Origin of the sequence: Buttiauxella massiliensis (assembly GCF_902500225.1) — a bacterium.
Classification (GTDB): Bacteria; Pseudomonadota; Gammaproteobacteria; order Enterobacterales; family Enterobacteriaceae; genus Buttiauxella; species Buttiauxella massiliensis.
Genome location: NZ_LR722652.1, coordinates 346,029 through 403,699 on the forward strand (window position 1 = coordinate 346,029; position 57,671 = coordinate 403,699).

Here is a 57,671-nt window from a genome sequence, read left to right on the forward strand (position 1 = left end):
CGGCGGCAAAGTCGAATGGCATGAAGGCCGCGACCTGTGGTGGAACGAACTGGTTGAGAAAGCCAGCGCGCACCACCAGCCGGTGGAAGTGAATGCTGAAGATCCGCTGTTTATCCTTTACACCTCCGGTTCAACCGGCAAACCAAAAGGCGTGCTGCACACCACCGGCGGTTACCTGGTTTATGCCGCAACCACCTTTAAATATGTCTTTGATTACCATCAGGGCGACGTTTACTGGTGTACCGCCGATGTGGGTTGGGTCACCGGCCACAGCTATCTGCTGTACGGCCCGCTGGCATGTGGTGCTATCACGCTGATGTTTGAAGGCGTACCAAACTGGCCAGCACCAAATCGCATGGCTCAGGTAGTTGATAAGCATAAAGTGAATATTCTCTACACCGCGCCAACCGCGATTCGGGCGCTGATGGCCGAAGGCGATAAGGCGATTGAAAACACCGACCGTTCGTCGCTGCGCATTTTGGGTTCTGTGGGCGAGCCTATCAACCCAGAAGCGTGGGAATGGTACTGGAAGAAAATCGGTAACGAGAAATGCCCGGTAGTTGATACCTGGTGGCAGACCGAAACCGGTGGCTTCATGATCACCCCACTGCCCGGTGCGACCGAGCTGAAAGCCGGTTCCGCCACACGCCCATTCTTTGGCGTTCAACCAGCCCTGGTGGATAACGAAGGTAACCCGCAACAAGGCGAAACCGAAGGCAACCTGGTGATCACCGATTCATGGCCAGGCCAAGCGCGTACGCTGTTTGGTGACCATGAGCGCTTCGAGCAAACCTATTTCTCGACCTTTAAAAATATGTACTTCAGCGGTGACGGCGCACGCCGCGACGAAGATGGTTACTACTGGATCACCGGACGTGTGGATGACGTGCTTAACGTGTCCGGGCACCGTCTGGGCACAGCAGAAATCGAGTCCGCGCTAGTGTCACATCCGAAAGTGGCCGAAGCGGCAGTCGTCGGTATTCCGCACAATATTAAAGGCCAGGCGATTTACGCATATGTGACGCTAAACCACGGCGTAGAGCCAACGCCTGAGCTGTATACCGAAGTGCGTAATTGGGTACGTAAAGAGATTGGCCCGCTTGCCACGCCGGATATTTTGCACTGGACAGATTCACTACCGAAAACCCGTTCCGGCAAAATTATGCGTCGCATTTTGCGCAAAATTGCCGCCGGCGATACCAGTAACTTTGGTGATACTTCAACGCTTGCCGATCCAGGCGTTGTTGAGAAGTTACTGGAAGAAAAACAATCAATTACCATGCCTTCGTAACATCTCTGCCCCTCTCCTTAAAGAGAGGGGAAAACACAATAAAAAAACCTCAACCTAACCCAAATTCCCAAAGGATTTTGTGTTGCAGGAAGGCGGCAAACGAGCAAATCCCCAGGAGCTTACACCAGTAAGTGACTGGGGTGCGCGAATGCAGCCAACACCCCTGCGGCGCAAAAGACGAAGGGAATTTCTCTGGAGAGATCTGTGATGAGTGATCAACTTTATCAACGGATAGAAGACAGTGCGCATTTCAGGGAGTTAGTCGCTAAACGGCAACGGTTTGCCACCATTTTGTCTCTTATCATGCTCGCAATTTACATCAGCTTTATCTTGCTGATTGCCTTTGCGCCTGGCTGGCTGGGCACACCTTTGCACGCAGGCACCACCGTCACGCGCGGCATTCCTATTGGGGTTGGGGTGATTCTGATTTCCTTCTTCCTGACAGGCGTTTATGTCTGGCGAGCAAACGGCGAATTTGACCGTCTGAATAACGCAGTGCTGCGCGAGGTGAAGGTATCATGAAACGTCTTCTCGGCCTTGCTGCCGCACCGCTGTTAAGCCTGCCAGCCTCTGCATTTGCCGCTGATGCCATTACGGGGGCTGTGCAACGCCAGCCGACTAACTGGCAGGCGATTATCATGTTCGTGATTTTTGTCGCCTTTACGCTGGGTATCACCTATTGGGCGTCAAAACGAACCCGCACGCGTAGCGATTACTACACCGCGGGCGGCAATATCACCGGCTTCCAGAATGGCCTGGCGATTGCGGGCGACTATATGTCCGCCGCGTCGTTCCTCGGTATTTCGGCGCTGGTGTTTACCTCCGGCTACGATGGCCTGATTTACTCACTGGGCTTTTTGGTCGGCTGGCCAATTATCCTGTTCCTGATTGCAGAACGCCTGAGAAACCTCGGCAAATATACCTTTGCTGATGTGGCTTCGTATCGCCTGAAACAAGGGCCAATCCGTATTCTGTCGGCCTGCGGTTCTCTGGTTGTGGTGGCGCTTTACCTGATTGCCCAGATGGTGGGCGCGGGCAAACTTATTCAGTTGCTGTTCGGCCTGAACTACCACGTTGCGGTGGTTCTGGTTGGCGTGTTGATGGTGATGTACGTATTGTTCGGCGGCATGCTGGCGACGACGTGGGTGCAAATCATCAAAGCCGTATTGTTGCTGTTTGGCGCAAGTTTCATGGCCTTTATGGTGATGAAACACGTCGGCTTTAGCTTTAACAACCTGTTCGCCGAAGCGATTGCAGTGCACCCGAAAGGTGTGGCCATTATGAGCCCAGGCGGGCTTGTGAAAGACCCGATATCGGCGCTGTCGCTGGGATTAGGCTTGATGTTTGGTACCGCAGGATTGCCACATATTTTAATGCGCTTCTTCACTGTGAGCGATGCCCGCGAAGCGCGTAAAAGCGTGCTGTACGCTACCGGCTTCATGGGTTATTTCTACATCCTGACCTTTATCATCGGCTTTGGCGCAATCATGTTGGTGGGTGCAAACCCAGCCTTTAAAGATGCTGCTGGCGCATTGATTGGCGGTAACAACATGGCAGCGGTTCACCTGGCTGATGCTGTGGGTGGAAGCTTGTTCTTAGGCTTTATCTCGGCAGTTGCCTTCGCCACCATTCTTGCGGTGGTTGCAGGTTTAACGCTTGCGGGTGCATCTGCGGTTTCGCACGACCTTTACGCCAACGTGTTCCGCAAAGGGGCATCTGAACGTGATGAGCTGAGAGTGTCGAAAATCACCGTTGTGATATTAGGCGTGGTGGCAATCGGGCTGGGGATTTTGTTCGAGAACCAAAACATCGCCTTCATGGTCGGGCTTGCGTTCTCCATTGCGGCGAGCTGTAACTTCCCAATTATTCTGCTCTCCATGTACTGGTCAAAACTGACCACGCGTGGCGCGATGATTGGCGGCTGGCTCGGCCTGCTGACCGCGGTGATCCTGATGGTTCTTGGCCCAACGGTTTGGGTGCAAGTTCTTGGGCACGCAACGGCTATCTTCCCGTATGAATACCCGGCGCTGTTCTCGATTCTGGTCGCGTTTGTGGGTATTTGGGTGTTCTCAGCCACTGATAACAGCCCGGAAGGCAATCTCGAACGTGAGAAATTCCGTGCTCAGTTCATCCGTTCCCAGACCGGGATTGGTATTGAACAAGGCCGTGCACACTAATTAGTTTCAACTCTCCCCGGCTCGTTCGAGTCGGGGATCACATTTTCACCCTTCTGGCATTTTATTCCCTCCCCAGAGCGCTACAGTAGCTCATAAATGAAACATTGTTTTATTTCATAACGGGTGAGGATGGAATGAAAAGATATGCATTAGTAGGAACGGGCGGACGCGCTGGTTTATATATCGAAGCCATCAGCGGTAAATGGAAAGAGAATTCGCAACTGGTGGCATTTTGCGACACCAACCAGACGCGCATGAATTACGCCAATAAGCTGTTGAGTAACTCAGGTGCAGCGCAGGTATCAACCTGGAAAGCGGCGGATTTCGAAACCATGATCCGCGAGACGCGCCCGGATATTATTATCGTCACCACTATGGACCGCACCCATGACGATTACATAGTGCGTGCACTGCATGCCGGTTGCGATGTGATTACCGAAAAACCGATGACGATTGATGAGCAACGCGCTTTGCGCATTCTCGATGCCATCGAAGAAACAGGCCGCCAGGTGCGCGTGGCATTTAATTATCGATACGCACCACATCACAGCAAAATCCGCGAATTGCTGATGGAAGAAACCATCGGTGAGGTGTTCTCAGTGCATTTCGAATGGCTGCTCAACACCGAACATGGCGCAGATTATTTCCGCCGCTGGCACCGCGAAAAACGCAACAGCGGCGGCCTGCTGGTGCATAAATCCACCCACCATTTTGACCTGATGAACTTCTGGCTGGGTAGTTATCCGGAACGGGTTTATGCGGAAGGCGGGCTGCGTTTTTATGGTAAAGAAAATGCAGAAAAACGAGGTATCTCGCAGTTTTATCCACGCACTCATGGCTACAGCGCCGCAAAAGATGACCCGTTTGCGCTGCATATGGAAGAAAATGCGCAGCTTAAAGAGTTGTATCTGGATGCGGAACACGAAGATAACTATTACCGCGACCAGAGTGTTTTCAGCGATGGTATCAACATCGAAGACACGTTATCCGTGCTGGTGAAGTATCAAAACCAGGTGCAGATGACCTATTCCCTTAACGCTTATTTGCCGTGGGAAGGGCTGAATGTAGTGTTCAACGGCAGCCGCGGGCGGCTTGAGATGAAACTGGTTGAAATGTCTTATGTGAATGCCGGTGGCGACCGTGAAAACGAAGGTAGCCTGGAAAGCTGCGATATCACCGTGTTCCCAATGTTTGCAGCACCTTATAAAGCCGACTTCAGTATTGGCGCGGGCGGCCACGGCGGTGGCGACAACGCGATGTTGGCCGATTTGTTTGGCGAGCCGAGTAACGACCCGTTAAAACGCGCCGCCGATCACCGCGCGGGGGCGATGTCGATTTTGACCGGTATTGCCGGGAATATTTCCATGCAGCAACAACGCCCGGTCAATTTTAAAGAGTTCGAGTTGGTTTCACGGCTGAAAAGTAAGTAAGCACTTACCGGGTGGTGAATCCCCCCGGTATTAAAACATCAACCAGCTTACCAACGGCGCGATTAACACCATCACTACGCCGGAGAACATCATCACTAAACTGGCGACCACACCTTCCTGCGGGCCAAGTTCATAGGAACGTGCGGTGCCAGCGCCGTGAGAAGCGGCACCAAAACCCGCGCCTTTTGCCATTCCTTCACGAATGGCGAGGCGCAAAAACAGCACGTCGCCCACTGCCATACCAAACACGCCAGTCACCACCACAAATAACGCTACCAACTCCGGCTGCCCGCCGAGTGGTTTGGCTGCGGCTAAGGCAAAGGGTGTGGTAATCGAACGGACCGCCAGGCTGCGTTGAATTTCATCGGGCAAAGTAAACAAACGCGCCAGCCAAACCGAACTGGTAACCGCAACCACTGTCGCCGTAATAACCCCCGCAGAAAGCGACATCCAGTGGCGTTTGATAACGTTAAGATTGTCATAAACCGGCACTGCAAAGGCGATAGTCGCCGGGCCAAGCAGCCACAATAACCAGTGCGCTTCGCCCATATAATTTTGATAGGAGATATGACCAAAAACTAACATCACCACCAGCAATACCGGCGTTAAAATCAACGGCATCAGAGGCAATTTTCGAAAGCGGCGATAGAGTTTTTTATTGGCAAAATAGAGCCCAAGGGTAATAACCAGGCACAAAAGACTCAGCTGAAAGTTACTCACCACGAGCCTGCCTGCGAGCCATTCGCGCCAGCTCATAACGGTACACTTTATCCACCACCAGGGCGGTGGTGCTCAGCACCAGCAAAGTACTTATGGCGATAACCAGGAAAATGCGCCAGCCATCCACCATCAGTAATTCGGCGTAGTTCACCACCGCAACCACGGCAGGCACAAAGAACAGCAGCATTTCTGCCAGCAACCAACGGGAACCGGCTCGCACCCATTTTAGCGGCACCACGCGGCAGACAATTAGCGCGAGTAAAAGCAGCATTCCGACCAGGTTTGCAGGCAGCGGTAAGTGCCACCAGTCAACCAATTGTTGGGCAAAAATAAATAGCCCTGCATATAGTGCAACTTGTACCGGCACCTGAATGCGGCGAAAAAGAACAGGCGTAAAACCACGTAACGCCAGGGCCATGAGAGTGGCACTCCAGTAAATGTGATGTGGAGATTATAGTTAGCCAACTTCATTGAAAAAAATGAATTAAAATCATCACAGGTATAGTCAACAGGAATAGTTATGGACATCAGGACGCTACGTTATTTTGTAGAAGTGGTTCGCCAGCAAAGTTTTACCCGTGCAGCCCAAAAGATGTTCGTCACCCAGCCGACCATAAGCAAGATGCTGCGTAACCTCGAAGATGAACTCGGCTGCACACTGCTAATTCGTGATGGCCGCAAACTATTACTGACTGATACCGGCGAAGTGGTTTATCAACGAGGATTAGCCATTTTGGCGGAATTTCACCAGTTGGAGGCCGAACTTGGTGATATTAACCATCTCAACAAAGGCGTGTTGCGCCTCGGTATTCCACCGATGGTCGGCACAATGATGGCAGGGCCAATTAGCCTGTATCGCCAGCGCTACCCAGGCGTTGAATTAAAAATTTCTGAATTTGGCGGTTTAACGGTGCAGCAGGCTGTTCTTAATGGCGAGCTTGATTTAGCCATGACCGCATTGCCTTTTGAAGATGAGCACCACACTTTCTGCTCGTTACCTTTGCTGCATAATCCGCTGTGTGTGCTGGTTCCGCGCTCCGGGCAGTGGACAACACGAGAAAGCATCGACCCCATAGAGCTTGCCGGCCATCCTCTGCTTATCTACAACGAAGATTTTGCGTTAAGCCGCCAGTTAATTCAGCTCTTCCAGGAACATGGGTTTACTCCGCGGATTGCGGTACGTAGTGGTCAGTGGGATTTTCTGGCCGCGATGGTGCAGGCCGGTGTAGGGATTGCGATTCTACCGGAGATTATTTGCCAAAAACTGGATAAAAACACGTTGATGTGGCTGCCGTTAAACAGCGATTTAACGTGGCAACTGGCGATGATTTGGCGCGATGGGGTTTATATTTCGCAAAGTGCGCAGGCATGGATTGCCTGCTGTAAGGAGTTTTGGCCGGTAAGTTCATAGCGCCCTCTCCCCAATCCTCTCCCCCAGCAGAGGGAGAGGAATTGTCGATTACTGCTGTTCGACCAACAACGCTTCCAGCAAATCCAAATCATGTAGCAGCTTCATCAACGTCTCGTTGCTGATTTTCTGCGTGGCACGTAAATGGTAAAGCTCAGCACGCTCGGAGCGTAGTGCGGCCAGGCGGAATCGGCGCTCAAGGTTCTCTTCAAGCTCACTACTTTCTACATCGTTACGCCCGTCAGCCCGGCGGCGTAAGTTCCCGATAACCCGCGAACTGACCTCTTTTAACAGCTGGTCATCGATGTTCTCATTGACGTCAGATTGCAGGCGCTCTTCCATTTTCTGAATGGCGACAATCGCCACTTCAGCCGTTGCCGCACGCGCGGTACGCTCTTCCTGCCGCGCCACTGATTTGTCAGGGACTTCCACATTACGCAATAAAATCGGCAGCATGATGACCCCGGTAAAGAGCGAGAACAGAATCACGCCGGTGGCAAGGAAGATAAGCTCATAACGCGCCGGGAAAGGCGTTCCATCACCTAACAGCAACGGAATGGACAACACACCGGCAAGGGTAATGGCCCCGCGCACGCCAGCAAACGATGCAATACACAGCTCGCGCATGGTGTAAGAGCCGAACTCCAGCGGGCGCTTTTTCATAAAGCGTAAACTGATGCGTTTCATCGCCCACAGCCATAAGAAACGCACGCCAATCAGGGCGAAATAGATAAGCCCGACGTCGACAAACAGCATCCATAATTCGACGTTCGGATCAGCGTTTGCCGCCGCAATCGACGTTTTCATGATGCTGGGTAATTGCAGGCCTAACAGCAAGAACACCATGCCGTTAAACACAAATTCGAGCATCGCCCAGACGCTGTTTGCACGCAGGCGCATTGCCAGTGGCGCGCTGCGTAATACGCCAGAACGGGTGATCGTCATACCCGCAGCAACGGCTGCAAGGATGCCGGACACGCCGATATGCTCGGCAATCAGGTAAGAAGCAAATGGCAACAGCAGAAGTAGCAGGATTTGCGTGGCGGGCTCGTCACCGCTCCAGCGGCTCATCAGACGCAGCGATTTGCCGTACAACCAGCTGACTGCAATTCCCGCCAACAGCCCGCCTATCGCCACTTTGAAGAACTCGAGCGTGGCGCCGCCGACGGTAAACACCATGGTGCCCACCGCCACTGCGACTGCCATTTTCAGCGATACCAGGCCAGAGGCGTCGTTCATCAACGCTTCGCCCTGCAAAATCCCCATGATTTTCTTTGGAATGCGCCCTTCTCCGACAATACCGGAAAGCGCCACGGCGTCGGTCGGCGAGAGGACTGCTGCCAGTGCAAAAGCCGGAAGCAGCGGAATGCCCGGCACGAGGAAGTAAATCAGGAAGCCAATGCCGACCACGGTGACCAGCACCAGAACCAGCGCAAGGCCGATGATTTCCCGCCCGTGGTTGAGAAATTCGTGCGTCGGCGTTTTCCAGCCATCAGCAAACAGCAGCGGCGGAATAAACAGTACCAGGAAGAGTTCCGGGTTGAAGTCGACATGCAAACCAAAGTGCGGCCAGGCGAGCACAGCGCCTATCGCGATTTGCATTAACGGAAGCGGGATCTGGAACGGCAGCATGCGTGTAGCCACCCCAGAAAGAGAAACCACAAGGGTCATGATGAGAATGGTAAAGAAGATTTCCATACTGTCCTTAGTCGAGGTGTTTTGTGAAACCCTTTTTGCAGGATGTTGTGTTACCCAATAGTAAAACAACTTTTTACCCCCGTCATACTTCAAGTTGCAGATGCGTTGACTGCATCCGCGCGCCCCAGTCACATAGTTATCTATGCTCCTGGGGACTTGCGGTCTTGTCGCCTTACCGCAACTCGAATTATTTAGGGGTTCACCGGAAGGAAACAGGAAAAGATTTGAGGTGTTCGGGAGGGATATTCTGAAAACTTTTTAATCAAAATAATTCAAGTTACAGGTAGGCGGCAAAGGAGCGAATCCCCAGGAGCTTACTAAAGTAAGTGACTGGGGTTCGCGAGTGCAGCCAACAACCCTGCAGCTTGAAGTATGACGAGTAAAATTAAATTGCCCAGCCGCCTGCGTAGAATGCGACCAATGCAATAGCAATCACGACTGTACCGATATTCAGCTTACGCCACTCACCAGAGACGATACGACCAATCACCAGAGTTGCGAAACCAATCATGATGCCGGTAACGATGTTACAGGTCAGCACGATAAATACCGCAGTAATCAAGCCCGCCATGGCATCAACGAAATCTTCAAAATCGATTTTGCCCACGTTGCTCAGCATCAGCAAACCGACATACATCAGCGCCGGAGCGGTTGCGTATGCTGGAACCAGATAAGAGAGCGGCGAGAGGAATAGAATCAGCAGGAACAGCACGCCAACGGTGATTGCCGTCAGGCCGGTTTTACCACCTGCAGCAGTACCTGCCGCAGATTCGATGTAAACCGCAGCAGGAGCCGCACCCACCAGGCCTGAGAAAACGGAGCTCAGGGAGTCGGTAGTCAGCGCTTTGCCGCCATCGATGATTTGACCGTCTTTATCCAGCAGATTTGCCTGACCCGCAACGGCGCGGATAGTGCCGGTTGCATCGAATACCGCAGTCATTACCAACGCCAGAACGCTTGGCAACACCACCGGGTTCAACGCGCCCATGATATCCAGGCTACCGATCAGCGAGTTGCCCGCTTCATCTTTCAGCGAAGGCATAGCGAAAATGCCAGAGAAATGAACGCTTGGGTCAAAAATCAGGCCGAAAACAGAAATACCGATGATGGTCAGCAGAATGCCGCCAGGGACTTTCAGTTTTTCCAGACCGATGATCACCGCAAGGCCAATCAGCGACATAATAACCGGGAAGCTGTCGAAATGACCGAGCGCAACTGGCAAGCCATCAAGTGGGTTTTTAATTACCAGGCCGACACCGTTTGCGGCAATCAGCAGCAGGAACAGGCCGATACCGATACCAGTACCATGCGCAACACCCATCGGTAAGTTACGCAAAATCCAGCTACGAATACCGGTTGCAGAGATGATGGTGAACAACACACCCATCAGGAACACGGCGCCTAAAGCAACCGGAACGCTGATGTGTTGGCCGAGCACCAGGCTGAATGCAGTAAACGCAGTCAGTGAAATGGCACAACCGATTGCCAGCGGCAGGTTCGCCCAAAGGCCCATGACAAGAGAGCCAACACCGGCTACCAGGCAAGTTGCCACAAAGACCGCCGCAGGCGGGAAACCTGCTTTACCGAGCATGCCCGGTACGACGATCACGGAGTACACCATCGCGAGGAAGGTGGTTAAACCCGCTACAACTTCCTGACGAACGGTGCTGCCACGTGCAGATATTTTGAACCAGGCGTCAATGCCGCTGGTTGCACGCGGAGAATGATTAGACATAGTGAAAAATCCCCTGAGATTTTTATGATTACGTTGGTATGCGTGGTGGACAATCCACTGCTAATTAAACGTTCATACTCTTCATTTTTCGGGTTACGGACTTTCCCGTTAACGCGAATAAGTTGAGTAGATCCCTATACTGCGTTTGTGACAAAAAAGGGGCGCCACAAAAAAAGCAAACGTTTAACTCCGCGCATACAAACTAGGCGTCAAAATTAAGGCAAACGATTATCCGGCCTTCTTACATGGATTTTCAACCGAACTTTGCCGCTTTTTGTCGAAAAAGGCATTAGCCGGTCAAAATATCGCCACCTCGTGCGCAAACGTTATCGTCGATGCGCAATTTAGCAACAATGATGCAAGATACGGGGAATGCATTTTCCTGGCTCATAGGATTTTTCGATACCTGCACTTAAGGTATTTCGAACGGGCCGCCCTGCTGAATGGCTCTCTGCCAGGCCGGACGGATTTGGATTTGGTTATACCAGTTTTGTAAATTCGGCAGATCGTTTATACCGCCGCGAGATAATAAAGCGATAACAGGGAAACTCATCTGAATATCTGCGGCACTTAGCGCTTGTCCGGCAAACCACGGCGTTTGTTGCAGGCAATCTTCGAGATAACGCGCATGCGTCAAAATCTGTTTATTGAGATACGCTTTTTGCACACCCTGCCCTAATAAATTTCCCACCGGACGCAGTAACCACGGCACCGGCGCTTTGCCCAGGCTGCCAAATACCAGCTTCATCATTAATAAAGGCATTAACGACCCTTCGGCGTAATGCAGCCAAAAGCGGTAACGGAGTTTGTCTTCGTTGGTAATCGGTTTGAGGCGGCTTTCGGCGTCATACGTTTCTTGCAGGTATTCAATGATCGCCCCCGACTCCGCGAGGATGTTGCCATTATCTTCCACCACCGGTGACTTACCTAATGGGTGCACGGCTTTTAACGACGCGGGTGCCAGCATGGTTGGTTCGCGCTCGTAGCGAACAATCTGGTACGGCACCTGTAGCTCTTCGAGCATCCATAAAATGCGCTGCGAGCGGGAGTTATTGAGATGATGGACGATAAGCATAAGGTAACCTTTTGTTTAGCAAGATGAGTTAACTATAGGTAAATGTGCAAAGAGTGAAGCATTAAAATCGTTCAAAAAACATTCAAAATCACCTTGAAACCTCGCTGAGCAGAACTACAATTAAGTTGTCAGTGCAATCCGGAACCTCCTGAGAATGTGTGATTGAGGGACGCTGATGTCGGGGGAAACCCTCCTTGCGAAAAGCGGGATAGATCGAAAGACAAAGACCGGGAATAAACTAAAGCGCCGAAGTTGGGCGCTTTAGTTTTGCCTGCTATTGAGGTTAATCATCTTCAAGCAAACGAGCACCCGTCCCCTCTTCACCGAGTTTATCGCCAGGGTTTCGCAGCGGGCAGTCAGCACCCGATAAACAACCACAGCCAATGCAGCCATCAAGTTCATCGCGCAGTGCAGTCAGCATATTGATGCGCCGGTCCAGTTCTTCGCGCCATTGCGACGACATCTTTTTCCAGTCGTTCTTATTAATTTTATGCCCGTCTGGCAGCACCCCAAACTCTTCACCGATGGTCGCTAACGGAATGCCGATTCGCTGGGCGATTTTAATAATGGCAACGTTTCGCAGCACATCACGCGTGTAACGACGCTGGTTTCCGCTGTTTCGTCTGCTTTTGATAAGCCCTTTGCTCTCGTAGAAGTGCAAAGCCGAAACGGCCACGCCGCTACGCTTCGCCACTTCGCCAGGACTGAGTAAGGGTTTAAAGCGCGGTAATTTCTTTTCCATAATGCTCTTTACCTCAAGTTAACTTGAGGAATTATACTCGCTGCCAACAAAACCGGCTAATCGTAATCAGGATGGCTTATGGCACACCAGGACATTATTCAAACTTTGACTGAATGGATTGACGATCACATTGATCAGCCGCTGAACATTGATGTTGTGGCAAAAAAATCAGGCTATTCAAAATGGTATCTTCAGCGAATGTTCCGTACCGTGAAGCGCCAGACGTTAGGTGAATACATTCGCCAGCGCCGTTTGTTGATGGCGGCCAGAGAGCTTCGAAATACCCAGCGCCCGATTTTTGATATTGCGATGGACTACGGTTATGTCTCCCAGCAGACATTTTCACGTGTTTTCCGTCGTGAGTTTGACCGTACACCAACCGATTATCGCCACCACGCCTGATATAGTTCGTGGAAGAGTTGTTGCCTGACAGCCCGATAAGATGGGTCAGAAAATGCGCCGCAGAACTGGCGATTAAAAGAACAAATGTGATATAGTTCACAAATCCTGTGAGACAGGATTCTTCTTACATTTTCTGTACCCACTCATTCTCCCTGACGGTCCCTGAGCTGTATTTGCAGCGCCTTGTGTCGCGCTAACCGTTGAGCGTAATGAGTTATGCTTAAGGAACAGTTTTCATGGCGGCAATTACCACCAGCGTTTTACTGATGCGCTGGCCTTTAGTCAGTGCGGTTTTGATGTTTTTAGCCAGCACGTTGAACATCCAGTTTCGCAAATCCGACTATACGTTTTTGGCAATCGTCAGCAGCTTGCTGGGAATCGCTTCTGCTTTGTGGTTTGCGACCGGTTTATTGGGTTTAAATCTGGCCGACTTCCCGGTGATTTGGGCATCCTTTAAAGACATCATGATTGAGATCTCAAGCCATGCACCGCCAGAATGGCCAATGGTGCTGACCTGATTGCCAGGATTAGAATTGATAACGGCCTCATTGCGAGGCCGTTTTTGTTTTACTGGCAAGCCGCTACACATTACGTCCCGGAATAAATGTCGAAACTAAAGTATTTCGAGGCGAGCTTTTTATACGTTCCATCCGCAATAATCTGGCTTATCGCTCCATTGAGCGCTTCACGTAGTTCGGTATCATCCTTTCGCAAACCAATTGCTGCACCGGCACCGAATAGTTCAGGGTCCTGCAACGCTCCGCCTATCATGGCAAAATCTTTACCCTGCGGTTTATTCAGGAAACTGTATTCCGCCATTACACCAGACAGCACAGCACCATCAATACGCCCGGATTCTAAATCCTGAACGACCAAATCAGCCCCCTGATAAGCAACGACATTTACGCCAGAATTACGCCAGTTTTTATTGGCATAGGCTTCCTGAGCAGATCCTTGCTCAACACCAATCGTTTTACCTTTTAACTGTTCAAGCTCAGGTTTGATGTTGGTATTTTTATGTGCGACCAGAAATACTGGGCCGTTATAAATTTTATCGGTAAAGGCGACCTGCTCTTTTCGTTTTTCCGTCATATACATCCCGGAAAGAATGGCATCAAACTTTCTGGCTTGCAGCGCAGGAATAATCGCATCGAAATTATTCTCTACCCAAACGCATTTCGCCTGGAGTTTTTCGCAAATAGCATTTCCTAAATCAATATCAAAGCCGACCACCTTGCCATTAGCGTCTTTTGATTCAAAAGGGGCAAATGTCGGGTCCACACCAAAACGGATTTCTTTAAAATTATTTGCTAATGCCGAAGTCGTCGCCAGCAGAGCAATTAATGGCAGTATATATTTTTTCATATTAGCTCCGGCAGTTAACGACAATAAGTTTGGACTAAGCGGGAAAAGAATGAGGCGCCGGTAGAAATAATGTCATCATTAAAGTCATACCCAGGGTTATGTACCATACAGCCACCCTTATCGCCCTTCTCTCCGTTCCCTAACAGGAAATAACTGCCCGGACGCTCTTGCAGCATAAAAGCAAAATCTTCGCTGCCGGTCGAAGGGAGAACCTTATCAAGCACCGCATCTTTACCAAAGAACTCAACGGCCAGCTCTCGGGCAAACGCCGTTTGCTCATCATCGTTAATTAGCACCGGATAGGAGTCGTAGACTTCCACTTCACAACTTGCGCCAAAGCTTTTAGCGGTAAAATCTGCTAACTCTTCAATTCGTTTAATCAGCAGATCGCGGATCTCCGGCTTCATCGCGCGCACGGTTAATTCCATCACCGCAGTGTCTGGAATAACGTTGGAAGCAATGCCCGACTGGAATGTTCCCACGGTAACAATCGCGGTTTCACCCGGCGTGACATTACGAGAAACTATGGTTTGCAGCGCGGTAATTAACGCAGCCCCAGTGACGATTGGGTCGACAGTACGATGTGGATAAGCGCCGTGACCGCCGTAACCTTTGATGGTAATTTTTACCGTATCCGCCGAGGCCATAAAATTGCCTGAATAGAACCCGAGTTTTCCTGTCGGCAAGCCAGGCATATTGTGGAGGGCAAAAACTCGGTCGCAGGGGAAGCGGTCGAATAGTCCGTCTTTAATCATTAAATCTGCACCGCCAATCGCTTCTTCGGCAGGCTGGAAAATGAGATGCACAGTGCCATTAAATTCGCAGGCATTTGAGGCAATATATTTCGCTGCAGATAATAAGATGGTGGTGTGGCCATCATGCCCGCAGGCATGCATTTTGCCAGGCACTGTACTGGCCCAGGGTAAATTGGTTTCTTCAAAAATAGGTAATGCATCCATATCAGCACGCAGGCCAATAGATTTATTCGAATCCCCTTTTTTCAAAGAACCCACAACACCAGTAGTGCCAATTCCTCGTGTGACTTTATATCCCCAGGATTCAAGTTGCTTTGCTACTAAATCACTGGTTTTAAACTCTTCCAGACTTAATTCTGGGTTTGCATGCAGATAATGACGTATTGCAATCATCTCATCTTCTGATGCTTTTATTTCTGGAATAACGAAATCCGTCATGCTGCGCTCCGGTGGAGTTATAAGTGTTTGTGTTTGCATAAACAACTTAGCTGGATAACGTTTTAATGCAAGCAGGAATACTTATGACGTGGAGTAATACATTCAGATTATTAATAACTCGCCAATGTCATTTTATTCACGTTAAAAACAAAAAACCCCGCAAGCGGGGTTTTTGTTAATTCTAAATGCCAGAACCATTATCAGAATGGAATATCGTCATCGAAATCCATTGGTGGTTCATTGTTAGATGGTGCCGGAGCGCTCTGCTGCGGGCGAGATTGTTGCGCGCCGCCGCTGAACTGGTTACCACCCTGCTGCGGTTGCTGAGGCTGACCCCAACCACCTTGCTGCTGGCCTGGAGCACCGCCGCCAGCAGGAGCACCACCCGCTGCACGTCCACCCAGCATTTGCATGGTGCCGCCAACGTTAACCACGATTTCGGTAGTGTACTTTTCAACACCAGCCTGGTCAGTCCATTTACGAGTTTGCAATGCACCTTCGATATAAACCTGGGAGCCTTTACGCAGGTATTCGCCTGCTACTTCTGCCAGTTTGCCAAACAGCACTACACGGTGCCATTCAGTTTTTTCTTTGGTTTCGCCGGTTTGCTTATCGCGCCAGGACTCTGACGTGGCCAGAGTAATGTTGGCAACTGCGCCACCATTTGGCATGTAGCGTACTTCCGGGTCTTGACCCAGATTCCCGACGAGAATCACCTTGTTTACGCCTCTGCTGGCCATGATCGTGTCTCCTGAAACGTTTAATAAGTAGTGTAAACCCTCGATTCTACCACGCCACCCCTAATCTTTATAGCTGCGGGATGCATTCCAGAATCTCGGTAGGATATACATTATTGCATTAAAGCACTGGATATCCATTCAGGTTTTATTGTGTCATAATTAGCCGTTTGTGATCGTCGGCGGCCTCCAGTGCGGCCTGGCAAAGAGCGTTTAAACCGGGAAAGGTGAATGGATAAGATCGAAGTTCGGGGCGCCCGCACCCACAATCTCAAAAATATTAACCTCGACATTCCACGCGACAAGCTGATTGTCGTGACTGGGCTTTCGGGTTCTGGCAAATCCTCACTGGCTTTCGACACCTTATACGCCGAGGGGCAACGTCGTTACGTTGAGTCCCTCTCCGCCTATGCGCGTCAGTTCCTGTCGTTGATGGAAAAGCCTGATGTCGACCACATTGAAGGCTTGTCGCCTGCGATTTCTATCGAGCAGAAATCTACCTCGCACAACCCGCGTTCAACCGTCGGCACTATCACTGAAATTCATGACTACCTGCGCCTGCTATATGCCCGCGTAGGTGAGCCGCGTTGCCCGGATCACAATGTTACTCTTGCGGCGCAAACCGTGAGTCAGATGGTCGATAACGTTTTAGCTCAGCCGGAAGGCAGGCGCCTGATGCTGCTTGCGCCAATCATTAAAGATAGAAAAGGCGAGCACAGCAAAACGCTGGAAAACCTGGCAAGCCAGGGTTATATCCGCGCAAGGATCGACGGCGAAGTATGCGATCTTTCCGACCCACCAAAACTTGAGCTGCAAAAGAAACACACCATCGAAGTGGTGGTTGACCGTTTTAAAGTCCGTGAGGATTTAGCACAACGTCTGGCCGAATCATTTGAGACAGCGCTGGATTTATCTGGCGGTTCTGCTGTTGTCGCCGATATGGACGACGAAAAAGCTGAAGAATTGCTGTTCTCGGCAAACTTTGCCTGCCCAATTTGTGGCTATAGCATGCGTGAGCTGGAACCTCGTCTGTTCTCGTTCAACAACCCGGCCGGTGCCTGCCCAACCTGTGACGGGCTTGGCGTGCAGCAATATTTCGACCCAGATCGTGTTGTGCAAAACGGTGAGCTTTCACTTGCTGGCGGCGCAATTCGTGGCTGGGATCGCCGTAACTTCTATTACTTCACGATGATGCGTTCGCTTGCGGAGCATTACAAATTCGATATCGAAACGCCGTGGAACGAACTGACAGCCAGCGTGAAAAGCGTGGTGCTTAACGGCTCCGGTAAAGAAAGCATTGAGTTCAAATATATAAATGACCGTGGCGACACCTCGGTGCGCCGCCATCCGTTCGAAGGCGTTCTGCATAATATGGAGCGTCGCTACAAAGAGACTGAATCTTCTGCGGTGCGTGAAGAACTGGCGAAATTTATCAGCAACCGTTCATGCGCAAGCTGTGAAGGTACACGCCTGCGTCGTGAAGCTCGCCATGTGTTTGTCGAAAACACGCCGCTGCCAACTATTTCAGACATGAGCATCGGCCATGCGATGGAATTCTTCCAGAACATGAAACTCAGCGGCCAGCGTGCGCAAATTGCTGAGAAAGTGCTGAAAGAGATTGGCGACCGCCTGAAATTCCTGGTGAACGTCGGTCTGAATTATCTGTCGCTATCACGTTCAGCTGAAACGCTGTCCGGTGGTGAAGCGCAACGTATTCGTCTGGCAAGCCAGATTGGTGCGGGTCTTGTCGGCGTGATGTATGTGCTCGATGAACCCTCTATCGGCCTGCACCAGCGTGATAACGAGCGCCTACTGGAAACTTTGATTCACCTGCGCGATCTCGGTAACACCGTGATTGTGGTTGAGCACGATGAAGATGCTATCCGCGCCGCAGACCATATTATCGATATCGGTCCTGGTGCTGGTGTGCATGGTGGCCAAGTGGTTGCTGAAGGCTCCATGCAGGACATCATGGATGTGCCTGAATCCCTGACCGGGCAGTTCCTTAGCGGGAAACGTGGAATTGTGGTGCCGAAAAACCGCGTGCCTGCCGATCCAGAGAAAGTACTTAAACTGGTTGGTGCGAAAGGCAACAACCTGAAAGATGTGACACTGACGCTGCCGGTAGGTTTGTTTACCTGTGTGACCGGGGTTTCCGGTTCAGGGAAATCGACGCTGATTAACGATACGCTTTTCCCTATTGCTCAAACCCAATTGAACGGTGCGACGCTTGCAGAACCTGCGCCTTATCGTGAAGTTCATGGTCTGGAGCATTTCGACAAAGTTATTGATATCGACCAAAGCCCAATTGGCCGTACGCCTCGTTCAAACCCTGCGACTTACACTGGCGTGTTTACGCCTGTGCGTGAGCTGTTTGCAGGTGTGCCTGAATCACGTGCACGAGGTTATACGCCGGGTCGTTTCAGCTTTAACGTGCGTGGTGGGCGTTGCGAAGCCTGTCAGGGCGATGGCGTGATCAAAGTCGAAATGCACTTCTTGCCGGACATTTACGTGCCGTGCGACCAGTGCAAAGGCAAACGCTATAACCGCGAAACGCTGGAAGTTAAGTACAAAGGCAAGAGCATCCACGAAGTGTTGGATATGACCATTGAAGATGCTCGTGAGTTCTTTGATGCCGTACCTGCGCTGGCGCGTAAGCTGCAAACGTTAATCGACGTGGGCCTGTCTTACATTCGCTTGGGGCAGTCAGCAACGACGTTGTCAGGTGGTGAAGCACAGCGCGTGAAACTTGCACGTGAGCTTTCTAAACGCGGTACCGGCCAAACGCTGTATATTCTTGATGAGCCAACCACTGGCCTGCACTTTGCAGATATTCAGCAGTTGCTGGAAGTTCTGCACCAGTTGCGCGACCAGGGCAACACCATTGTGGTTATCGAGCATAATCTGGACGTGATTAAAACCGCAGACTGGATTGTTGACCTTGGCCCAGAAGGCGGTAGCGGCGGCGGCGAAATTCTCGTTTCCGGTACACCAGAAACTGTCGCGCAGTGCGAAGCGTCACATACCGCTCGTTTCCTTAAACCTTTGCTAGACCCAAAATAATTCGAGTGGCATCGAGGCGGTAAGAGAACGCCACCAACATTGATGCAACTTGAAGTATGACGGGTATGAAGTAGTCAGTCAGAAAGCTGCTGCCTGGTTTGCTGAGGCAGCAGCGATAATGCCTGCTGATAAGAGGCATCAACCAGATAGTAAATCTGCGAATCCGGAAGCGATCCATCCAGATAAAGCGTGCTCCAGTGCGCTTTGTTCAAATGCGCGCTAGGATGCACATCACTATGTTGTTCACGTAACAAGTCGGCAAGTGCCGGGCTTGCCTTTAACGACACTGCCGGGCGTGCTTCCACGTCATGCACCATCGCATACATTACATCCGCCACTTTTATTTGTGTGGCCTTCCAGTCGCTATGAACCGTTTGTTCCGCTCCGGGTTTGTTCATGCAGTACTGCAATAGCTCCGAATTGGTCATTTTATTCCCCTTGAGAGACTCCCGTGAAAACGATGTGCTGGCCAGTTTAAGGCGCAGGCATCTCTAAGTGTGCGAGCAACTCGCCAAAAGGTAAAACTCAACGGGGAAATTTTGATGAAAAAAACGGCAGCTTGCTTTCGCATGCCACCGTTTTTTTGAACAGATAATTGATTAATATTCAGAGTTAACAATCACTTCTTCACCAAATGCCCCTGCTTTTGGCAATGGCTGATAGCTGGAGTTTGAAGCGCGTAGCAGGCGAATACCTCTCGCACCTACGTCCTGAGCTGCAGTGATATCCCCGTCTGAGTCACCGTAGAACACTTTGATTTTCTTATCTTTCAGCCATTGTGTCTTGGTGTTTTGGCCTGGCTGATCGCCCGCGAAAATAACCGGGTTAACGCTGGCTTGCGGGATCAGGAAATCATTTTGTAGCGTTTGGGTCACGGTTTCTGTTTTGGTCGGGCTGCGGCCAGTCACAAAGTAAATGCTGTCGCCGCGTTTCAGGTGCATGGCTATCAGGTTTTTCGCCACTTCTTTCGGCATGCTGAACTCATCCCAGCCGTTGTTCATTTTTTCCCAGAACTCAGGATTTTTCAGGTAATCCTGTTTGCCTGGAGAAAACTCTTTTTGCCCGCGATAGAAGCCAGGGCTTGAGAAAAGCACCGTGTCGTCAATATCAAAGCCCACCGCCATCGGCGCGCGGCCCAGCAGGCTGTTTTCGATTTGTGCGACAGAAACCCAGTGAATCGGAACTTGCTGCGCCAGTTGCGCGACGGTTACGCCAGGGTTGAGTGGTACGGGTGCAGATTCCTTAGCAACAACAGACTGGTTCAATCCCAATAACAAACAAACGGCACTTAATGCCATAGTTAGCTTACGCATCATTTTCCCTTTAATTATGATTAGTGAGGGTGATAAAGCAGAACAGATGGTCAAAAATCAATTCGACCATACCGATGCGAAAGCGCCAGAGGAAGGAATTTTTCAAGATTTATCATAGAAAAAGGCGATGATCACACATCGCCTTTTTAAGATAAAAAGTAAGTAAGTACTTACATTACAGCTGCAAAAGCCTGTGCCACACGCTGAACGTTATTGCTATTAAGTCCTGCGACACACATCCGCCCGCTGGCGATCAGATACACGCCAAACTCATCACGCAGACGGTCAACCTGTTCTGAGCTCAGACCGGTATAGCTGAACATGCCACGTTGTTGCAGCAGATAGTCAAAGTTACGCTCCGGCATTTCTGCTTTCAGCACAGAAACCAATGCCTGGCGCATATCAAGAATACGGCGACGCATGGTTTCAACTTCTGCCAGCCAGTTGGCTTTCAGCTGCTCGTCATTCAATACGGCCGATACCACTTGCGCACCAAAGTTTGGCGGGCTGGAGTAGTTACGGCGCACGGTCGCTTTCAGCTGTCCCAACACACGACTTGCGGCATCGGCATCTTCACAAACGACAGACAGGCCGCCCACGCGCTCGCCATACATAGAGAAAATCTTCGAGAATGAGTTACTGACCAACGCTGGCAGCCCGGCGCTGGCAATCGCGCGAATCGCATAAGCATCTTCTTCCATGCCCGCACCAAAGCCCTGGTAGGCAATATCAAGGAATGGAATCAGCTCGCGCGCCTTGAGAATTTCAACCACCACATCCCATTGCGCATCCGTCAGGTCAGAACCTGTCGGGTTATGACAGCACGGATGCAGCAACACAATACTTTGTGCAGGCAGCGTTTGCAGGGTTTCCAGCAATGCTTCGAAGCGCACGCCGTTGGTTTCGGTATCGAACCACGGGTAGGTATTCACTTCAAAACCCGCACCACCAAAGATAGCGACATGGTTTTCCCAGGTAGGATCGCTGACCCACACCTGCGAATTTGGGAAATAGGTTTTCAGGAAGTCTGCACCGACTTTTAACGCACCGGAGCCGCCCAGTGTTTGGATGGTCGCAATACGTCCTTCGAGCAGCGCCGGATGATTTGCGCCAAACAGCAGCGGAGCAATCGCGCTACGGTAGCTGTTCAGACCTTCCATCGGCAGGTAAATCGATGCGCCATGCGGCGTAGCATTCAGGCGTTCTTCAGCTTGAGCAACGGCCTGTAATTGCGGGATAACCCCATTTTCGTCGTAATAGAGACCAATGCTGAGGTTTACCTTGTCGCTACGCGGATCAACTTTGAAACGTTCCATAAGGGAAAGGATTGGGTCGCCAGCATAGGCGTCAACTTTTTGAAACACGGTGAGATTCTCCTGGTTTACAGTGTTGCGAACAACCAATGTAAACCGGAAGTTGGGGCGAGATCGAGGGGTTTGTGCTTAGAAACACCCCTCTCCCTGAGGGCGGTCTCTTATACACAACTCACTCAGGCAATCTTGTCAGGGTGAGATCTTTAAGCCTCGTTGATTTTCCGTTCACCCGTGCGTTCAGTTATCTCTTTCATTCCCGAAAACGGTGAACGTATCAAGGAGAGAACGCCCTCTCCTTGATAATCCTGGCGCCCGGTCATTAAATTGCCGCTGAGCGGTAAACCCCAGCTTATCCCCAACATCAGGGTCGTTCGCGACTCGCTCCCGGCGGATCGCTCTCTTTCGCTGCTCCCGGCAGCTCAACCCTGATTTATGGGGAACACTGGGGCAATTTATACCGGGTACAAGGTCAAAACCTGCTCGGTGCTGCCTTTGGGTTTTGACGTTGACCTTCGGTTCCGGCTTCAATCGCGCCGTTTTTCACCCTTCAGTCGGGGTCACGTGGCCGGGAGCCACGTGAGTGAGCGATCGTCGGGAACGAGTCGCGAACGACCGCGAATGTTGGGTGAAAAACGGTGTTTACCGCTTGCGGCGATTGATTTGCCGGGAGTCCGGGTTCTTAGGGTGGCGACGGTGGCCACCCTAAGTCGTTCACCGGTACAGTAGCTATATGAAACACGGAACATCGGGTGAACGGAACAGTCTCCCTACTTAAAAAGATGAGACTAAGAGACAGCCCCGAGGGTGAGGGGGAAGACAAGAAAATTAATCCAGATATTCCATCGCAACCCTTGAAGTCAGGCGCGTGATAAGTTCGTAAGCACTCACTTTTGTGATTTCAGCAATACGTTCAACCGGCAGGCTATCTCCCCACATCACCACGCTATCACCCACTTTATCTGCTGACTGCGGGCCAAGATCGACACAAATCATGTCCATCGCCACACGCCCGACAATTGGCACTTCACGGCCATTCACCAGCACAGGGGTGCCAGAAGGCGCTGCACGCGGGTAGCCATCACCATAACCAATAGCAACCACACCCAGACGAGTATCGCGCTCAGCAATCCATGTACCACCGTAACCGACCGCTTCACCCGCTTTGTGCGCACGCACCGCAATCAGGCTGGAAGTCAGTGACATCACTGGCTGACAACCAAAATCTGTGCCGCACGATTGTTGCTCCAACGGAGAAACACCGTACAAGATAATGCCTGGACGAACCCAATCCATATGCGAGTCTGGCCACAACAGGATGCCACCGGATGCGCCAATAGAACGCTCTCCAGGCTTGCCCGCGGTAAACGAATTGAAAATATCTAGCTGGCGCAGTGTGGCGTCAGATTCTGGTTCATCTGCACGGGCAAAATGGCTGACGATATTCACCGGCTGGCTGACGTTTTTACAGCGCGAAAGGCGCTGATAAAACGCCTCAGCTTCTTCAGGCAAGATGCCCAACCGATGCATGCCGGTATCCAGTTTCATCCACACGGTAATCGGATGGCTTAACTCAGCCTGTTCCAGTGCTTCAAGCTGTTCGATGCAGTGGATAGCAGTCTGGAAATTTTGCTCGGCAATGGTCGCAAGGTCGCTTGCATTAAAGAAGCCTTCCAGCAGCAGAATGGGCTGAGTGATGCCCCCGACACGTAAGCGAACACCTTCCTCAAGACGGGCCACGCCGAAGGCATCAGCATCGGTCAGTGTTTGGGCTGTCTCCAGCAGACCATGCCCATATGCGTTTGCCTTCACAACCGCCACCATACGGCTGGCTGGAGCCAGTTCGCGCAGGCGTTGCAGGTTGTGTCGCAGAGCGCGGCGGTTAATTTTTACGGTTGCCGCTTGCATGTTCGATCCTTGCGAAATTTTTGTATATGGAATTGGAATGCCCAAATCCTCTAAATCATTCGGGCTGCAAGAAGGCGGCAAACTCGTGAATCCCCATGAGCTTACACAAGTAAGCGATTGGGGTAAGCGAGTGCAGCCAACGCACTTGCAGCGTGAAGGATGACGAGGATTTAGTCTTCGTCGTATTGCGGGCCAGCGTAATTATCGAAACGTGAGAACTGCCCGTTAAACGTCAGGCGCACGGTGCCGATAGGGCCGTTACGCTGCTTACCGAGGATGATTTGCGCGATGCCTTTCTCGTCACTGTTGTCGTTATAAACTTCGTCACGATAGATAAACATAATCAAGTCGGCATCCTGCTCGATGGAACCTGATTCACGCAAGTCGGAGTTCACCGGGCGTTTATCTGCACGTTGTTCCAGGGAACGGTTCAGCTGCGAGAGCGCAACGACCGGGACTTGTAGCTCTTTTGCCAGCGCTTTTAGCGAGCGCGAAATCTCGGCGATTTCCAGGGTACGGTTGTCCGATAGTGACGGTACGCGCATCAATTGCAGGTAGTCGATCATAATCAGGCTCAGGCCGCCGTGTTCGCGGTAAATACGGCGAGCGCGCGAGCGCACTTCCGTTGGCGTCAGGCCGGATGAGTCATCAATGTACATGTTGCGTTTTTCAAGCAAGATGCCCATGGTGCTGGAAATTCGCGCCCAGTCTTCGTCATCAAGCTGGCCGGTACGGATTTTGGTCTGGTCGACGCGTGACAGCGACGCCAGCATACGCATCATGATCTGTTCGCCGGGCATCTCGAGGCTGAAAATGAGAACCGGTTTTTCCTGCAACATCGCGGCGTTTTCGCACAGGTTCATCGCAAAGGTGGTTTTACCCATCGACGGACGCGCCGCCACGATGATCAGATCCGATTTTTGCAGACCAGCCGTTTTCTTGTTCAAATCCTGATAGCCAGTATCCACACCCGTTACGCCATCGTGTGGCGTCTGGTAAAGCGTTTCGATACGCGAGACTGTCGCTTCAAGGATTTGGTCGATGCTTTTCGGGCCTTCGTCTTTATTCGCACGGCTCTCAGCAATCTGGAACACGCGTGACTCAGCCAGGTCGAGCAAATCTTCGCTGGTGCGCCCTTGTGGGTCGTAACCGGCATCGGCGATTTCATTCGCCACGGAAATCATTTCGCGGACAACGGCACGTTCGCGCACGATATCGGCGTAAGCGCTGATGTTCGCAGCACTTGGCGTGTTTTTTGATAATTCGGCCAGATAGGCGAAACCACCGACACTTTCCAGGTTGCCCTGAAGTTCCAGAGATTCAGAAAGCGTGATCAGGTCGATTGGTTTGCTCATTTCGAGCAAACGCTGCATTTCGGTGAAGATCATGCGGTGTGGACGGCTGAAAAAATCGTTAGCCACGACTCGCTCGGAAACGTTATCCCAGCGTTCGTTGTCCAGCATTAAACCGCCCAACACCGACTGCTCCGCTTCCAGAGAATGTGGCGGCATTTTCAGCCCTTCCATCTGACGATCGCGGGGTTCTTTCGGTTTGTTGAAGGGTTTATTTCCTGCCATAGTGAGGGAGTTACCAAAATCAGATAAGAGAGACGAGAGTTTACTCTATCTCCCTCCGAGGAAACAGAAGGAGTTCTCATGGCAACACGCATTGAATTTAGTCAGCACGGCGGACCAGAAGTCTTAAAAGTTGTTGAATTCACCCCAACCGCTCCCGCAGAAAACGAAGTCCAGGTTGAGAACAAAGCGATAGGTATCAACTACATTGATACCTACATTCGCAGTGGTTTATATCCGCCGCCGATGCTGCCTAGCGGGCTGGGTACAGAAGCTGCTGGCGTGGTGACTAAAGTTGGCAGTGCGGTAACACATATTAAAGTCGGCGACCGCGTGGTATATGCGCAGTCCGGGCTTGGCGCATACAGCAGCGTTCACAATGTGCCTGCCGATAAAGCCGCAAAACTACCTGACGCTATCTCTTTTGAGCAAGCTGCCGCGTCGTTCCTCAAAGGGCTGACGGTTTATTATCTGCTGCGTAAAACTTACGATATCAAAGCCAATGAAGTTTTCCTGTTCCATGCAGCAGCCGGCGGCGTTGGACTGATCGCCTGCCAGTGGGCCAAAGCGCTGGGTGCCAAATTAATTGGCACTGTCGGTTCTGCGCAAAAAGCAGAAAGCGCCAAAAAAGCCGGTGCCTGGCAAACCATTAACTATCGCGAAGAGAATCTTGTCGAACGCGTGAAAGAGATAACCGGCGGCAAGAAAGTGGCGGTGGTTTATGACTCGGTCGGGAAAGATACCTGGGAATCGTCGCTCGATTGCCTGCAACGGCAAGGTTTGATGGTGAGTTTTGGCAACTCTTCCGGCCCGGTGACGGGCGTGAATCTGGGGATCCTGAACCAGAAAGGCTCGCTGTATGTTACGCGTCCGTCACTAAATGGTTACGTCACCACCCGCGAAGAGCTGGAAGAAGCGTGCAACGAGCTGTTCTCGTTGATTGCCAGCGGCGTGATAAAAGTGGATGTGGCGGATAGCCAGAAGTTTGCCCTGAGCGATGCTGCACTGGCTCATGCAACACTTGAGAGCCGCAGCACGCAAGGTTCTAGTTTGCTGATTCCATAAAAGAATTTGGGCCTCCCGAGGGAAGCCCATTCTTTTTTTGTTCGCTCTGTATGTAGGGTACAGCGCGATGAATTCGTTTTTTTGCAACCCGGTAATAATGTCAGGTTTGGTAAATAATTGATATCCCACAGCCCGCGAACTTAGCCAGAAAGATGCGAGGTTGTGATCAACTCCGCAATACCTGAGCAATTCACACGGTTATTGCTGCTAAAATTTAGCGCTTATCCGCAACCAACGACAAAGCATGTTCCACAACGTCGATTCCTGCACCGGCTTTATGGGCATTTTCACTCAGATAACGACGCCACTGACGCGCACCCGGAATACCCTGGAAAAGTCCCAACATATGGCGAGTGACATGGCCTAAATAAGTGCCGTTTGCCAGTTCACGCTCAATGTACGGATACATGGCACGAACCGCTGCAACGGTGTCGATTTCCTGCGTATCAAGGCCAAAAATCTCCCGGTCAACTGCCGTCAGTAAACCTGGATTCTGGTAGGCTTCGCGCCCGACCATAACACCATCCATATGTTCCAGATGCGTTTTCGCCTCTTCCAGCGATTTGATACCGCCATTAATCGCCATCGTCAGATGCGGGAAATCACGCTTTAACTGATAAACACGCGGGTAATCCAGCGGCGGAATTTCACGGTTTTCCTTCGGGCTTAAACCAGAAAGCCAGGCTTTACGGGCGTGGATGATAAACATCTCGCATTCACCCTTCCCGGCTACCGTGCCAATAAAATCGCAGAGAAATTCGTAGCTATCCTGGTCGTCAATGCCGATACGCGTTTTGACGGTAACCGGAATAGAAACCACATCACGCATCGCTTTAATACAATCGGCAACGCGCTGCGCATCAGCCATAAGACACGCGCCGAACATACCGTTTTGCACGCGATCAGACGGGCAGCCTACGTTCAGGTTAATTTCATCGTAGCCGCGCTCTTGCGCCAGTTTCGCGCAAATAGCCAATGCAGCCGGATCGCTACCGCCTAATTGCAGCGCGATAGGATGCTCGTCTTCGCTGTACGCCAGATAGTCCCCTTTGCCATGAATAATTGCACCGGTTGTCACCATTTCGGTGTACAGCAGTGTCTGGCTAGATAACTGACGCAAGAAGTAACGGCAGTGGCGATCGGTCCAGTCGAGCATCGGCGCAATAGAGAAACGATGTGGCTGGAAAGGAGTCTGGTTGGTTTGTGAGGACATAGGCTGTGGGCGTTTACGGGCTACGGTTAAAAAAGGGTCGCTACTATAGCATAAAGCAGCGTCGGGACACCCGCTCGTCCCGACGGCTATTTTTATTAGAAGGTCACGCTAAGCTGCGCTCCGGCCCCCCATGTCTGGTCTTCGCCGTACAGCCCCATTAAATCAACATGAACACGATTAAATGGTGCAAAACCAACACCGCCGGTAAAGACGTTGCTGTCGTTTGATTTGACGTCAGCACGATAACCCGCACGCACGGCAAGCCATGGCAGCGGCGTAATTTCTGCACCGACGCCAACGTACTGCGAGTCTTCTTCGCTTTTGAAGCCTTTGGTTTCGGTGAGATCTCCATCGGCGCTAAGGGTGATGAGATCGTTATGCCAGGCCACACCAGCCGTCACCAATGGACGAATCTGGTACGTGTCTTTGTAGTTAGTTGTCTCACCGGTTCTGCCATTGGTGATCAGAATATCTTTGGTATCAATGTCACGCGAAATCAGGTTCTGACCGCTTAGACCAACCGTCCAGTTTTCGCCGAAATCGGCCGCCAGGCCAGCATCCACGTTGAAACCAGTGTCATCATTACGATAGCGACTGCTATTCCAGTCACTGCTGTCGTAGTTATAAATCGAGGTGGTGTAGTTATAGAGCCAGGTTTTTTGCAACTTCGGTGTGACGCCAAAAGAAACCGGCACTCCACCGAGATCAAACTCCTTCGCAAGCGCCACGCCATAGTCAGAGACAATAGCCGCACGGCCAGAAGCAGTAGAATTCAGATTGCTGGTGATAACATCGGAGCCATTAATAGCAGCATCTAACGCAACGCCCCCGGCCACTGCCCGAGAACCTGCGATGCTATTGAGGTAATCGATATCTTGCTGATCAATGGAAGAACTAACATGCGCGCGTGCATAGGCTTTTGCGACAAAAGCCACTGAAAGCACGTCGTTTGGAATACTGACTGCGATACTGGCACCCGCCTTCGCGTTTGCTGTTTTTCCTTTCAGATCATTTAGCTCACCAGCCAGATCCCCTGCAGCACCCTGAAACTGGCTGAGCGAACCATTTGGATTTAAAAGGATATCCTGCAGGGTGAGATCGTCGATAACGTTTTTGTATTGATCAACTTTATCGCTAATGTCATCAATCTGATCCTGCAGATTATCTTTATCCGTAATTTGTGCACTCACAGACGGCAGAATAACCGTCACTGTGTCGTCCTGCTTAGCCTTAGCCAGCAACGCGGGGTTCGTAAGCACCCCACTTCCGTAGCTCGCGGAAGCGACACCAGTACCACCCATTGCATCACTTCGTGCTTCAGACCATGTGCCCGCCGCATAAGCGTGATTTGCCATAAATAAAGATGCGGCGCTAAACGCCGCCAAAGTTTTCATTTTTTTCATTCACCACACGTCCGTCTGTTGATCAGATGTAATAACTGCCCCTGCCAGTTATGACTGAACAGAGGCGGACTATTGCTGTGAATAAAAGGCTGAAAAGTGGGCTGTTTCGCCCATCGGAATCCCGTTTCTATCCTTCAGGATTATGAGTTCAAAATTTCCATGCAAACTTATTTATAGTTTACCGTTCGGCTTTCGTGAAGGCTGACCGTCGTGCGGGCCGAAAAATTGCGGGGGATGATCAATCCAGCGATCCTGACGCTGTGCGGCATAGCCTGGGTTTAGCGGGTAATAAATTCGATTCTCAGCTTTGTTTGCTTCCCCCACAATCAGCAGCCGGACTTCATGCTCTGTGTTGTTGATAAAGGTATGGCAGATACCTGTTCCAGATGGGAAACCAACGCTATCTCCAGGTTCAAGTGGGTAAAGGTGCCCATTAATCCACACCTGTGGATGCCCTTCGAGAACATAAGCAAACTCTTCTTCGCTGCTTTCGGCATGAGGATAAGATGTGCGGCGACCTGGTAGCAGGCGCTCATGATGAATTCCCAGGCGATTAAGACCCAGTTTGCGGGCCAGTGGCGCGCCAATAGAAAACCGCTCTGCGCTGTCTGGATAAGTCGAATCATCGTCACCTTCTATTTCCTTCCAGTGGCGAATGCAATCAGGTTTATTCATAACAAACTCCGGGATAGTCATCTCAAAAGATTGTGGCTAAGCGCACCACTCGGCGTTTTTTGCGCGTTGTGATAAAGTGTAGGGCTAATCTACAGGGGAATACTGATGGACATCACGACTTCACAAAACGTGTTAGCGCAGGCTGAAAAACTATGCGAGCAGCGTAATGTGCGCCTGACACCACAACGTCTTGAAGTATTGCGTTTGCTGACTCAGCAAGCAGGCGCTATCAGTGCTTATGATTTGCTGGATTTACTGCGTGCCAGCGAACCGCAAGCTAAACCCCCGACAGTGTATCGTGCGCTCGATTTTCTGCTCGAACAAGGTTTTGTACACCGTGTAGAGTCAACTAACAGCTATGTGTTGTGCAATCTTATCGATCAGCCAACTCACTCATCTGCGATGTTTATTTGCGATAGATGTGGTGCGGTGAAGGAGCGTAGTGCGGAAGGTGTGGAAGATATCATGCACCAACTGGCGGCCCAGTTAGGGTTTGCTTTGCATCATAACGTTATTGAGGCGCATGGTTTATGCAGCGCATGTGCAGAAGTTGAAGCTTGTAGCCACCCGGATGCTTGCGGGCATGACCACTCTATTCAGAGTAAAAAGAAGTCACGTTAGATTGGTTGGATTTGAGTTGAATGGAACGGTACCTCCATGTACCTGGGCAGGGTAGCCTTGAGAATTAACACATCCGAGGGAAACTAATTACCAACGATATTTGTTGCGAGTTTCCCAATCAACGACTTCTTCCTCTGCCTTATCCTTTTGGTACCCATAACGCTCTTGAATCTTACCGACAAGCTGATCGCGTTTGCCTTCGATGACAGTCATATCATCGTCAGTCAGTTTGCCCCATTTCTCTTTTACTGTGCCTTTGAACTGTTTCCAGTTACCGCCGATTTCGTCTTTATTCATAATAGTATCCTCATCGTATCGGTTAAGAACTGCTAAATAATTACCAACGTCCACTGTGTTGCCGTTCGGCTAACACCCACTATCTGCTGGACGTGATAATAATTGTAGCCAAGGATATGGCAGTCAGAGGAAAACTAAGAATCTTTAACCGTACGGCTTAATTTTGTGCATTGTTAAACCAGCTATTTTGCTGCCAATGGCGACGCCAAATCCAACCCAAAGACAACCCACGTAACGCCAGAAAAACCGCAACCGATAGCCACAGGCCGTGGTTGCCTAAATACGGGACCGTGAAGAGCGTTAGCCCGAAACCAACAGCGGCAACCGCCATGCTATTACGCATCTCAGCTCCTCTTGTCGCGCCAATAAACATCCCATCCAGCAAGTAGCACCAGACACCGACTACGGGTAACACAATCTGCCAGTGGAGATAGCGATCGGCCTGTAGCTGTAATTGGGGAATGGACGTCAGAATAGAAACAATTTGCTCGCCAAATAGGGCATACACCACGGCAAACATGAGCGCGACTAAACCCGCCTGGCGACAAGCTGCCCCCCAAACCTCGAGCAATTGGCCGCGATTCTTTGCGCCATAAGCTTGCCCGGAATGGGCTTCAACGGCATAGGCAAAACCATCAAGCGCATAAGCCGTAAACGTCAGAAGCGTCATTAACACCGCGTTGACGGCAACAATTTCGCTACCCAGGCGCGCCCCAAAGATGGTCACTGATGCAAAGCACACTTGCAGTAATAACGAGCGCAACATGATGTCCCGATTGAGCGCCAGTAAGCGCCGAACATTGCCACGCCAGGACTGCTTAAGCATCTCAAAGCTGATACCACGCATGCCCATAACCTTCTTCACCATCAGTAATCCGATGAAGAATGTCGCGTATTCAGCAGTGACAGTCGCAAGTGCCGCCCCTTTAACATCAAGGTGCAATCCCATCACCAGCCACACATCCAGTACGATATTCAGAACATTGCCGACAACCAGCAAGATAACCGGAGCTCTGGCGTATTGAACCCCTAGCAGCCATCCCAGCAAAACCAGGTTGGCAAGCGAGGCTGGCGCACTCAGCCAGCGGATTTCAAGAAAGCGCTGCGCTTGTACGAGCACATCCTGATTGCCACCGACAATTTGTAAAGCGAGTGAAATGAGGGGATCGCGTAGTAAGACAATTGCCACCCCTGCCCCTAGTGCCAGCAATAATGGTTGCACCAGTGCACGAGCTAACGCTGAGGGATTATTGGCACCAAAAGCCTGAGCAGTTAAGCCTGTGGTACTCATTCGTAAAAACAGCAGCAACATAAACAGGAAGCTGGTTGCTGTAGCACCAATGGCAACACCGCCCAGATAAACAGGACTATCCAGATGACCAATAACAGCCGTATCGACAAGGCCAAGCAGCGGAACGGTAATGTTGGAGAAAATCATGGGTAAAGCGAGGCGCCAGAGCGCACGATCCGCTGTGGAGAATAATTGCATGACCTCTCCTGAAGGAGATCAAAGAGAATTAAGACAGTGATGCGCACTTTAAATGCGCATCACCTAAAGAGATTTTACAGCCAGTCGCCGTTGCGGATAACCCCTACAGCCAGCCCTTCAATAGAGAAGTTATGCTCGCGCAGGTCAACCACGATCGGTTCAAACTCACTGTTTTCTGGCAGCAGATGAACTGTATTGCCCTGTTGTTTTAAGCGCTTAACGGTAACTTCATCGTCGATACGCGCGACAACAACCTGGCCATTACGCACATCCTGGGTTTTATGAACCGCAAGCAGGTCGCCATCCATAATACCGATGTCTTTCATCGACATACCGCTGACGCGCAGCAAGAAGTCGGCATTTGGTTTGAACAGTGATGGGTCGACCTGGTAATGGCCTTCGATGTGTTGCTGTGCCAGGAGTGGCTCACCTGCAGCAACACGCCCAACCAGTGGAATACCGGTCACTTCTTCCACCAACAGGCGGATACCACGGGATGCGCCAGAAACAATTTCAAGCACACCTTTACGGGCAAGTGCTTTTAAATGCTCTTCAGCGGCGTTCGGAGAACGGAATCCTAGACGTTGAGCAATCTCGGCACGAGTCGGTGGCATGCCGGTCTGGCTGATATGATCCCTAATAAGATCAAACACCTCTTGCTGCCTGGTAGTTAACGCTTTCATTCCGCCCCCTGGGTGTTTATACAGTTATGCTGTGAGTATATACAGTCAAAGGTCAATTTGGAACCACAAATTAAGCAAAAAACCAGGCACTTAACTATTCTGGAAAGATCACCGCAAATGCGACCAAAGCAGCGTGACCCAGGTAATTACCGCGAGGATAATTGAAATTAATACAGCGGCCGAGCCCATATCTTTGGCACGCCCGGAAAGTTCGTGATAATCAGTGCCAACACGGTCGACAAGAGCCTCGATAGCGCTGTTGAGAATTTCCACAATCATGACCAACACGACTGAGCCGATAAGTAGAATGCGGGTAATGGGGTCGACATCTAACCAACATGCGATGGCAATGGCGATAACGGCAGAAACGCCTTCCTGGCGGAAAGCTGCTTCATTGATCCAGGCTGCTTTGAGCCCTTTCCATGAGTAGCCTGCGGCTTTGATGATACGGGTAAGTCCAGTGGTACTGCTCGCCATTTTAAGAAACCTTTTCAAATTATTTGCATCAATGCTTGTCAAAATTATAACGCCACAGAAATCTGGGTCAGATTCTGATATTCTTGCGGCGAATTTGCATCATTAACCTGAGGCTTTACATCGTTTATGTCAGGCTGGCCAAGAATCTACTACAAATTACTTAATTTACCATTAGGCGTTCTGGTAAAGAGCAAGTCCATTCCGGCAGATCCACAGGCCGAACTGGGCTTAGATCCCACACGCCCAATAATGTATGTTCTGCCTTATAACTCAAAGGCGGACTTATTAACCCTGCGCGCGCAATGCCTCGCGCACAACTTGCCCGACCCTCTCGAGCCGTTAGAGATCGACGGTGCGGTATTGCCGCGCTATGTCTTTATCCATGGTGGCCCGCGTGTGTTCACCTATTACACGCCAAAAGAAGAGTCGATCAAGCTGTTCCATGATTATCTCGACTTGCACCGCAGCAATCCAAATCTGGATGTGCAGATGGTGCCGGTATCGGTGATGTTTGGCCGCTCTCCGGGTCGCGAAAAAGGCGAAGTTAACCCGCCACTGAAGATGCTTAATGGCATTCAGAAATTCTTCGCGGTCTCGTGGCTTGGGCGCGACAGCTTTGTGCGGTTCTCTGCACCTGTTTCGCTGCGCCAGATGGCAACCGATCACGGTACAGATAAAAAAATCGCCCAAAAACTGGCTCGCGTGGCACGTATGCACTTTGCTCGCCAGCGCTTAGCGACTGTTGGCCCGCGTCTGCCGGTACGTCAGGATCTGTTTAACAAACTTCTGGCCTCAAAAGCTATTGCCCGTGCAGTAGAAGACGAAGCGCGCAGCAAGAAAATCTCCCATGAAAAAGCACAGCAAAATGCTGTTGCCTTGATGGAAGAGATTGCGGCGAACTTCTCTTATGAAGCCGTTCGTTTGACCGACCGCGTATTAGGTCTGACGTGGAACCGTTTGTACCAGGGCATTAACGTTCACAATGCTGAACGTGTGCGCCAGTTGGCTCACGACGGCCACGAGATTGTCTATGTGCCCTGCCACCGCAGCCACATGGACTACATGCTTCTGTCTTACGTGCTCTATCACCAGGGGCTGGTTCCTCCGCACATTGCAGCGGGTATCAACCTGAATTTCTGGCCAGCAGGCCCGATTTTCCGTCGCCTGGGCGCGTTCTTTATTCGCCGTACCTTTAAAGGCAGCAAACTGTACTCCACCGTGTTCCGTGAATATCTTGGCGAGCTGTTCAGCCGTGGCTATTCCGTTGAATACTTTGTGGAAGGTGGCCGTTCTCGTACCGGCCGTTTGCTAGACCCGAAAACCGGCACACTGTCGATGACCATTCAGGCCATGCTGCGTGGCGGTACTCGTCCAATTACATTAGTGCCGATTTACATTGGCTACGAGCATGTAATGGAAGTGGGGACTTACGCAAAAGAGCTGCGCGGTGCGACCAAAGAAAAAGAGAGCTTCATGCAGATGGTACGTGGGCTGAGCAAGCTGCGTAACCTCGGCCAGGGCTATGTTAACTTCGGCGAACCAATGCCATTGATGACATTCCTCAACCAGCGAGTGCCTGAGTGGCGTGATTCAATCGACCCGATTGAATCCATTCGCCCGGCATGGTTAACGCCAACGGTTAATGAAATTGCTGCCGAACTGATGGTGCGTATTAACAATGCAGGCGCGGCAAACGCCATGAACCTGTGTTGTACCGCGCTCCTGGCATCGCGCCAGCGTTCACTGACGCGCGAACAACTGACCGAACAGCTCAACTGTTACCTGAGCCTGTTGCGTAATGTGCCGTATTCACCGGACGCTACCGCACCAGACCAGCCAGCAGAAGCGCTTATCGAACACGCGTTGCAGATGAACAAGTTTGAAGTAGAGAAAGATACGATTGGTGACATCATCATTCTGCCGCGTGAGCAGGCAGTGCTGATGACTTACTACCGTAATAACATCCTGCATATGCTGGTGTTGCCTTCTCTGCTGGCTGCAATTATCACGCAGCATCGCCACATTTCCCGCAGCGAGCTTCTGCGTCAGGTTGAGCTGCTCTACCCAATGCTGAAGTCTGAGCTGTTCCTGCGTTGGGAAAAAGCGGATCTTGCCAGTGAAATGGATGCGCTGCTTAATGAACTGGTTCGTCAGGATCTGATTACCCTTACGGGTGAAGAAGTGGTGATTAACCCGGCACGCTCACGCACTATGCAGCTTCTGGCGGCAGGTGTTCGTGAAACGCTGCAACGTTACGCGATTACTTTCTGGCTGCTGAGTGCAAATCCATCGATTAACCGTGGGACGCTGGAGCGCGAAAGCCGCACCGTTGCCCAACGTTTGTCGGTGTTGCATGGCATTAATGCACCGGAGTTCTTCGATAAAGCTGTGTTCACCTCGCTGGTATTAACCTTGCGTGATGAAGGCTATATCAGCGACACCGGAGATGCAGAACCCACCGAAACGATGAAGGTCTACCAGATGCTGGCAGAGCTGATCATGCCGGATGTGCGTTTGACAATTGAAAGTGCGACGTCGCAGGCTGCGACTGAGTAAAAAATCTGGCGGATAAACGAAGTGTCATCCGCCATTTAGTTTCTTATACCCGAGCTACTTCGAGATGCAGGTAGGCGGCAATCGAACGAATCCCGATGAGCTTACTCAAGTAAGTGATTCGGGTGAATGAGAGCAGCCAACAACCCTGCAACTTGAAGGGCGATGGGTATAATTAGAAGTGTAGGTAACTCAACACCAACCCTATAAACAGTACCAGGCCAACATAGTTATTGTTCAGGAAAGCTTTAAAACACGCATCACGGTCACGATTCGCCGTCAGCCGTTGCTGATGGACAAAGAGCATCCCCGCCAGCGCAATAGACCAGTAGAACGCCCCACCTAATCCGTTTAACCAGCCAATCACCGCCAACAACACCATCACTGTAAACTGCAAAATACCGATAATCAGATTGTCATATCGGCCAAATAAGATGGCTGTGGATTTAATGCCGATTTTCAGATCGTCATCGCGGTCAACCATTGCGTACTGCGTGTCATAAGCCACAGCCCAGCAAATATTGGTCAAGAACATCAACCAACAACTTAGCGGCACGGATTCACTCACCGCAGCAAATGCCATAGGGATTGACCAGCCAAATGCGGCCCCTAGCACCACTTGCGGCAAATGAGTGTAGCGCTTCATAAACGGGTAAACCCAGGCAAGCGCCAACCCTGCTACCGACAGCAAGATTGTCATGGTGTTGAGCGTCAACACCAGTAAGAACGAGAGCAGCACCAGCACAACGAACAATATGCGCGCTTCTTTCTCACTTACAGCTCCGCTAGGCAATGGCCTGTGCGCCGTACGTTTCACGTGACCATCAAATTTACGGTCAGCGTAATCATTTACCACGCAACCCGCAGCGCGCATCATCCAGACTCCGGCTATAAACACGCATAAAATGGTTAGCGGAGGCACTCCTGGTGTCGCAAGCCACAGCGCCCAGAGGGTGGGCCATAACAACAAAAGTGAGCCAATTGGCTTATCAAGTCGCATCAGACGTTGATACGCCTGCCATTTACCCTGTTTCAGACTCCACTCCATTATTTTTCCTCTCGATACAACGGAGAAGCAGGAAGGAATAACTCGGTAAGCACCAGCGGCTTTCCAGCTAATCTCAGGCGGGAACGACGCCCCCACTGCTCCGAACTGCGGCCAATCTCAATAAAATCCCGTGTCAGGGAAGATGAACTAAACAGGTAGCGTCCAAGCGGCGTGGTTCCGAGCCTTTGTAAAGCAAGCTCTGGTCCTTCAAGGGTTGATTCAGGCACCACGGTACGCCCCAAAAGCCAGGGCTCATCGTCACCGCAAAGCACAACTTCACGCAACCAATAACGGCTGGACTCAGGCAACATATCAGCTTCAGGAAGAACGACATGCGATTCGAAAAAACCTTCACGCACAATGCGGGCAGTAACCCTGGAACAATACTGCTCAAAGCGTTTGGTCATTGAGTCTTCAAGCAACAGCCAGTCAAGGAGTGATGCACTCAACCCTTCTGGAATCGCAGCTTCAAAACGTAAGGCGCGCAGTGGCGAAAGCGCGTCAGACATGGGAATTTCTCCGAAACAAAACCGGCAGTCATTGTAACGCAGAATAGGTATATCGGGGCAGGGAAAAGCACAACAATGGTTTAACAACGCAGTGGGGAGCACCGAGGAGCTACAGTTCCTTCAAAATCATTCAAGTTGAATCAAGGCGGCAAACGAGGAGTCATTCTGAAGCGGGAGCAAAGTTGCCCTAAATAGTTCGAGTGGCATCAAGGCGGCAAATGAACGAATCCCTATGAGCTTACTTGAGTAAGTGATTAGGGTGAGTGAATGCAGCCAACGCCGAGGCCGCTTGAAATATGACGGGCAAAAAAAGGTGCGCATAAGTATGCGCACCAAACTTCAAACATCAGCACTGCGGGGAAACCATCACCCCTTGCCTTTTACACTGCTGATAAAGGTTTTACGGGCGCTAGTCGATCCCAGACGTTCAGCTTCATCCAGCAGTTTCAAGGCTTTATCAACATCGCCTTTCGCTACTGCATCTTTGATAGCCTGGTTGAAATAAGCTTCTGTATCGTTTAACACTGGCTCAGACTTTTTGGCTGGCGCTGCTGCTGGAACAGGTGTCGCCGCTGTGGCAGCAACAGCTGCCGGGGCAACATATGTTGCAGCTGGTGCGGCAGTATTGCCCACTGTCACCGGGCCTGGGCCTGATGAGCCAAATAATGGACCAACCAGCACGCTTGATGCCGAAGAAGTTTTAACTTTGATCTTCAGTGTCCCATCAGTGCCGTGGCGGGCAATTGGGTCTGGAATATCTGGAACAGCGTTGCCCGTGCCTTTCGCATAGGCTTTGGCCGGATCGATCATAGTTGTAGTTTGTTGAGTGTCCTTATTGGTGGTAAAGACCAATAAATAGAGTTTTTGCTGCCCCAAAGCTGGCGTTAATTTCAGGGTGCCTTCCAGGCGGTCTGCAGACATTACGCCGGGTTCTTGATAGGTGAAGTAACTTGCCGGGAAATACGCAGCAGGAGTCATATTCTGGTCAAGAACCAGCACGTTCGGTGCAAATACTGAGTTTTTGTTCACTTCACTGGTCAGCGTAATACTCAGCTCACCAATATTGGCTGGCACGCTATAGGCTGCAACCGGGCCTGTAATATCACCGGCTTTCAAGCTTTGACCACTGGTAGCAAGCGTTGTCGTCAATGTCTTTGATTGATCAACAGGCGTCCATTGCAATTGCTGTAATGCAGCCGCAGGCACCGCAGGGGCGGCCGAAATATCCTGCGGAACGATGTTGACGTCAGCTAGGCTTATGGAAGGTACGCTGGCGAGCAACCCTGCGGAAAGGCAGAGTGCGAGGAGACTTTTTTTCATTTTCATTTTTATAAACCTCGAATGGGAAATCAGTGGAAAGTTAGCCAGGCAATAGCGCTTTCCATCGAAGCAGGCATTGGCATAGAGGGTAATCATGATGAGGAGTTCAGTGGCGAACTCCCCATCATTTCTTCACTTCAGGTTAATGCTGTATTACCACCAGATTTCCATCTGGGCACCGAAGCTGAACTCATCGTCATTACCACGGCTGGTAGATAAGGTGCCGTTGCCAGACGAGTCGCTGATCTGGAAGCGAGTTGAGCTGCCATTAGGATTTTTAGCGTAACCCCATTCCTCATCCCACTTAGCGTAGGTTGCGAAGACACGAATTGCCGGACGCGACCAGATGCTGTCGCCTGCCTGCCATTGTTGTGCAAGGGTAATTTTGTACTGACCGTTGCGATCGCCAGTGTCCTGGGATTTCACGTTGTCGTAGCCAACTTCCAGCAAGGTGCTCATGATTGGCGTCCATTTGTACATTGGACGAACACCGATGGTGTACCACTCAGTCCCCTGGTTATCATCCAGACTCAGGTTTTGGTACATACCGACGTACATCAGATCCCATTGGTCTGCCAGAGTAATAGCACCATGGTCGATTACACGAACCAGGTAACCATCGTTATCGATACTACCGCCCTGCGCCTGACCTTTACCGTTAGAGGTCATGGAGTCTGTTGCGTACTGCACAACAAACTTGTTGTAGCCTTTCATCATGCTTTGCGTATGTTCAAGGGTACCCATCCAACCATCTTTCGACGCACCTGATTTCAGGTAGTAGTCGTCAGGAATGTTGGTGTGGCCATAGTCAACACCCAGTTCCAGTGTACCGCCTGGGTTGGTCTCAATACCTGCCCAACGCACGTCAAAGACATCGTTTGGTACATCGTTGCTGTAATTGCGAGAACCATCATTATTGAACTCATTAAATGCTGCAGAACCACCGGCCTCAGAAGAACGGGTTGCTGCGAATGACAGTTTACCCACGCCGACGTCAATATTTTCCAGACCTGCACCAGGACCAGAAATATCCCAGTAGTAGAAGTCGATCATGTGAACGTCATGACGTTGGTAGAAACGCTTACCGGCCCACATATTGGCACCAGGCAGCGCATCAATCAGGTTTTTACCCTGCACGTTAGCTTCACGGAATGCCGGACTAGTTGCTTCCCAGTCATTTTGCTGTGCTACGGAGTAAGCCACGTTAGTATCGAAATAGAAGCTCTTATCGCCTTCTTTCCAAACTTCCTGACCTAATTTAATTTCCGCGTACGTTTCGCACTCGTTACCCAGACGATATTTAGACTGAGCACCAGTTGCCTGGAAACATTCTTGCGGGCCGCCGCTACCGGTCCAGCCGATACCAGAACGGGCATAACCGTGGAAATCCACAGCCAGAGCCTGAACAGACATAACGCCTGCTGCTACGGCGACTGCCAGTGGGAGTTTGCGCAGAGTAATCATCGTTCTATCTCCTGAGATCATTGCTTTTCTTTTTTATGGGAATGCTTAAACACCTGGCTCTTGATGCAACCGACGACATGCGGTGCCATCTTCTCGGAACAGATGGCAACGCTCTGGCGGCAAGCCAATAGCGAATGTGGCACCCTCTTTTACCAACACCACGTCATTCTGGCGGTACACCAGGTTCTGACGGATGGCGGGGATTTGGATATGAATCTGAGTTTCATGACCAAGCTGTTCAACAACCTGTACTTCGCCTTCGAGAGTGACGTCAGCGATGTCGCTTGGCAGTAGGTGTTCCGGGCGAATACCAAGGGACATGTTGGCACCGACCTGAACTTCTTTGCTTTCCACCGGCAGCCAGACTTGCTGGCGGTTCGGTAATTCAACCTGCACTTGATCAATGGCAGTAGCGGTGACTTTTACTGGCAGGAAGTTCATTTTTGGCGAGCCAATAAAGCCCGCAACAAAACGATCCGCCGGGTAGTGATATAGCTCGAGTGGTTTACCCACCTGCGCAACGCGGCCTGCGTCCAGCACCACAATTTTGTCGGCAAGCGTCATCGCTTCAACCTGGTCGTGGGTGACGTAAATCATGGTGCGACCAAGGCGCTTATGCAGTCGGGAAATCTCAATACGCATCTGCACACGCAGTGCCGCATCAAGGTTTGAAAGAGGTTCATCAAGCAGGAATACACGCGGTTCAGCCACCAGCGTACGGCCAATAGCTACGCGCTGACGCTGCCCACCAGAAAGTGCTTTCGGGCGACGTTCTAATAAATGTCCCAGTTGTAAAGTTTCTGAAACCTGGGTGACACGCTGATTGATATCGCTTTTCTTGGCACCTGCAAGCTTCAGGCCGAAGGACATGTTTTCAGCAACGGAGAGATGGGGATAAAGAGCATAAGACTGGAATACCATGCCGACGCCACGTTCAGCGGGAGGGATGTCGTTCATGCGAGTATCACCAATGAATAAATCACCGCTGGTGATCGTTTCCAGACCCGCAATCATGCGTAACAGTGTGGATTTACCGCAGCCTGACGGTCCAACAAAAACCACGAACTCACCTTCTTGAATGTCGAGGTTGATATCTTTTGATACCACCACATCACCCCAGGCTTTCGTTACGTTCCGTAGCTGTACGCTTGCCATGTACTTCTCCCTTCATTCCGTCACTCTGCTAAACGGCAGGTGATTCAAGATGTGTCGGACTATGAATGATCTATACATTTCGTGAATCCTCCACCCTGCTGTTTTTAATGGGGGAGGAGGCGGGAGGATGAGAAGCGAGTTTCTGCAACCGGTTACAGCAGGCGCGACAGTTTTTCGTGATCGTGGTTTCAAATTTCTGGGTGGTTTTGTGTGCTCTGGTACACATAACTGTCAGTTATGGAATGCAGATCACAGATACCAGGGTGGGGGCGTAGGGCTAAGGAGGATGAGAAGCACTTGCCATCTGCGCAAACTGGCATCCGTAACGCCACTACCTTGACCTTGATGTATCCACGCGCATAGCAAACCACCATTCAAAGGATGGGAATAAATATGAAAATTAAAACTGGCGCCCGCATCCTCGCTCTGTCTGCCCTGACAACGATGATGTTTTCCGCCTCTGCACTGGCTAAAATAGAAGAAGGCAAACTGGTCATCTGGATTAATGGTGACAAAGGCTATAACGGCCTTGCCGAAGTGGGTAAGAAGTTTGAGAAAGACACCGGTATTAAAGTCACCATCGAACACCCGGACAAACTGGAAGAAAAATTCCCACAAGTTGCGGCAACTGGAGATGGCCCGGACATCATCTTCTGGGCACACGACCGTTTCGGTGGTTATGCACAATCTGGCCTGCTGGCCGAAATCACTCCAGACAAAGCTTTCCAGGACAAACTCTATCCGTTTACCTGGGACGCGGTTCGTTACAACGGCAAAATCATCGCTTACCCAGTTGCGGTTGAAGCGCTCTCTCTGATTTACAACAAAGACCTCGTACCTAATCCGCCGAAAACCTGGGAAGAGATCCCAGCACTCGATAAGCAGCTGAAAGCGAAGGGTAAGAGTGCGTTGATGTTCAACCTGCAAGAACCGTACTTCACTTGGCCGCTGATTGCCGCTGACGGTGGCTATGCGTTCAAACTCGAAAACGGCAAATATGACGTGAAAGATGTGGGCGTGGACAGCGCGGGCGCGAAAGCGGGTCTGAGCTTCCTGGTCGACATGATTAAAAACAAACAGATGAATGCGGACACCGATTATTCCATCGCAGAAGCGGCCTTTAACAAAGGCGAAACCGCGATGACCATCAACGGCCCGTGGGCATGGTCCAACATTGATAAGAGCAAAATCAATTACGGCGTAACGCTGCTGCCAACCTTCAAAGGTAAAGCATCTAAACCGTTCGTTGGTGTGCTCAGTGCCGGTATCAACGCCGCCAGCCCTAACAAAGAACTGGCGAAAGAGTTCCTGGAAAACTACCTGCTGACCGATCAGGGCCTGGCTGACGTTAACAAAGACAAGCCATTGGGTGCCGTTGCACTGAAATCCTACCAGGATCAACTGGCGAAAGACCCACGTATCGCCGCCACTATGGATAACGCCCAGAAAGGCGAAATCATGCCAAACGTGCCGCAGATGTCTGCGTTCTGGTATGCCGTTCGTACCGCAGTCATCAACGCAGTTAGCGGTCGCCAGACTGTTGATGAAGCGTTGAAAGATGCTCAGGGACGTATCACTAAGTAAGTATCTGGTCAATTCCCTCTCTGAAAAGAGAGGGAAAATAATAATATGATTAGATACCCAAAATAATTCGAGTTGCATCGAGGCGGCAAGAGAATGAGTCCCAATGAGCTTAGTAAACTAAGTGATTTGGGCGAGTTCTCACAGCCAACAAAGAGGCAACTTGAAGTATGAAGGGTATAGAGGAACACCCCATGGATGTAGTTAAAAAGAACCACTGGTGGCAAAGCGATGCACTGAAATGGTCAGTCATCGGCCTGATGGGACTGCTGGTTGGTTATCTTGTCGTATTAATGTACGCCCAGGGGGAGTACCTGTTCGCCATTATGACGCTGATTTTAAGCTCACTTGGCTTATACATTTATGCAAATCGTAAGGCTTACGCCTGGCGCTATGTCTACCCAGGCCTTGCTGGCATGGGGCTGTTTGTTCTGTTCCCACTGGTTTGTACCATCGCCATTGCCTTCACCAACTACAGCAGCACAAACCAACTGACTCAAGAACGCGCACAGCAGGTGCTGATGGACCGCCAGTATCAGGCGGGCAAAACCTTTAACTTTGGCCTTTACCCGGCGGGCGATGAGTGGCAACTCGCGCTGACTGACGGCGAGTCAGGCAAGAATTTTATCTCCGATACCTTTAAGTTTGGTGGTGCTCAACACCTGAAATTGAAAGACGCCGATTCTCTTCCTGCAGGTGAGAAAGCCAATCTGCGCGTGATTACGCAAAACCGTGCGGCGCTGACGCAAATCACGGCTGAAATGCCTGATGAAAGCACCCTGACCATGAGCTCCTTGCGCCAGTTCTCCGGCACACGCCCGCTTTACACTGAAGGTGAAAAAGGTGAACTGACCAATAACCAAAGCGGCGTGAAGTACCGCCCGAATAACAGCATTGGTTTCTACCAGTCTGTAAATGCCGACGGCAACTGGGGCAACGAGCAGTTAAGCCCAGGCTACACCGTGACTATCGGCTGGAAGAACTTCCTGCGCGTATTCCACGATGAAGGGATTCAAAAGCCTTTCATGGCGATCTTCGTCTGGACCGTAATTTTCTCAATCCTTACCGTGATTCTGACCGTTGCAGTAGGCATGATTCTGGCGTGTGTCGTGCAGTGGGAATCGCTGAAAGGCAAAGCGATTTATCGCGTGATGTTGATTCTGCCCTACGCGGTGCCATCGTTTATTTCTATCCTGATTTTCAAAGGTTTATTCAACCAAAGCTTTGGTGAAATCAACATGATGTTGAGCTCACTGTTTGGTATCAAACCGGCCTGGTTTAGCGACCCGACCACTGCGCGTTCAATGATTATTATCGTGAATACGTGGTTGGGTTATCCGTACATGATGATTCTGTGCATGGGCTTGTTGAAAGCGATTCCAGACGACCTGTACGAAGCCTCGGCAATGGATGGTGCTGGCCCGTTCCAGAACTTCTTTAAGATTACGCTGCCGCTGCTGATTAAGCCGCTGACACCGCTAATGATCGCAAGCTTTGCCTTTAACTTTAACAACTTCGTGCTGATTCAACTGTTAACCAACGGTGGCCCGGATCGCCTTGGAACAACCACGCCTGCGGGCTACACGGACTTGCTGGTGAGCTACACCTACCGCATCGCCTTTGAAGGCGGCGGCGGTCAGGACTTTGGTTTAGCTGCGGCTATCGCAACGCTTATCTTTATTCTGGTTGGCGCATTAGCGATTGTTAACCTGAAAGCCACCCGCATGAAGTTTGATTAAGGAGCAACAAACATGGCTATGGTTCAACCCAAATCTCAAAAGCTGCGTTTATTTACCACGCACCTTTTATTACTACTGTTTATCGCCGCGATCATGTTCCCGCTGCTGATGGTTATTGCGATTTCACTGCGTCCGGGTAACTTCGCAACCGGCAGTCTGATCCCAGACCAAATCTCGTGGGAGCACTGGAAATTAGCGCTCGGTTTCAGCGTACAACATGCCGATGGCAGCGTAACGCCACCGCCGTTCCCGGTGCTGTTATGGTTGTGGAACTCGATCAAAATCGCGGCGATTACTGCGCTGGGTATCGTGACGCTCTCGACAACTTGTGCCTACGCTTTTGCCCGTATGCGTTTCCCTGGCAAAGCCACACTGCTGAAAGGGATGCTGATTTTCCAGATGTTCCCGGCGGTGCTGTCACTGGTGGCGTTGTACGCCTTGTTTGACCGCCTCGGCCAATACATTCCGTTTATCGGTTTGAATACACATGGTGGAGTGATCTTCGCCTATCTTGGCGGTATCGCACTGCATGTGTGGACGATTAAGGGATATTTCGAAACGATTGATAACTCGCTGGAAGAAGCGGCGGCACTGGACGGCGCAACCCCATGGCAAGCCTTCCGCCTGGTGTTACTGCCACTTTCCGTACCGATTCTGGCGGTGGTGTTTATTCTGTCGTTTATCGCCGCAATTACTGAAGTGCCGGTGGCGTCGTTGCTGTTGCGCGATGTTAACAGCTACACCCTGGCGGTCGGTATGCAGCAATATCTCAACCCACAAAACTACCTGTGGGGCGACTTTGCCGCAGCAGCCGTGCTCTCTGCAATTCCGATTACTGTCGTGTTTTTACTGGCGCAACGCTGGCTAGTGAGCGGCCTGACGGCTGGCGGGGTGAAAGGTTAAGATTTCCTGTTGTTATTGCTCTACCTAATGTAATGCCACTGTATCCCTCATTTGACCTTGGATTTACTTATGGCGGCCCTTGGGCCGCCTTTTTTTATTCTCGTTTTAAGCGATTGCTATTACACAGCCACAGCGTAATCACCAGCACCATAATTGCTCCGGAGTAAATCAGCACATCGCGCGGATCTTTATGGTCGATGATGATAAGACGCACAATGGCGGTGATACCGATATAGATAAAGTAGCGCAGCGGGAAGTGATAACCCGACTGAAAGTATTTAACGATCAACGCGATAAATTCGAAGTACAGGAAGTAAACCACCAGCCCTTCTATCAGCTGGTACTTGCTAGCTTGATCGGTGGGGGCAAACAACGATGTGGCTAAATGCAGCGTTTCTTTACCCAGGAAGATGATGAGGATTAAGCCAAGCGCAAGCAACGCCAGATTGAGGACCATTTGCATAAGTTTAGCGATGAGCTCAACGCCGGGGGTGGTTGTCATAGGAACGCCTCTTGTTCTGGTATAGAGGTGTTGTTATACGTTAAAAATGTGATCTTGATCTCAATTATTTACTTATATAACCGTTCGCTGCCGGAGGATCGTCCTTATGGCAGGTCGGTGAAGGTTCCGTTCACCAGGTATTCAGTGATAAATGAATTTACCGGTGAACGGAAAACCTCCGATCACCCATCCTCGTAATTATTGGAACCCCATCAGGTTCCAATAAACCCTCGCTACCTGAAATTAATATCCCGATCGCTCGTCATCCCATACAACTCAAACTTGCGTCCCACCATCTGCCCACCGTCACGCGTCAACGGTGTCCAGCTCACTTGTGCGCGGCTGCGGGTTGGCGACGATGAGAAGATATCCAGCGGCACATTCACGTAGAAACCTTTGGTGAAGTCCCCTTCCCCGTACTCCTCTTTCGACACATTGGTAATGGTCGCATAAGTCCCGACAACCACGCCGCTGTCGAAGCGTTTGGAGATCTCCAGCGTGCCGCCCTTATCTTTCGCCAGATACTGGCCGATGCTGAGTTTAATCAACACATCATCAGCAAACGGAGGTGTCCAGTAGCCGGTGATATGGCCGGTTGGCGCGCTGTAATCGGTGAACTTCATCATGTCCTGCGCACTACGCCAGTCACGCTGTTTGACGTAGTTAGCGTTGGCACCAATCGCCCAATTGCTGTCGACCGGACGATAAAGCACTTCCGCGCCCACACCGCCATACATGGTTTCGAGATAACCGCCGTACACCTGCCCGTACCAGCTGTTGCCCAAATACTGGAAGTAGTTGGCTTGCAGGTTATTGACGTAAATATCGTTCTCAACGTAGTCACGGACGTGGGTACGCACGCGCGGCAGCGTTGAGTCTTTTGGTGGATTGGTGTAGTTAAATTTGTCGTAGTTATTGGCGATATTGGCAAACAGGCTGCCGGTGGTCAGCAAGTGATCGGTCACCCACCAGTCGGCGGTTCCCATCACGCCAACCTGATACATGTAGAAGCTTTCTGGCCCACCAACTGACTGGTTCAGCACCGGGTTAATCGAGAAATTAACCTTCGATTTATCGATGAAATAACCCTGCTCGGTTTTCTCCGGAATAACCGGTTCAATACGTTTTTGCACCAGCTGTGTTTCGTGTCCCAGCGGCTCGCCTTCCAGATGGTTTTGCAGGCTGGCGACATCCGTTTGGGTCGTCACCTGCGGCATATTCAGGCGGGTTTCCGTCACGCGGATGGTGCGAATATTCTCCGGCAGGTCATTCATGATAATGCGGTTTGCGCGTTCTATCCCTTCACGGGAGTCGCGGTATTTCACCTGCTCACCCGTGACATATAGGGTATCGCCTTTCACCTGAATATTCGGATTGGCCAGACCGGCGTTATATTTGAGAAGCGTCAACTGGTTCGCCACCACGGTCGGCTGCAGAATTTCATCTTGCGGCTGCGACTGGTATTGCGGGCGACGATTATCGTTATAGCCAGGGCGCAAGTCGTTGAAGTTAGTTCGCAGCGTGACACCAAACATAAAGGTATTGCCACGTTCATAGCTGACGTTAACGTCGGCCCAATCGGTGACGCGATAGATAGCGCCCACGTTAAAGTTGCTGCGTTGCTCGAGTTTGCCAGCGAAATCCTGAGTGTAATTGTTACCTTCGTATTCCGCTTTCAGGCGCAGCGGCTGCCACGGAGTCTGGTATTCAATACCGCCGAACAGTGATGCCGGTCCGTGGAACATGCCACTAAAGTTGAACGATCCCGCCTGGTTATAGCTGTTATCGCGATAGCAGAAGCCATCGCTCACTTCGCAGAATGGGTTCTTCACATTGCCGCTGGTGCCCATGTAGCCCCAGCCCATGCCAAGGCTAAAATCGAACGGCCCCCAGGCTTTGCTCGCCACAACATATTCGCTATCGAACAAACCGGTGCCGCCTAAGTCACGCACCCCCACCGACACCTGCGGCAGGTAATAGCCTTCTTCCCAAAGGCGAACTTTCATGTCGAAGGCTTTATCTTTGTAAGTCTGGTTACCCGAGAACGCCTCAACGCTGCTGTACTCTCTGGTGCGCACGTCGGTGTAGCGCAAAGTCGTTTCCAGCCACGGGAAAAGCTGCACCGAGGCAGAGTAGAAGCGGTACTGATCGTTATCGCGATAGTTAAGGCTAAACTCACCTTCTCGCGCCATGCGTGCAGTCGGTGTTTGCAGCAAACCCACACCGCCAAAATCCGATTGCGACGGGCCTACTGGGTCTGGAAAGGTTTCTGCCTGGCAGGCAGTAGATACAGCCAGCGCGAGCAGGCTGTAGAGATATTTTTTCTTCATCAATCCGGTCTCCGATGAGTCAGAGAGTTAAGGATTTGCTGATTCAAGTCGTTGAAATCAGAATTAAATAGTCGCTCTTTAAAGCCGACAAACAGGATGCTGCCCGGTGTGAGTTCGACATGGCGGTTATTCCAATAGGCAACTGGCGCTTTTTGGGTTTTGCCGTCCGGGTAAATCACCCATGCGAAACTGCGGTCGGCTCCGCTGAGTTTTTCGACACCATCGAGATATTCGTCGGCGCTACGCCCGGCCACAAAAGGCTTCGCGCCGGGCGAACTTACCAGCCCCATCAGCGTGATTGTGGAGGGCTGCGGCCCGGCCCACAGGCTGTAATCACCTTGCAGCGGAACATTGGCGCGAGGGTGAACACGCACCCAGTCAGGGTCGAGATCGACAAACTGCCGCCCGGTAACGTGAATGGCCTGCATCTGCTGGCGGACGCCGTTGATAGCTGCTGCGTCATCGCCGTCTTCTTCGGCAGCAAACGCCGATAAATTCGCTAACAGTTTCTGGTGCTCTTGTTCTGCAATCGCCGTTGCCTGCCGTTCGCTAATCACCGCGCCTGGCCACCAGGCCCGAGCGAGTGAAGGCTGAGAGACTAAATCACCGAGGCGCTCTACGTTATTGAGTTGCTGATTGCCCGGATAAATAGTCACGTTCCCGGCGGCATACGAATAAGCACTAAGTTGCAGGGCGGCCAGGCAAAGCGCCATCCACCCAGAGTTGGCGTTTATTTTCATTCTTTTGCCGCCTTCAACAGAATCGTAGTGACAGGCCAATAATCCGGGCCAATATATTGTTTTGACTGACGTATATGACCTTCACTGTCTATCCAGAAGCGGTTATGCCAGGTTTTGCCGGAGGCGGTAACTTCTTCATCCAGAACACGAACGGGCGTGGTGCTTTCAGCAACTTTTAGCGTGTCGGTGCCATCCCAAGTAAAGGTTGAATGCGCTGTTGCCATTCGCACCTGCTGGTGCTCAGTCCAGGCAATTTGCCGTGTCCAACTCGCGCCATGGGTTATCTGATTTGCATGTACCAGCGGATCGTTTGGCGTATTGGTCACTTGCTGGAGGTTGTCGCCAAGTCCGGTGGTTTTTACGATGCGGCCTTGTTCGGTGACGATCATTGCCCGGTCTTGCGTTACCCATTTTTGCTGGCCGTTTTCGTCATATGCCAGAACGACAAATATTTGCGGGCCGTTATTGATGCTCATGTACTGGCTGGCGTAACGCATATTCTGAATATCGTCACGGGTAAGCTGTACGCCATCACTGCCGACAATACTGTGCCAGAGCGATGAACCAAGACCTTTAGTTGTGGCAGAGCAAGCCTGAAGTAACAGGCAAACAAGAAGAATTACGAGTCGCTGCACGAGGTTTCCCCGGAGTCGAAATAACCACACCGAAGTGTGGTTAGGATTAAATCACCCGGGAATTATCGGGTGCTGGTCGTTGTGGTTGTTGTGGTCCCAGTATTGGAACCATCACCACCACCGGTTGCAGCAAGTGCTACACCCACTGCTGACCCAACAGTGCTGGCACTGGCCGCAGTAGAACTCCCTGCGGACTCATAAGTAGCTTGTGCACCAGCGGCTTCACCTACAGCAACCGGATCAGCACTCGCCGCACCAGCTGCTGCCAGCGTGAATATGGCTAAAGCGCCATAAAGAACTTTCTTCATAACAATTTCCCTTCATTGAATGAATGGAGATTTGCCCAAAAGGAATTTCAGGCGCTTTCGAGTATACACAACAAGTAATAGCGTTAGTCCGCAGAGGGAAATATGAGAGGTGCTTTAAGATAAATGGAAATATAACTATATTGGCAAAATTTTTATTTCATTTAGATGATGAAAAACAGACAGTTAAAATATAATTAAGAGAAAATATAATCTTATTAATCCGAAAGTAAACCTGCTGAATTATCAGGTTATAGGTTTTTTTAGGATTAACCTCAGCGAAGTAATTCGAGGATATTAAGCGACAAGGGGAATTATCTTATTTAAATAAATAAGCCGACCATAAGGCCGGCTTATATTTAATGCTAAATGCTAATTAAGCACGCCATGACTTGTAGCGATTAATTAATCCGTTAGTCGAGCTATCGTGGCTGCCAACTTCTGACGCATCACCCAGCTCAGGCAGAATACGGTTAGCCAGTTGCTTACCTAATTCCACGCCCCACTGATCGAAGGTGAAGATGTTCAGGATTGCACCCTGAGTAAAGATTTTGTGCTCATACAGCGCAATCAGTGCACCCAGGCTGAACGGAGTGATTTCACGCAGCAGGATGGAGTTGGTTGGGCGATTGCCTTCGAACACTTTGAACGGCACAACGTGTTCCAGAGTTTTTGGATCTTTCCCCTGGTCAGCATATTCCTGCTCAACCACGTCGCGTGCTTTACCAAATGCCAGCGCTTCTGTCTGAGCGAAGAAGTTAGACAGCAGTTTTGGATGGTGATCAGACAGCGGGTTGTGGCTGGTCGCAGGCGCGATGAAGTCGCAAGGAACCATTTTGGTGCCCTGATGAATCAGCTGGTAGAACGCGTGCTGGCCGTTAGTGCCCGGCTCGCCCCAGATGATTGGGCCAGTCTGGTAATCAACAGCGTTGCCGTTACGGTCAACGTATTTGCCGTTGGATTCCATGTTGCCCTGCTGGAAGTAAGCCGCAAAACGGTGCATGTACTGGTCGTATGGCAGAATCGCTTCGGTTTCAGCGCCGAAGAAATTGTTGTACCAGATACCGATCAGCGCCAGCAGCACTGGCAGGTTCTGTTCTGCCGGAGTGTTAGCAAAATGCTGGTCCATGGCGTGTGCGCCAGACAGCAGTTCTACAAAGTTTTCGTAACCCACAGACAGGATGATAGACAGGCCAATCGCAGACCACAGGGAATAACGGCCGCCGACCCAATCCCAGAACTCAAACATGTTGGCAGTGTCGATACCGAACTCGCCAACTGCTTTCGCGTTGGTAGACAGCGCTGCGAAGTGTTTCGCGACGTGTTTGTTATCACCAGCAGTTGCCAGGAACCAGTCGCGCGCGCTGTGGGCGTTGGTCATGGTTTCTTGTGTGGTGAAGGTTTTAGAAGCAACCAGGAACAGCGTGGTTTCCGGGTCAACGTTCTTCAGCACTTCGGCAATGTGAGTGCCATCAACGTTAGATACAAAGTGCATATTGAGGTGGTTTTTGTACGGACGCAGTGCTTCGGTCACCATGAATGGGCCGAGGTCTGAACCGCCAATACCGATGTTCACAATGTCAGTAATCGCTTTGCCGGTGTAGCCTTTCCAGTTACCGCTGATGATGCTCTCAGAGAAGGTTTTCATCTTCTCAAGCACCGCGTTCACTTCTGGCATTACATCTTTGCCATCAACAATGATTGGCGTGTTGCTGCGGTTACGCAATGCAACGTGCAGCACGGCGCGATCTTCAGTGCGGTTAATCTTCTCGCCAGAGAACATGGATTTGATTGCGCCCTGCAAATCCGTCTCTTTTGCCAACGCTTGCAGCTTGGTCAGGGTTTCTTCGGTGATGCGGTTTTTGGAGTAATCCACCAGCATTAAATCGTCGAAAGTGGCGGAGAATTTACCAAAGCGGTCAGCATCCTGAGCAAACAGCTCAGCGATTGTGACGTCTTTCATTTCGTCAAAATGCGCCTGTAAAGCCTGCCATGCAGCGGTCTGCGTTGGGTTGATATTTTTCATAGCGTTACCCTTTTGATTTGAGAACTGTGACTGCGGTCAATTGTATATCCACAAAACAGGATTTGTGATGATTTTTCTACCATTGCACCGGGAATACCGTTTCAGATTATGTAGCCGCGAAAAAGTTGCCGGGTGGGACTCAGCCCTCGGTGACCCCGTCTACACTGAGAAAAACAGTATGGCTTCGTAAACCAGGTAAGGTAAAAATTTTATGGAACTGTCTGTACCTCTTTTGTTGGTGGTTATCACGATCAGTTCGCTGGTAGCGCAATGGCTGGCGTGGGCAATTCGGCTTCCGGCCATCCTGCCTTTGCTGTTATTCGGTTTGATTCTTGGCCCGTTTACTCACGTGCTCAACCCTGACCAATTGTTTGGCGAACTGCTGTTTCCTATTGTCTCCTTGTCGGTCGCCATTATTTTGTTCGAGGGTGCCCTGACCCTGCGTTTTGATGAGATTCGTGGATTAGGCGGTGTGGTGCGCAATCTTGTGAGCATCGGAATGCTGGCGACCTTTGCGGTGATCAGCCTCGCCTGTTGGGGGCTACTGGGCTTAGACCCTGCGTTAGCCGCATTGGTGGGCGCCGTTACGGTTGTTACCGGCCCGACAGTTATCGCACCGCTTATGCGCGTGGTGCGCCCCAATGCTGCGATTAATCAGGTGCTGCGCTGGGAAGGGATTGTTATCGACCCGGTCGGTGCAATCTTCACATTATTAGTTTTCGAATTTATTACGCTGCGCCAGGAAGCGGGCTCGAACCTGCACCTGGTGATTATCTTCGCGCAAACAGTGGTGGTCGGGTTAGCTTGCGGCGGGCTATTTGGTTGGTTACTGGGTACGGCTTTAAAACGCGTCTGGTTTCCGAGTTATCTACAAAACTTTGCGGTACTGGCGGTGGTCCTGCTGACCTTTGGGCTATCAAACACGCTAGCCGATGAGTCAGGTTTATTGGCCGTCACGGTACTGGGCATCTGGCTTGCGAATATGCGTGATGTGGATGTCAGCGATATCGTCGCCTTCAAAGAAGAACTCTCCGCAATTCTTATCTCAGCACTATTTATTATTCTGGCAGCACGCCTCGATATTCATGGCGTGCTGGCGATGGGTTGGCCTCTGGTTGCTTTGCTGCTGGTGATTCAGTTTGTCGCCCGCCCATTATGTATTGCAATTTCTACCCTCGGTTCGTCGTTAACCCTGCGCGAAAAGCTGCTGTTAAGTTGGATTTCTCCGCGCGGCATTGTCGCGGCGGCAGTGAGTTCGTTATTCGCGCTGACGCTACAAAAAAGCGGTTACGAGGGCGCGGATAAACTGGTGAGCGTGGTGTTCGCCATTATTATTGGCACCGTAGTTTTGCAAAGCCTGACCAGTGGACCGCTTGCCAGGTGGTTAGGTGTACAACAACGTCAACCTCGTGGTGTGCTGATTATTGGGGCGAATACTGTCGCGCGAACGCTCGCCCACGCGCTGGTGAAACAAAATATACCTGTCATTCTCACCGACAATAGCTGGGAATATTATCGCCTGGCACGCATGGAAGGGTTACCGGCCTATTACGGCAATGCCTGGTCGGAACATGCGGAAAACTTTCTCGATTTAAGCAATACCGCCCAGGTGCTGGCACTTTCGCCAAACCGCCATCAAAACGCGCTGGCGGTGTATCACTTCAGCCATATTTTTGGCAACGATAAGGTTTTCGCTATTCGTTCCGGTTCCGCTTTGAAAGGACGAGGCAGCAACGAAAGCGCACGCTTTCACCGCCATGAGAAACTTTTTCCTGAAGATGTCACCTGGAGTAGTTTGAGCAGTCTGTTAGCCAAAGGGGCGACCATAAAAGCGACACGTCTGAATGAAAATTTTGGCTGGATGGAATATCTGGAGAAAAATCGCGGAGTTGTGCCACTTTTTGCTCGTCTGGAAGAAGGAAAAACTGTTGCGATAAACGGTAAAACGACGCCAACACTGCCCTGCACGTTGATTGCACTGGTCCAGACAGATAAATCTCCGGCTTCCAGGCGTTGACATCTGGCGCATAAAATTTTATTTCTATACGGCTACTTGCTCACTTGTGAGTAAGCCAGAAGAGGCGCGCCGCCCAGGTATCGTGTTTGAGGAGCCAATCCGCAGACGACACAGGAGGGGGAGCGGCGCCGAGGTAGTGTGCGTATGGCAGCGTGCATTATCGGCCACGGGGGCTGAATCCCTTGGGCTGTCACCAGGAGCACTAGTGCTTCATATTCCCCAATTTCGCAAAGGAATTGGGGAAACAAGGTGGGGCGCTTCTGGGTGAATCGTAGTTCAAGTTTACTTTTCTACGTCCTCCCCTATCCCGCTCTTCCCTTGTGCCAAGGCTGATTTATTTTTTTGCCATTCCCATGGCTGTTTCTTTGACACGAGGCTGTACCGTAATGTCCTATCCACAAACCGTTATTGCCAAATTTGGCGGCACAAGCGTAGCTGATTACGACGCAATGAACCGCAGCGCCGACGTGGTGCTGGCTGATGAAAACGTTCGCGTTGTTGTTCTTTCAGCATCTGCGGGTATCACCAATTTGCTGGTTGCGTTGGCAAGCGGCCTGGAAGCAACAGAGCGTTTTGTTAAGCTCGATGCGATTCGCAAAATTCAATATGACATTGTTGAGCGCCTGGCAAATCCGCAAATCATCCGCGAAGAAGTTGAGCGCCTGCTTGAAAACATCACCACACTCGCTGAAGCGGCATCCCTTGCTACTTCAACCGCGTTAACTGATGAGTTGGTTAGCCACGGTGAATTGATGTCTACGCTGTTGTTTGTGGAGATCCTGCGCGAACGCAAAATTGATGCTCAGTGGTTCGATATCCGCAAAATCATGCGCACCAATGACCGCTTTGGCCGTGCTGAACCAGATGTCGCCACATTAGCAGAACTGGCAAACCAACAGCTTCAGCCACGCCTGGCTCAATCTCTGGTTATCACTCAAGGTTTTATTGGTAGTGAAGCGAAAGGCCGCACTACCACGCTTGGACGTGGCGGTAGCGACTATACAGCGGCGCTGTTAGGTGAAGCACTGCATGCCAGTCGCGTTGATATCTGGACTGACGTGCCGGGGATTTACACCACCGACCCACGTGTGGTGCCAGCGGCAAAACGCATCGACAAAATTGCTTTTGAAGAAGCAGCTGAAATGGCAACATTCGGCGCAAAAGTACTGCATCCAGCGACATTAATGCCAGCAGTGCGTAGCGATATTCCGGTGTTTGTCGGCTCCAGCAAAGACCCAAAAGCAGGTGGTACCCTGGTTTGTAACAAAACAGAAAATCCACCGCTGTTCCGTGCTCTGGCATTACGTCGTAAACAAACCCTGGTGACGCTCAATAGCCTGAGCATGCTGCACTCCCATGGTTTCCTGGCGGAAGTGTTTAACATTCTGGCGCAACATAATGTTTCTGTTGATTTGATTACCACTTCAGAAGTTAGCATTGCGCTGACGCTCGATACCACGGGTTCAACTTCCAATAGTGATAGCCCGCTGACCACGTCGCTGCTGACCGAGCTTTCCTCACTGTGTCGCGTAGAAGTGGAAGAAAACCTCGCCCTGATTGCCATCATCGGTAACAAACTTTCCCAGGCCTGCGGCGTGGGCAAAGAGGTGTTTGGCGTTCTCGACCCCTTCAACATTCGCATGATTTGCTATGGCGCATCCAGCTACAACCTGTGCTTCCTGGTGCCTGGCGACGACGCTGAAAAAGTAGTGCAGAAACTTCATCACAATCTGTTTGAATAAAATTTCCACTTAAAGTAATTAATACCAAATGCCGGGCTCGATCCCGGCATTTTTATAACCATAAAACAACACAACACTTGCAAGGATCTCACTATGCTCGCTTCATTAACCCGGCTGTTTCCGCTGTGGGCGGTGCTGCTGTCTGTACTCGCTTATTACACTCCCGGCACGTTCACGCCTATTGGCCCTTGGGTCAGCACGCTTTTAATGCTGATCATGTTCGGCATGGGCGTGCATCTGCGCATTGATGATTTTAAACGCGTGCTGTCGCGCCCGGCACCTGTCGCGGCTGGTACGTTCCTGCATTACCTGGTTATGCCGCTGGCGGCCTGGGTTCTGGCGAAGCTGTTTCATATGCCGCCGGACCTCTCAGCCGGCATGGTTTTGGTCGGCAGCGTGGCGAGCGGAACGGCATCAAATGTCATGATTTATCTGGCAAAAGGGGATGTGGCGCTGTCAGTAACTATTTCTTCGGTTTCCACTTTGGTAGGTGTCTTCGCGACACCATTGCTTACTCGTCTGTATGTTGATGCAGATATCAAAGTCGACGTGATGGGTATGTTACTGAGCATCCTGCAAATTGTGGTTATTCCAATTGGTCTTGGCTTGATTGTGCATCATCTGTTCCCACGCCTTGTGAAACGCGTTGAGCCTTATCTGCCTGCATTTTCGATGCTCTGTATTCTGGCAATCATCAGCGCGGTGGTAGCAGGTTCTGCCTCTCATATCGCGTCTGTGGGCTTGATGGTTATTGTTGCCGTGATTTTGCATAACGGAATTGGCTTGTTGAGCGGGTATTGGGGCGGACGCCTGTTTGGCTTCGACGAATCTACCTGTCGAACCCTGGCAATTGAAGTCGGTATGCAGAACTCCGGGCTTGCTGCCACGCTCGGCAAAATCTACTTCTCGCCGTTGGCTGCCCTGCCCGGCGCACTGTTCTCGGTGTGGCACAACCTTTCTGGCTCACTGCTGGCAGGTTACTGGTCCGGCAAACCGGTTGATGAGAATAAAGATAAAAGTTTGAAAAAACGCCGCGCCTGAAAAATGAGCGGATACAAAAAAAGCCCGGGAAACCGGGCTTTTTGCTTTTAACTCAACGAAACGCTGACAAACCTGCCTATGAAACTGAGTATATTTACCAACATTTTAGGGTAACTTTGCGACCAGACGCTGATTTTTACTGAGCCAGGGAGCAGTTTGCTTTACACTGGAGGCCACTTCTTAAGAGGCCGCAATAATGTCCACATCAAGACTGACACAACAAGACATGACCGAAGCCGAGCAGCGCGAATTGAAAACGCGGCTTGACCGCGCACGCATCGCCCATGGTCGCCCCCTGACAAACTCAGAAATAAACCACGTTAAAAAAACTTATATTGACCAACTGATAGCAGCACGTGAACAGGAGGCCAAAAAAGTCCGCCAGATTAAAAAGCAAAAAGCGGCAAAACCAGATACATCTGCAACTTATTCCTGGTCTGCAAACAGCCATTCACGTGGGAAGCGCTAATTTAGCGCCCCTTCTTTTTGCGCCCTGGCTGAGCAAAACGTTTACGTGAAGCCAGCTCTGCCGGGGTTTTAGCAGCACTCTTCGGCCCGCTAACGACAGGTTTTTTCACCGCAACCGCCTTCGGTTTAGCTTTTGCTTTGGCCGCCGGTTTCGCTTCAGAAGACGAATTCTCGATCAGCTTAAACAATTCAACTAACTCATCGTCAGTCAAATCACGCCACTCACCCAATGGCAGCCCTTTCATGCTGACATTCATGATGCGGGTACGTTCCAGCTTCGTCACGTCATAACCAAAGTGTTCGCACATACGGCGAATCTGGCGGTTGAGCCCTTGCACCAGCGTGATACGAAACACAAAGGGAGCTTCTTTCTTCACTTTGCATTTCTTGGTTACTGTTCCTAGCATCGGAACGCCCGCCCCCATACCGCGAATGAACTCATCGGTTACTGGTTTATTTACCGTAACGACATATTCTTTTTCGTGGTCATTCCCGGCACGCAGGATTTTATTCACCAGATCGCCATGAT

51 protein-coding genes and 1 riboswitch (2 of these 52 cut by a window edge) are annotated in these 57,671 nt (G+C 50.9%); of the genes, 18 read left to right on the plus strand and 33 right to left on the minus strand.

The genetic code is table 11. The annotated features are described in order from the left end of the window. The 4 genes from acs to GC128_RS10255 form a co-directional block, all read left to right on the plus strand. Positions 1-1,291, plus strand: partial view of an acetate--CoA ligase gene (acs, locus tag GC128_RS10240; RefSeq protein WP_151994203.1) — the 3' portion only. 668 nt of this gene lie to the left of the window's left edge; 1,291 of the gene's 1,959 nt are visible here — the last part of the coding sequence; its start codon lies beyond the left edge, outside the window; the stop codon is at positions 1,289-1,291. Positions 1,292-1,498: 207 nt separating this feature from the next. Further along, positions 1,499-1,813, plus strand: coding sequence for a DUF485 domain-containing protein (locus tag GC128_RS10245; protein ID WP_151994204.1), 315 nt, complete (start codon positions 1,499-1,501; stop codon positions 1,811-1,813). Continuing rightward, positions 1,810-3,468 (plus strand): cation/acetate symporter ActP, encoded by a 1,659-nt coding sequence (gene actP / locus GC128_RS10250; RefSeq protein ID WP_151994205.1) that lies wholly within the window; start codon positions 1,810-1,812, stop codon positions 3,466-3,468. The genes GC128_RS10245 and actP overlap by 4 nt, the downstream gene beginning before the upstream one ends. A gap of 134 nt (positions 3,469-3,602) precedes the next feature. Further along, positions 3,603-4,898, plus strand: a complete 1,296-nt coding sequence (locus tag GC128_RS10255; protein ID WP_151994206.1) for a Gfo/Idh/MocA family protein — start codon at positions 3,603-3,605, stop codon at positions 4,896-4,898. Positions 4,899-4,928: 30 nt separating this feature from the next. Here the strand turns inward: GC128_RS10255 and GC128_RS10260 are convergent, their stop codons facing one another. Further along, positions 4,929-5,618, minus strand: a complete 690-nt coding sequence (locus tag GC128_RS10260) for an LrgB family protein (protein WP_151994207.1) — start codon at positions 5,616-5,618, stop codon at positions 4,929-4,931. Next, positions 5,611-6,036, minus strand: coding sequence for a CidA/LrgA family protein (locus GC128_RS10265; protein WP_151994208.1), 426 nt, complete (start codon positions 6,034-6,036; stop codon positions 5,611-5,613). The genes GC128_RS10260 and GC128_RS10265 overlap by 8 nt, the downstream gene beginning before the upstream one ends. Before the next feature lie 102 nt (positions 6,037-6,138). On the opposite strand from GC128_RS10265, the gene GC128_RS10270 reads away from it, so the two are divergent. Continuing rightward, positions 6,139-7,029: a LysR family transcriptional regulator gene (locus tag GC128_RS10270; protein ID WP_151994209.1), complete on the plus strand. Its 891-nt coding sequence runs from the start codon at positions 6,139-6,141 to the stop codon at positions 7,027-7,029. Positions 7,030-7,077: 48 nt separating this feature from the next. Here the strand turns inward: GC128_RS10270 and GC128_RS10275 are convergent, their stop codons facing one another. The 4 genes from GC128_RS10275 to soxR form a co-directional block, all read right to left on the minus strand. After that, entirely contained in the window at positions 7,078-8,724 is a 1,647-nt protein-coding gene (locus GC128_RS10275) for a Na+/H+ antiporter (RefSeq protein WP_151994210.1), read from the minus strand. 385 nt (positions 8,725-9,109) lie between these two features. Then, on the minus strand, positions 9,110-10,459 hold the full coding sequence (locus GC128_RS10280) for an NCS2 family permease (protein WP_064515410.1): 1,350 nt from the start codon (positions 10,457-10,459) through the stop codon (positions 9,110-9,112). A gap of 412 nt (positions 10,460-10,871) precedes the next feature. Continuing rightward, the gene (locus tag GC128_RS10285) at positions 10,872-11,534 is read right to left on the minus strand and encodes a glutathione S-transferase family protein (RefSeq protein ID WP_151994211.1); all 663 of its coding nucleotides are present in this window, start codon (positions 11,532-11,534) and stop codon (positions 10,872-10,874) included. Positions 11,535-11,817: 283 nt separating this feature from the next. Next, on the minus strand, positions 11,818-12,276 hold the full coding sequence (gene soxR / locus GC128_RS10290) for a redox-sensitive transcriptional activator SoxR (RefSeq protein ID WP_064515406.1): 459 nt from the start codon (positions 12,274-12,276) through the stop codon (positions 11,818-11,820). A gap of 78 nt (positions 12,277-12,354) precedes the next feature. Between soxR and soxS the strand changes: the two genes are divergently transcribed. Further along, entirely contained in the window at positions 12,355-12,678 is a 324-nt protein-coding gene (soxS, locus tag GC128_RS10295; protein WP_064515404.1) for a superoxide response transcriptional regulator SoxS, read from the plus strand. A gap of 236 nt (positions 12,679-12,914) precedes the next feature. After that, positions 12,915-13,196 carry a YjcB family protein gene (locus GC128_RS10300; protein WP_064515401.1) on the plus strand — a complete coding sequence of 94 codons (282 nt, stop codon included), beginning with the start codon at positions 12,915-12,917 and terminating at the stop codon, positions 13,194-13,196. Positions 13,197-13,266: 70 nt separating this feature from the next. On the opposite strand, the gene GC128_RS10305 is transcribed toward GC128_RS10300, so the two are convergent. The 3 genes from GC128_RS10305 to ssb1 all read right to left on the minus strand — a co-directional run bounded on the left by GC128_RS10305 (position 13,267) and on the right by ssb1 (position 15,976). Continuing rightward, on the minus strand, positions 13,267-14,043 hold the full coding sequence (locus GC128_RS10305) for an ABC transporter substrate-binding protein (RefSeq protein ID WP_151994212.1): 777 nt from the start codon (positions 14,041-14,043) through the stop codon (positions 13,267-13,269). A gap of 14 nt (positions 14,044-14,057) precedes the next feature. Beyond that, complete coding sequence (locus GC128_RS10310; RefSeq protein ID WP_151994213.1) at positions 14,058-15,236, minus strand: M20 aminoacylase family protein; 1,179 nt, start codon at positions 15,234-15,236, stop codon at positions 14,058-14,060. Between the two features lie 200 nt (positions 15,237-15,436). Then, positions 15,437-15,976 (minus strand): single-stranded DNA-binding protein SSB1, encoded by a 540-nt coding sequence (gene ssb1 / locus GC128_RS10315; RefSeq protein WP_064515395.1) that lies wholly within the window; start codon positions 15,974-15,976, stop codon positions 15,437-15,439. 228 nt (positions 15,977-16,204) lie between these two features. Here ssb1 and uvrA point away from each other — a divergent pair, with 228 nt between their 5' ends. Next, entirely contained in the window at positions 16,205-19,036 is a 2,832-nt protein-coding gene (gene uvrA, locus GC128_RS10320; protein ID WP_151994214.1) for an excinuclease ABC subunit UvrA, read from the plus strand. A 74-nt stretch (positions 19,037-19,110) separates the two neighbouring features. On the opposite strand, the gene GC128_RS10325 is transcribed toward uvrA, so the two are convergent. The 5 genes from GC128_RS10325 to dnaB form a co-directional block, all read right to left on the minus strand. Beyond that, the gene (locus tag GC128_RS10325; protein WP_151994215.1) at positions 19,111-19,464 is read right to left on the minus strand and encodes an MmcQ/YjbR family DNA-binding protein; all 354 of its coding nucleotides are present in this window, start codon (positions 19,462-19,464) and stop codon (positions 19,111-19,113) included. 171 nt (positions 19,465-19,635) lie between these two features. Further along, complete coding sequence (gene aphA / locus GC128_RS10330) at positions 19,636-20,349, minus strand: acid phosphatase AphA (protein ID WP_151994216.1); 714 nt, start codon at positions 20,347-20,349, stop codon at positions 19,636-19,638. Between the two features lie 170 nt (positions 20,350-20,519). After that, positions 20,520-21,713 carry an aromatic amino acid transaminase gene (tyrB, locus tag GC128_RS10335; RefSeq protein WP_151994217.1) on the minus strand — a complete coding sequence of 398 codons (1,194 nt, stop codon included), beginning with the start codon at positions 21,711-21,713 and terminating at the stop codon, positions 20,520-20,522. Positions 21,714-22,487: 774 nt separating this feature from the next. Next, positions 22,488-23,567: an alanine racemase gene (gene alr / locus GC128_RS10340; protein ID WP_151994218.1), complete on the minus strand. Its 1,080-nt coding sequence runs from the start codon at positions 23,565-23,567 to the stop codon at positions 22,488-22,490. 170 nt (positions 23,568-23,737) lie between these two features. Further along, the gene (gene dnaB / locus GC128_RS10345; protein WP_034492420.1) at positions 23,738-25,144 is read right to left on the minus strand and encodes a replicative DNA helicase; all 1,407 of its coding nucleotides are present in this window, start codon (positions 25,142-25,144) and stop codon (positions 23,738-23,740) included. A gap of 78 nt (positions 25,145-25,222) precedes the next feature. On the opposite strand from dnaB, the gene GC128_RS10350 reads away from it, so the two are divergent. Then, positions 25,223-26,206 (plus strand): quinone oxidoreductase, encoded by a 984-nt coding sequence (locus tag GC128_RS10350; protein WP_151994219.1) that lies wholly within the window; start codon positions 25,223-25,225, stop codon positions 26,204-26,206. A 214-nt stretch (positions 26,207-26,420) separates the two neighbouring features. On the opposite strand, the gene dusA is transcribed toward GC128_RS10350, so the two are convergent. The 3 genes from dusA to GC128_RS10365 form a co-directional block, all read right to left on the minus strand. Further along, a complete protein-coding gene (gene dusA, locus GC128_RS10355) occupies positions 26,421-27,419 on the minus strand; it encodes a tRNA dihydrouridine(20/20a) synthase DusA (protein ID WP_151994220.1) in 999 nt (332 codons plus the stop codon). A 95-nt stretch (positions 27,420-27,514) separates the two neighbouring features. After that, on the minus strand, positions 27,515-28,822 hold the full coding sequence (locus GC128_RS10360) for a conjugal transfer protein TraF (RefSeq protein WP_151994221.1): 1,308 nt from the start codon (positions 28,820-28,822) through the stop codon (positions 27,515-27,517). Positions 28,823-28,993: 171 nt separating this feature from the next. Further along, on the minus strand, positions 28,994-29,497 hold the full coding sequence (locus GC128_RS10365; protein ID WP_151994222.1) for a cupin domain-containing protein: 504 nt from the start codon (positions 29,495-29,497) through the stop codon (positions 28,994-28,996). 105 nt (positions 29,498-29,602) lie between these two features. On the opposite strand from GC128_RS10365, the gene zur reads away from it, so the two are divergent. Next, positions 29,603-30,118, plus strand: a complete 516-nt coding sequence (zur, locus tag GC128_RS10370; protein WP_151994223.1) for a zinc uptake transcriptional repressor Zur — start codon at positions 29,603-29,605, stop codon at positions 30,116-30,118. 87 nt (positions 30,119-30,205) lie between these two features. Here the strand turns inward: zur and GC128_RS10375 are convergent, their stop codons facing one another. The 4 genes from GC128_RS10375 to GC128_RS10390 all read right to left on the minus strand — a co-directional run bounded on the left by GC128_RS10375 (position 30,206) and on the right by GC128_RS10390 (position 33,064). Then, complete coding sequence (locus GC128_RS10375; protein ID WP_151994224.1) at positions 30,206-30,415, minus strand: CsbD family protein; 210 nt, start codon at positions 30,413-30,415, stop codon at positions 30,206-30,208. 157 nt (positions 30,416-30,572) lie between these two features. After that, a complete protein-coding gene (gene dinF, locus GC128_RS10380; RefSeq protein WP_151994225.1) occupies positions 30,573-31,904 on the minus strand; it encodes an MATE family efflux transporter DinF in 1,332 nt (443 codons plus the stop codon). Between the two features lie 74 nt (positions 31,905-31,978). After that, complete coding sequence (lexA, locus tag GC128_RS10385) at positions 31,979-32,587, minus strand: transcriptional repressor LexA (RefSeq protein WP_064515371.1); 609 nt, start codon at positions 32,585-32,587, stop codon at positions 31,979-31,981. A 108-nt stretch (positions 32,588-32,695) separates the two neighbouring features. Continuing rightward, complete coding sequence (locus GC128_RS10390; protein WP_064515369.1) at positions 32,696-33,064, minus strand: diacylglycerol kinase; 369 nt, start codon at positions 33,062-33,064, stop codon at positions 32,696-32,698. A gap of 126 nt (positions 33,065-33,190) precedes the next feature. Between GC128_RS10390 and plsB the strand changes: the two genes are divergently transcribed. After that, complete coding sequence (gene plsB / locus GC128_RS10395; protein WP_151994226.1) at positions 33,191-35,620, plus strand: glycerol-3-phosphate 1-O-acyltransferase PlsB; 2,430 nt, start codon at positions 33,191-33,193, stop codon at positions 35,618-35,620. 172 nt (positions 35,621-35,792) lie between these two features. Here the strand turns inward: plsB and ubiA are convergent, their stop codons facing one another. The 5 genes from ubiA to malK all read right to left on the minus strand — a co-directional run bounded on the left by ubiA (position 35,793) and on the right by malK (position 41,113). Next, on the minus strand, positions 35,793-36,665 hold the full coding sequence (gene ubiA / locus GC128_RS10400) for a 4-hydroxybenzoate octaprenyltransferase (RefSeq protein WP_151994227.1): 873 nt from the start codon (positions 36,663-36,665) through the stop codon (positions 35,793-35,795). After that, positions 36,665-37,174 carry a chorismate lyase gene (ubiC, locus tag GC128_RS10405; protein WP_151994228.1) on the minus strand — a complete coding sequence of 170 codons (510 nt, stop codon included), beginning with the start codon at positions 37,172-37,174 and terminating at the stop codon, positions 36,665-36,667. The genes ubiA and ubiC overlap by 1 nt, the downstream gene beginning before the upstream one ends. 366 nt (positions 37,175-37,540) lie before the next feature. Then, a complete protein-coding gene (gene malM, locus GC128_RS10410; RefSeq protein ID WP_151994229.1) occupies positions 37,541-38,500 on the minus strand; it encodes a maltose operon protein MalM in 960 nt (319 codons plus the stop codon). A gap of 147 nt (positions 38,501-38,647) precedes the next feature. Continuing rightward, complete coding sequence (locus GC128_RS10415) at positions 38,648-39,979, minus strand: maltoporin (RefSeq protein ID WP_151994230.1); 1,332 nt, start codon at positions 39,977-39,979, stop codon at positions 38,648-38,650. A 24-nt stretch (positions 39,980-40,003) separates the two neighbouring features. After that, positions 40,004-41,113: a maltose/maltodextrin ABC transporter ATP-binding protein MalK gene (gene malK / locus GC128_RS10420; RefSeq protein WP_064515357.1), complete on the minus strand. Its 1,110-nt coding sequence runs from the start codon at positions 41,111-41,113 to the stop codon at positions 40,004-40,006. A 393-nt stretch (positions 41,114-41,506) separates the two neighbouring features. Here malK and malE point away from each other — a divergent pair, with 393 nt between their 5' ends. The 3 genes from malE to malG all read left to right on the plus strand — a co-directional run bounded on the left by malE (position 41,507) and on the right by malG (position 45,336). Continuing rightward, positions 41,507-42,697, plus strand: a complete 1,191-nt coding sequence (malE, locus tag GC128_RS10425; protein ID WP_151994231.1) for a maltose/maltodextrin ABC transporter substrate-binding protein MalE — start codon at positions 41,507-41,509, stop codon at positions 42,695-42,697. Positions 42,698-42,888: 191 nt separating this feature from the next. Further along, positions 42,889-44,433, plus strand: a complete 1,545-nt coding sequence (gene malF, locus GC128_RS10430; protein WP_151994232.1) for a maltose ABC transporter permease MalF — start codon at positions 42,889-42,891, stop codon at positions 44,431-44,433. 12 nt (positions 44,434-44,445) lie between these two features. Further along, the gene (gene malG / locus GC128_RS10435; RefSeq protein ID WP_134186071.1) at positions 44,446-45,336 is read left to right on the plus strand and encodes a maltose ABC transporter permease MalG; all 891 of its coding nucleotides are present in this window, start codon (positions 44,446-44,448) and stop codon (positions 45,334-45,336) included. A 94-nt stretch (positions 45,337-45,430) separates the two neighbouring features. Here malG and psiE read toward each other — a convergent pair whose 3' ends face one another. The 6 genes from psiE to pgi form a co-directional block, all read right to left on the minus strand. Continuing rightward, positions 45,431-45,838, minus strand: a complete 408-nt coding sequence (gene psiE, locus GC128_RS10440) for a phosphate-starvation-inducible protein PsiE (RefSeq protein WP_151994233.1) — start codon at positions 45,836-45,838, stop codon at positions 45,431-45,433. Between the two features lie 233 nt (positions 45,839-46,071). Continuing rightward, positions 46,072-48,168: a YjbH domain-containing protein gene (locus GC128_RS10445; RefSeq protein ID WP_151994234.1), complete on the minus strand. Its 2,097-nt coding sequence runs from the start codon at positions 48,166-48,168 to the stop codon at positions 46,072-46,074. After that, positions 48,168-48,908: a capsule biosynthesis GfcC D2 domain-containing protein gene (locus tag GC128_RS10450; RefSeq protein WP_151994235.1), complete on the minus strand. Its 741-nt coding sequence runs from the start codon at positions 48,906-48,908 to the stop codon at positions 48,168-48,170. Before GC128_RS10450 ends, GC128_RS10445 begins: the two co-directional genes overlap by 1 nt. Then, positions 48,905-49,543 (minus strand): YjbF family lipoprotein, encoded by a 639-nt coding sequence (locus GC128_RS10455; protein ID WP_151994236.1) that lies wholly within the window; start codon positions 49,541-49,543, stop codon positions 48,905-48,907. Before GC128_RS10455 ends, GC128_RS10450 begins: the two co-directional genes overlap by 4 nt. Before the next feature lie 62 nt (positions 49,544-49,605). Then, positions 49,606-49,851, minus strand: coding sequence for an exopolysaccharide production protein YjbE (gene yjbE / locus GC128_RS10460; RefSeq protein WP_064515341.1), 246 nt, complete (start codon positions 49,849-49,851; stop codon positions 49,606-49,608). Between the two features lie 373 nt (positions 49,852-50,224). After that, positions 50,225-51,874 carry a glucose-6-phosphate isomerase gene (gene pgi, locus GC128_RS10465; protein ID WP_151994237.1) on the minus strand — a complete coding sequence of 550 codons (1,650 nt, stop codon included), beginning with the start codon at positions 51,872-51,874 and terminating at the stop codon, positions 50,225-50,227. 211 nt (positions 51,875-52,085) lie between these two features. Here pgi and GC128_RS10470 point away from each other — a divergent pair, with 211 nt between their 5' ends. The 4 genes from GC128_RS10470 to GC128_RS10485 all read left to right on the plus strand — a co-directional run bounded on the left by GC128_RS10470 (position 52,086) and on the right by GC128_RS10485 (position 57,143). Continuing rightward, positions 52,086-53,891, plus strand: coding sequence for a cation:proton antiporter (locus GC128_RS10470; protein ID WP_151994238.1), 1,806 nt, complete (start codon positions 52,086-52,088; stop codon positions 53,889-53,891). 51 nt (positions 53,892-53,942) lie between these two features. Beyond that, a riboswitch (Lysine riboswitch) is annotated at positions 53,943-54,159 on the plus strand. Positions 54,160-54,277: 118 nt separating this feature from the next. Beyond that, positions 54,278-55,633 carry a lysine-sensitive aspartokinase 3 gene (lysC, locus tag GC128_RS10475; RefSeq protein ID WP_151994239.1) on the plus strand — a complete coding sequence of 452 codons (1,356 nt, stop codon included), beginning with the start codon at positions 54,278-54,280 and terminating at the stop codon, positions 55,631-55,633. A 93-nt stretch (positions 55,634-55,726) separates the two neighbouring features. After that, positions 55,727-56,674 (plus strand): ketopantoate/pantoate/pantothenate transporter PanS, encoded by a 948-nt coding sequence (gene panS, locus GC128_RS10480; RefSeq protein ID WP_151994240.1) that lies wholly within the window; start codon positions 55,727-55,729, stop codon positions 56,672-56,674. 196 nt (positions 56,675-56,870) lie between these two features. Continuing rightward, positions 56,871-57,143 (plus strand): DUF3811 domain-containing protein, encoded by a 273-nt coding sequence (locus GC128_RS10485; protein ID WP_064515331.1) that lies wholly within the window; start codon positions 56,871-56,873, stop codon positions 57,141-57,143. A 1-nt stretch (position 57,144) separates the two neighbouring features. On the opposite strand, the gene rluF is transcribed toward GC128_RS10485, so the two are convergent. Beyond that, positions 57,145-57,671 carry the 3' portion of a 23S rRNA pseudouridine(2604) synthase RluF gene (gene rluF / locus GC128_RS10490; RefSeq protein ID WP_064515328.1) on the minus strand. 352 nt of this gene lie beyond the right edge of the window, so only the last 527 of its 879 coding nucleotides appear in the window; its start codon lies off the right edge, out of view; the stop codon is at positions 57,145-57,147.

Bases quoted from the DNA above. Each gene is read 5' to 3' on its own strand.
- GC128_RS10245 (WP_151994204.1), top strand. From the start codon at position 1,499: ATGAGTGATCAACTTTATCAACGGATAGAAGACAGTGCGCATTTCAGG.
- actP (WP_151994205.1), top strand. From the start codon at position 1,810: ATGAAACGTCTTCTCGGCCTTGCTGCCGCACCGCTGTTAAGCCTGCCA.
- GC128_RS10255 (WP_151994206.1), top strand. From the start codon at position 3,603: ATGAAAAGATATGCATTAGTAGGAACGGGCGGACGCGCTGGTTTATAT.
- GC128_RS10265 (WP_151994208.1), bottom strand. From the start codon at position 6,036: ATGGCCCTGGCGTTACGTGGTTTTACGCCTGTTCTTTTTCGCCGCATT.
- GC128_RS10270 (WP_151994209.1), top strand. From the start codon at position 6,139: ATGGACATCAGGACGCTACGTTATTTTGTAGAAGTGGTTCGCCAGCAA.
- GC128_RS10275 (WP_151994210.1), bottom strand. From the start codon at position 8,724: ATGGAAATCTTCTTTACCATTCTCATCATGACCCTTGTGGTTTCTCTT.
- GC128_RS10280 (WP_064515410.1), bottom strand. From the start codon at position 10,459: ATGTCTAATCATTCTCCGCGTGCAACCAGCGGCATTGACGCCTGGTTC.
- GC128_RS10285 (WP_151994211.1), bottom strand. From the start codon at position 11,534: ATGCTTATCGTCCATCATCTCAATAACTCCCGCTCGCAGCGCATTTTA.
- soxR (WP_064515406.1), bottom strand. From the start codon at position 12,276: ATGGAAAAGAAATTACCGCGCTTTAAACCCTTACTCAGTCCTGGCGAA.
- soxS (WP_064515404.1), top strand. From the start codon at position 12,355: ATGGCACACCAGGACATTATTCAAACTTTGACTGAATGGATTGACGAT.
- GC128_RS10300 (WP_064515401.1), top strand. From the start codon at position 12,915: ATGGCGGCAATTACCACCAGCGTTTTACTGATGCGCTGGCCTTTAGTC.
- GC128_RS10305 (WP_151994212.1), bottom strand. From the start codon at position 14,043: ATGAAAAAATATATACTGCCATTAATTGCTCTGCTGGCGACGACTTCG.
- GC128_RS10310 (WP_151994213.1), bottom strand. From the start codon at position 15,236: ATGACGGATTTCGTTATTCCAGAAATAAAAGCATCAGAAGATGAGATG.
- ssb1 (WP_064515395.1), bottom strand. From the start codon at position 15,976: ATGGCCAGCAGAGGCGTAAACAAGGTGATTCTCGTCGGGAATCTGGGT.
- uvrA (WP_151994214.1), top strand. From the start codon at position 16,205: ATGGATAAGATCGAAGTTCGGGGCGCCCGCACCCACAATCTCAAAAAT.
- GC128_RS10325 (WP_151994215.1), bottom strand. From the start codon at position 19,464: ATGACCAATTCGGAGCTATTGCAGTACTGCATGAACAAACCCGGAGCG.
- aphA (WP_151994216.1), bottom strand. From the start codon at position 20,349: ATGCGTAAGCTAACTATGGCATTAAGTGCCGTTTGTTTGTTATTGGGA.
- alr (WP_151994218.1), bottom strand. From the start codon at position 23,567: ATGCAAGCGGCAACCGTAAAAATTAACCGCCGCGCTCTGCGACACAAC.
- dnaB (WP_034492420.1), bottom strand. From the start codon at position 25,144: ATGGCAGGAAATAAACCCTTCAACAAACCGAAAGAACCCCGCGATCGT.
- GC128_RS10350 (WP_151994219.1), top strand. From the start codon at position 25,223: ATGGCAACACGCATTGAATTTAGTCAGCACGGCGGACCAGAAGTCTTA.
- dusA (WP_151994220.1), bottom strand. From the start codon at position 27,419: ATGTCCTCACAAACCAACCAGACTCCTTTCCAGCCACATCGTTTCTCT.
- GC128_RS10360 (WP_151994221.1), bottom strand. From the start codon at position 28,822: ATGAAAAAAATGAAAACTTTGGCGGCGTTTAGCGCCGCATCTTTATTT.
- GC128_RS10365 (WP_151994222.1), bottom strand. From the start codon at position 29,497: ATGAATAAACCTGATTGCATTCGCCACTGGAAGGAAATAGAAGGTGAC.
- zur (WP_151994223.1), top strand. From the start codon at position 29,603: ATGGACATCACGACTTCACAAAACGTGTTAGCGCAGGCTGAAAAACTA.
- GC128_RS10375 (WP_151994224.1), bottom strand. From the start codon at position 30,415: ATGAATAAAGACGAAATCGGCGGTAACTGGAAACAGTTCAAAGGCACA.
- dinF (WP_151994225.1), bottom strand. From the start codon at position 31,904: ATGCAATTATTCTCCACAGCGGATCGTGCGCTCTGGCGCCTCGCTTTA.
- lexA (WP_064515371.1), bottom strand. From the start codon at position 32,587: ATGAAAGCGTTAACTACCAGGCAGCAAGAGGTGTTTGATCTTATTAGG.
- GC128_RS10390 (WP_064515369.1), bottom strand. From the start codon at position 33,064: ATGGCGAGCAGTACCACTGGACTTACCCGTATCATCAAAGCCGCAGGC.
- plsB (WP_151994226.1), top strand. From the start codon at position 33,191: ATGTCAGGCTGGCCAAGAATCTACTACAAATTACTTAATTTACCATTA.
- ubiA (WP_151994227.1), bottom strand. From the start codon at position 36,665: ATGGAGTGGAGTCTGAAACAGGGTAAATGGCAGGCGTATCAACGTCTG.
- ubiC (WP_151994228.1), bottom strand. From the start codon at position 37,174: ATGTCTGACGCGCTTTCGCCACTGCGCGCCTTACGTTTTGAAGCTGCG.
- malM (WP_151994229.1), bottom strand. From the start codon at position 38,500: ATGAAAATGAAAAAAAGTCTCCTCGCACTCTGCCTTTCCGCAGGGTTG.
- GC128_RS10415 (WP_151994230.1), bottom strand. From the start codon at position 39,979: ATGATCTCAGGAGATAGAACGATGATTACTCTGCGCAAACTCCCACTG.
- malK (WP_064515357.1), bottom strand. From the start codon at position 41,113: ATGGCAAGCGTACAGCTACGGAACGTAACGAAAGCCTGGGGTGATGTG.
- malE (WP_151994231.1), top strand. From the start codon at position 41,507: ATGAAAATTAAAACTGGCGCCCGCATCCTCGCTCTGTCTGCCCTGACA.
- malF (WP_151994232.1), top strand. From the start codon at position 42,889: ATGGATGTAGTTAAAAAGAACCACTGGTGGCAAAGCGATGCACTGAAA.
- malG (WP_134186071.1), top strand. From the start codon at position 44,446: ATGGCTATGGTTCAACCCAAATCTCAAAAGCTGCGTTTATTTACCACG.
- psiE (WP_151994233.1), bottom strand. From the start codon at position 45,838: ATGACAACCACCCCCGGCGTTGAGCTCATCGCTAAACTTATGCAAATG.
- GC128_RS10445 (WP_151994234.1), bottom strand. From the start codon at position 48,168: ATGAAGAAAAAATATCTCTACAGCCTGCTCGCGCTGGCTGTATCTACT.
- GC128_RS10450 (WP_151994235.1), bottom strand. From the start codon at position 48,908: ATGAAAATAAACGCCAACTCTGGGTGGATGGCGCTTTGCCTGGCCGCC.
- yjbE (WP_064515341.1), bottom strand. From the start codon at position 49,851: ATGAAGAAAGTTCTTTATGGCGCTTTAGCCATATTCACGCTGGCAGCA.
- pgi (WP_151994237.1), bottom strand. From the start codon at position 51,874: ATGAAAAATATCAACCCAACGCAGACCGCTGCATGGCAGGCTTTACAG.
- GC128_RS10470 (WP_151994238.1), top strand. From the start codon at position 52,086: ATGGAACTGTCTGTACCTCTTTTGTTGGTGGTTATCACGATCAGTTCG.
- lysC (WP_151994239.1), top strand. From the start codon at position 54,278: ATGTCCTATCCACAAACCGTTATTGCCAAATTTGGCGGCACAAGCGTA.
- panS (WP_151994240.1), top strand. From the start codon at position 55,727: ATGCTCGCTTCATTAACCCGGCTGTTTCCGCTGTGGGCGGTGCTGCTG.
- GC128_RS10485 (WP_064515331.1), top strand. From the start codon at position 56,871: ATGTCCACATCAAGACTGACACAACAAGACATGACCGAAGCCGAGCAG.